Below are 50,427 nucleotides of genomic sequence, written 5' to 3' on the forward strand. Positions count from 1 at the left end.
GCAAAAGGGAGGATTCGAATTCGAATCCTCCCTTTCTTATTCGGCTAGTATCAAAAGTTATTTTGATACAGCCCCTTCTTTTTTTATTATTAATATGAAGGTATGAAAAGAATAAAATCATAATAAGTGGAAAATTTCATTGTTTATAGGAAATTTATGATTTAAAAGATGAAAAATAAAACATTTTTTACTTTAAGTCATTAAAATAATATATAATTTAATTAGTAAAGTATTTTAATTATTATATAAAAAATAATATTAAATAGTAGATATTTGATATTATTTTAAAATTCTATATGGCAAACTTAAAGAAATTTAAGGACGCAAAGCTATAGGGACTAAGGAAAATTTCTATGTCAGCCAGTTGCCAAAGGGTACATTATGCTTTTTGTTTTAAGTAAATAAAGTTAATTATTATATGTAAATATAAAACTTTTACTATATATTTTAAACTATATTATTACTTATGTATTTTTTAGCTACTCTTTAGGGAGTAGCTTTTTTTAATGTACTTCTCTTGGGAAATAATATTTCGGGGGGAAAATAAATGTTAAAAAGAAAATTATCTACACTAATTTTAGCTGCAACAATAACAAATTTAGTAGCTACACCTGCTAATGTATTTGCAGAGACAGTAATACAAAATGATATTATAAAAGCTAATGAAACTGTTGAGGAAGCTGAAAGTAAAAAAGCTACTGTAACTAAATTTAGCTTATATGGTAGTGATTTATTAGAAAGTTATAATGAAGTATTTAAAATGGATAACTCTAATATCGAATCCATAAGTAATAATGGTGGGAAGTATGCAAGTAGTACTATAGACAAAGCTGTAGATGGAAATTTCAAAACTCATTGGGAAACAGGAAATCCTAATAATTCAAGTTTTACTAATGAGGTTATAATTAATTTAAAAGAGACAACTACATTAAATAGGATAGTTTATGCAGCAAGACCAGATGCAGGGGGAAAAGGCTTTGCTGAAGAATTTGAAATATATGCATCTAATGATGATAGTGATGAATTCCAATTAGTAACTACTGGAGGATATAAGAGTTCAACAAGAGATGTTATAGAAATAAGATTTGATGCAACTGAATTTAAGAGAATAAAGTTTGTATTTAAAAAAGCAAACCAAGATTGGGCAAGTGCATCTGAATTTATGTTTTACAAGGAAGATAACATAATAGATAAAATGAATAATATATTCACTAATGAGTCAAAGAATGAATTAAGTGAGAATTTTAATACATTAGAAAAATTAGAAGCTTTTGATTTAGAAGCAAGTACACATCCTTTATATAGTGAAATAGCAGAAGATATTAACAATGCTAGAATAATATTAGAAGGAAAGAAATTGGAATTTACAGAGGCTAAGGTATCTAACTTTAAGTCATTTAGTGATGAAAGATTAGCTAGTTATGATGAATTATTCAAGGTACCATTAGAAAAAGTTACAAGTATAACAACTAATGGAGGACAGTATTCTTCTAATGCTATAGCAAGGGCAATGGATGGAGATGTAAATACTAATTGGCATTCAGGAAAACAGAATACATCTAGTCATACAAATGAAGTAATAATAACTTTAAATGAGCTAACTACAATAGATAGAATGATGTATACAAGCTTAGTTTCAAGAGGTTTTGCACAAGAATTTGAGATATATGGGTCTAGAACTTCAGAAGGAGATACTTTTGAAAAAATATCATCTGGGTCTACTAGCATAACAACAAAAAACACTTTGCAAATAAAATTCAAAGAGACGGAAGTAAGAAGAATAAAATTTGTATATAAAAAGGGATATGAAAATTGGGCTTTAGCCTATGAATTTGGTTTATATATGCCAGATGAATTAGATCAAAAGATGGATATATTATTTACAAATGAAAAAATGAATGAGGTTAATCCAGAGTTCGGAACTGTAAAAGCTATTGAAAATTTAATAGAAGAAGTTAAGGGTCATCCTTTTGAAGATGAGTATATTGAAAAGTTAAATATAGCAAAAGAACTAGTGGAATTTGGGGCAATACAAAGTGGAACTGCCAATGTATCTAAATTTGAACCATTTTATACAGATTACATAAATGAGTATGATGATGTATATAGAGTTAAAAATTTAAGTATAAGCAATAATGGAGGGCAATATGCTAGTTCTTCAATAAAGTATGCAATAGATGAAGATGCGAATACTCACTGGGAAACAGGAAATCGAAACAGTGATACATTTAAGAATGAAGTTATATTAACTTTAGAAGAATCAGAAATAATAAGTAGATTAACTTATAAATCTAGAGTTAGTACAAAGGGATTTGCGGAACAATTTAGTATATATGTATCACCAGTTGCTACAGGAGAAAATTTCCAAAAGGTAACTGAGGGAAACTATACAGTAACTAGTGATATGTTAGAAATACAGTTTGAGCCTACTAAAGCGAAAAGAGTAAAATTTGTATTCGATAAAGCAAAGGAAGATTGGGCATCAATTTCAGATATAAGAGTATATAAAGAGGATTCAGTATCTAAGAAAATAAAGGGGTTATTTACCAATGGATTAATGGATACTGTTTCAGAAGAATTTAATACTATAGAAAAACTAACAGCATTTGAAGGTGAGATAAGCAATCATCCATTAGCTCCTATTTATTTAAAGGATATACAAATGGCTAAGGATGTTGTAAATGGTACACTACAAACTGTTAAAACTGTTGTAGCAGAGCAGTATGGAGATAGAAATGCACATGCAAATAGCAATTTAAAGTTTGGGTTTGGTAATAATAATCAACCTACAGGAGTAGTTGCTAGACCAGGTGAAATAATAACGGTATATGTTGATGCAGAACCAGGACAACCATTACCACAGTTAATGTTTTCACAACAAGAAGGAAGCTTTGCAAGTTGGGGAAGAACAGTAAGTTTACATGTTGGTAAAAATGTAATAACTGTACCTGCAGTAAGTCAAAATGATGGATGGTATAGACATGATGTAACTCCAGGAGGACCTGTATATATAGTAAATCCTTATACAGAAGAACAACAAAGTAAAGCTCCAGTTATAAGATTTGCATCTGGGTGTGAGCAGTTCCCGATGATGGATAAAAATACTGATGAGCAAGAATTCCTAGAACTTTTAAAGGATTATAAAGCAAGAGTTGATGAAGATAAAGTGAATAATCCAGATGTAATGGATAGAAAAATGATAGATGTTGTAGAGGTTGTTTCAGAACATTTAGTATTTACTGGGACTGCAACAGGAGCATATGAGGCATATATAAATCAAGAATTTGGTCCAATGAATACTATAAATATGTATAATGACCATATGGATATGGTATTTAATTATTATGGTTTAGATGGTAGTAATGAAAAGAATGACATTAAGTATACTAGAGAAAATATAAGACTTGCTCAACCATTTGGATATATGTATGCAGCTGGTGGACATATAGGTGTTCAAGGTGATGTAATGGTAGGTATGTTAACAACTGTAGGTGGTTGGGGTGTTGACCATGAAATGGGACATAAACTTGATGTAGGAGTAAGATGTATAGGTGAAGTTACAAATAATATGATACCTCAAAATTCATCTTATTATTATAATAAACCGGATAAGCGAATACCATTTGAAAGTCATGTTTTCAAGAATGTTATAGCAACTAATAGTAATAGTTATTATAATGGTGGGTATTTTGAAAACTTAGCTGTTTATTGGCAATTAGAGATGATATATCCAGGTTATTGGGGAAAATTAAATAAGCAATACAGAGAAAATAATGTAGTTTTAGATCCTGAAAATTCAGGAAATGATAAGTTAAATCAATTAGCTAAATATTCTAGTATAGCTTTAGGATTAGATTTAAGTGAACATTTTGAAAGACATGGCTTCTGGGTTTCTGATGAAACAAAAGAGTTATTAAGTCAATATTCAAAGCCAGATAAAAAAACTTGGTATGCTAATTATGACTATATAGAGTATAAAGGTGAAGGATTTAATGGTAATCCAGAATTAAGCATTAATGTTCTTAAGGAAAATGAAAATGTGAAATTAACATTTAGTGTTAATAATGAGTATAAAAATGATGTATTAGGTTATGAAATATTTAAAGATGGTGAATTAATAGGATTTACTTCAACTAATAGTTTTATTGATACAAACTCTAATATTGGAGAGTCTGTAAACTATACTGTTGTGCCTTATGATAAGAAGCTAAATGCAGCAGAAGAAGTTGTAGTAAACTCTTTAACTCCAAATTTAAGCTTACAACAAGAGTCAATAAGTATAAAACTTAGAGAAGAATTTAATCCGATGGATTTAGTTAAAGCATTAAGCTATAATGGTGAAGACATAACATCAAATGTAATTGTAAGTGGAGAAGTAAATATAAATGAAAAAGGAACTTATCCAGTAGAATATGCTATTACTGATAATGGAGTAGTTGTTACAAAAACTGTAAATGTACAAGTAGTAAGTGATTATGAATATTTATCAGATACAGCTTGGACAAAAGTAGAAACTCAAGAAGGAACTCCAAGAAGAAACTCTAATATAAAGGGTAGAGTAAATGGAGAAGTAAAAGAGTTTGAAAAAGGATTTTCAATACATGCAAATGGTACAATAACTTATGATTTATCAGATGGAGAATATGATAGCTTTGAGGCTTTAGTTGGAGTTGATAACAAAATAGCACCACAAGATCATTCAAGTGTAAATTTTGAAATATTAGGTGATGGTGAAGTTTTAGCCCATAGTGAAGTTCTAAAATATGCAGATAATATGGTATATATAAGTGCACCAATTAAAGGAGTAAAAGAGTTAGTAATAAAAGTTGCTGATGGTGGAAACGGAAGAACTTGGGATCATGGATTGATAGCTAATCCTAAATTAATTAAAAATAATATGAAACCAGTTATTGAAGCTGAAGATAAAACTTATAAATTAGGAGAAGCAGTAGATTTTAATGAAGGTGTAACTGCAATGGATATTGAAGATGGAGATTTAACATCAAGAGTTGAAATAATCTCAAATAATTATGAGGAAGGAAAACTAGGCAGATTCGAAGTTACTTATAGAGTTACTGATAGTGATAATAATGTAGTTGAAAAAACTTCATATATAACAGTATATGAAAACTTCTTAGTTAACAAATCAAAGTATGGTAAATTTAATAATTTAGAAGCATATAATGATGAATTTAAAATACCAGTAGCTTCAATAACTAATAATGCAGGTAATTATGGAAACAGCGCAAATAGTGCAATAACTAATGCCATAGATGGTAATATAAACACATATTGGGAAACAAATAGAGAGAATAGTATTTCATTTAAGAATGAAGTTATAGTTGATTTAGGTGAAAATCAAGATATTAGCAAAATGGCTTATGCAGCAAGAAGAGATGCTTATTATAAGGGGTTTGCTAATAAGTTTGAAGTATATGTTTCAAGTGAAGCTGAAGGAGATAACTTCATATTAGCTGGAAAGGGTGAATATACTTCAGGCAATGGAGATGTTGTAGAGGTTAGTATAGAAAGAACTAATGTAAGAAGAGTTAAATTTAAATTTATTAATGTTAATGGAAATTGGGCTAGTTTAAGTGAAATATCATTCTATAAAGCAGATGAGTTGTCAGATAAGATCACAAAGGAATTATTTACTGACAGCAATAAAACTGAAGTTAGTGAAAACTACAATACTTTAGAAGAGTTAAATGCATTAAGAGAAGAAGTTAGCTCTCATCCAGCAAGTGAACTTTTCCAAGCTGATTTAAATAGAGCAGAAGAAATTATAAGAGCTAAGTTCCCAACATTAACTGTAGGTGAAACAGAATATGTTAAGTTAAGAAGTGAATATAACTTAATGTCATCTGTAAATGCAAATGACCAAGAAGATGGTGATATAACTAATAAAGTAGTAGTTAACTCAAATGGCTTTACAACTAATAAAGCTGGTGAATATAAGGTATCATATACAGTAACTGATAAAGATGAAAATACTGTTACTGTAGAAAAAACTATTGTAGTCTATAGTGATTCTGAGCATTTATCAGATATTGAATGGAGTTCTGCGAGAACTGATTATGGAAATGTAAGAAAAGACCTAGCTTCAGGTGGGGCTAAGATTAAATTAAGTGTAAATGGTGAGGAAAGAGTATTTGATAAAGGTATTGGAACTCATGCAAATTCAGAAATAGTTTATAACTTAGAAGGTAAAAACTATGAGTATTTCGAAACTTATGTTGGAATAGATAGAAACATTCAGAAGCAAAATAATTCAAGTGTAATATTTAAGGTTTATGCTGATGGTAATGAAGTTTATAATAGTGGAGTAATGAGATGGGCAGATGATGCTAAATTAGTAAGAATTCCATTAGAAGGAGTATCTGAGTTAAAGCTTGTTGCAAATAATGCAGGAAATGGTAATACATCAGACCATGCTAACTTTGGTGATGCTAAATTCTTAGTATTAAATGCAGTACCAAAACTTAATATACCAAAATCAGTATCTACAAAAGTAGGAAATCCTATAGAGTTAAATGAAGAATATTCTGCAAGTGATGCTGAAGATGGGGATTTAACAGATAATATTGAAGTAGTAGGAGAAGTTAATTTTAATAAAGCAGGAAAGTATGAATTAACTTATAATGTAACAGATTCTGATGGGAATACAACTACAAAAACAAGAACTATTGCAGTAGTTGATATGAATGATTACACTTACCTAACAGAATATGATTGGAATTCAACTAATAACAGTTATACAGCTCCAAAGAAAGATATATCAATAAGTGGAAAGACTTTAAGATTAACAGGTGAAAATGGAGAAGAAATATCTTATGAAAGAGGTATAGGAGCACATTCAACATCTACTATAACTTATAATTTAAGTGATAAGGATTATGCATATTTCACTTCATATGTTGGTGTAGATAGACAAATGCATGGAACTGTTGGATCTGTAAGTTTTGAGGTTTGGGTTGATGGTGAAAAGAAATTTGATAGTGGATTAATGACATCAAAAGATGCTCAAAAATATGTTGAAGTAGATATTAATGGAGCTAAAGAGCTTAAGCTTGTAGTAACTGATGGTGGAAATGGTAATGGTTCAGACCATGCTACATGGGGAGATAGCAAATTACATTTTGCAAATAATGAAGGTATTGAAATAAATAGAGCAGAATTAGATACATTAATTGAAAGTGTTAATAACTTAAATAAAGATATTTATACTGAAGAAAGTTTTAATAATTTACAAAGGGTTTTAGAAGAGGTTAATGTAGACTTAGCTAATGGATATACTCAAGAAGAGGTTAACAACTTATTTATTAAATTAAATGAAGTATATGAAGCTTTAGAAAAAACTGTTGATTTATCAGAAGTAATAAATATTCCAGATGAATATTTAAAGGAAGCTATTAAGTCACAATTAAATATATTAGGGAATAATATTACTATAGGAGATATGTACAGCCTTACTAAGTTAGATGCAAATTATAATAGAATTAGTAGTTTAGAAGGGTTACAATATGCTAAGAATTTAGAATCATTAAATGTGGAATATAATGAAATAAAAGACTTATCACCACTTAAAAAACTTGAAAAATTAACCAACTTACAAGCTATGTATCAAATTATATCTGTAGGTAGCCTTTATAAACAAGATAATAAAATAACTGTAAGCTATGATGTTATAAATAAAGCTGCTGATGTATTAAATCCAACTCAAATAATAGTTAGAAATAATAAAACCCTAGAAGATACAACTCTTAATATAGAAGAATGTATAGATGAAAATGGAGTAATATCTTTTGATACAACTGAATTTGATTCATGTGTTCATACTTTGTATTTAGTGTATGAAGATAATAATTATATGGTACAAGCTATATATATGTTTGATAACAGATAAATAAAAAATTCAAATAGATACCTATATTATTTAGTAATAATAGGTATCTATTTGTTTTAAAATAATATTTTAATTTTCATTATAATTACTAAATATAAAATTATATGATAAAAAGCAGTATATTTCTAATAAAAAAATATAGACTAACAAAAGATAAATGATATAATATTTTCATAAGTATAAAAATTTGATAAATGAGATTATATGCAAAGTATAATTATAGGAATATATTTTTTTATTAAGTAGGGGAACATTCCCACATATAATTTAAGGAGAGGATAAATATGAAAAAAGTAATTTCAATCGGAGAAGCTTTAATTGACTTTATTCCACATGAAAAGGGAGTAGCTTTAAAGGAAGTAAGTAGCTTTTTAAGAGTGGCAGGAGGAGCACCACTTAATGTTGCGGCTGCTGTTTCAAAGTTAGGTGGTAAATCACAAATGATTACTAAATTAGGTGTAGATGGATTTGGAGATCATATTTTAGGAGAAGTTAAGCCTTTAGGAGTAGATGTTTCAAAGGTTTTAAGAACTAAAGAAGCTAATACGGCCTTAGCTTTTGTTTCATTAAAAGAAGATGGAGAAAGAGATTTTTCATTCTATAGAAATCCAAGTGCAGATATGTTATTGAATGCTTCAGAAATAGAAGAGGAAGTTTTTGAAGAAGATGGAATACTACATTTCTGTTCAGTTAGTTTAATAGATGCACCAATTAAAGAAGCTCATAGAAAAGCTATAGAGTTTGCTAAAAAGCATAACTGTATAATCAGCTTTGATCCCAATGTTAGATTACCATTATGGGAAACTCCAGAAGCTTGTAGAAAAGCAATATTAGAATTCTTACCATTTGCAAATATAGTAAAAATAAGTGATGAAGAATTGAAATTTATAACTGGAATATCAGATGAAAGTGAAGCTTTAAATTTCTTATTACAAGGAGATGTTAAAGTTATAATATATACAAAAGGAACTAATGGGGCAGAATTTATAACTAAGGAAAGAAAAATATTCTCACCATCATTTAAGGTAGTAGCTCAAGATACAACTGGAGCAGGAGATTCATTTATAGGATCATTTTTATATCAAGTTGCTGAAGAAGATAATACTTTAGAGAGCTTAATTAATTTACCAGAAGAAAAGGTAAAGGAAATATTAACTTTCTCAAATGCAACAGCTGCTTTAACAGTATGTAAAAGAGGAGCTATAGGAGCTTTACCAACTAAAGAAGAAGTTTTAACTTTAGCGCAAGGGAGATAGTTATGTTAAGAACTAATTTTGATAAGAAAATAAATGAGTGTATGAGTAATCATTTAGATTCAGTTAATAATGATAAATGGAGAAATAAATATCATATAATGGCACCAATAGGATGGATAAATGATCCTAATGGATTATGTGAATTTAATGGAGAATATCACTGCTTTTATCAATATTCACCATTAACACCAATGGGAGGATTAAAGTTCTGGGGACACGCTGTTTCTAAAGATTTAGCTAATTGGGAAGATAAAGGTGTAGCTTTATATCCAGATATAAATGAAGATAAAGATGGAGTATATTCAGGGTCAGCTTTTGTTAAGGATGATACAATTTACTTCTTCTATACTGGGAATGTAAAGCATCAAGGAGAACATGATTATATATTAACTGGAAGAGAGCAAAATGTTATCTTAGTTACTAGTAAAGATGGTATAAACTTCTCAGAAAAGAAGGTTCTACTTAGAAATGAAGATTTCCCAGCAGATATGTCTCTGCATGTTAGAGATCCTAAGGTTTGGGAAGAAGATGGAGCTTATTATATGGTTCTAGGTGCTAGAACTAAAGATGATAAAGGGTGCATTTTATTATATAAATCAAATGACCTTTATAATTGGGAACTGAATTCAGTACCAGCAGGAAGGTTAGATAATATGGGTTATATGTGGGAATGTCCAGATACATTTAAATTAGATGGTAAAGATGTATTAATGTTCTCACCACAAGGTATGGAAGCAGAAGGATATAATTATAATAATGTATATCAATGTGGATATGCTTTAGGAAGCTTTGATGATAATAAACAAGAACTTAAGATTGGAGAGTTTGTTGAAATAGATAGAGGTTTTGATTTCTATGCTCCACAAACTTTTGAAGATTCTAAAGGTAGAAGAATAGTTATAGGATGGATGGGAGTGCCTGATGCAGTTGAACATAAAAATCCAACTATAGATAATTTTTGGCAACATCAATTAACCATTCCTAGAGAATTAGTTTTAAAGAATAATAGGGTATATCAAATCCCTGTTGTAGAATTAGAAGCATTAAGAAAAGGCGAGTCAGTTAAAAATAATGTTTCATTAAATGAAGAAACTACTTTAGATATCTTTGAGAGCAATACATTTGAATTAAATATTAAATTTGAAAATTCTAATGAATTTGAAGTTGAACTAAGAGAAGATTGTAAGCTTTCATTTAGTAATAAATTATTTAAGTTACAACTTGGAAAATCAGGTTATGGAAGAGATATGAGAGCAGTTGAAATTGAATCTGTTAACGCTATAAGAATATTCTCAGATAATTCTTCTTTAGAAATATTCTTAAACAATGGAGAAGAAGTGTTTAGTACTAGAATCTATAATGATTCAGTAGATACTGCTTTGAAATTAAGAGGAAATGGTTCTGCTATAGTAGAAAAGTGGAACTTTTAAAATAATTCTTGATACTATTAAATTAACATGTATAATTGAAATAAGGGAATTCTGAAATAGTTTAGGCTTTTACCACCATAGAAGTTTATTTGGGAATTCTAGAACATTTTCAACAATAATTCATAATATATACTAAGGTATATATTAAAGATGGTAAGGTTTATGATAGCATAGGTCTTATCATTTTTTTTTGCACTTAATTATATTGTGTAGCCAAGCTCATAATTTCTCCACAATTGTTTTATATAATTAACAGGTAGATTAAAAAAGGAGCGTGATTTATATGGATGATATACCCCTAGAAAATAAGAGATTAAAAATATTTAATGGGCTAAGTAGTTCATATATATAGCAAATATGAGTTTATTCTCATTGATTCTTATCAAATAATTTTGTTTACATATGAACTCTATAGGAGGTAATTATGGCAAAAGAATTATTAAGAATAATTAGAGATAAGAATATTAGTGAGTTAAGTAAAGTATTACAACGCATGAATCCTGTTGATATTGCAAAGAGCATGGAGGAGTTAAATGATAAATCTTTATTAGTAGTATTTAGATTATTAACTAAAGATACATCTGCTGAGGTTTTTTCATATTTAGATAAAGAATCTCAACAAAAGATAATTGAATTAATCACAGATGATGAAGTAAAAGAAATAATTGAAAAGCTATTTTTAGATGATACTGTTGATATCATTGAGGAGTTACCAGCGAATATAGTAGGTAAAATAATTTCAAATACATCATTAGAGAAAAGGCAGTTAATAAATCAGTTTTTAAAATACAAAGAAGATTCTGCTGGTGCTATTATGACCATAGAATTTATAGATTTTAAAGAAAGAATGACTATAAAAGAGGCTATAGATTATACAAGAAAAACTGGTATAAATAAAGAATCATTAGATAACTGCTTTATAATTGATGGACAAAGAAGATTAAAGGGAATTATTTCATTAAAAGATTTAATTTTAAGTGATGAAAATATGTTGCTTTCAGAAGTTATGGAAACTAATATAGTTTTAGTTAAAACTTTTGAAGATCAAGAGAAGGTAGCAGAATTGTTTAAAACTTATGATTTACTTTCTATGCCAGTAGTAGATATTGAAAATAGATTAGTAGGAATAATAACAGTAGATGATATTGTAGATATTATTGAGCAAGAAAATACAGAAGATTTTCAAAAAATGGCGGGGATGGAACCAAATGAACAGCCATATTTAAAAACTCCGGTTTTAACATTAGCAAAAAATAGAATTGTATGGCTTTTAGTATTAATGGTATCAGCAACAGTTACTGGATCAATAATACAAGGATTTGAAGAGGTTCTTCAATCTGTAGTAATACTAGCGTCCTTTATTCCTATGTTAATGGATACTGGTGGTAACTCAGGGTCTCAATCATCTACATTGGTTATAAGGGGACTAGCTCTTGGAGAAATTACTACAAAGGATTTTTTTAAGGTAATATTTAAAGAGTTTAGAGTAAGTATTATAGTTGCTACTGTTTTATCTATTGTAAACTTTTTAAGACTATACTTCTTTACTAGTGCAGATCTAATGATTTCATTTACTGTATGTGCTAGTTTATTCTTTACAGTAATATTAGCAAAAGTTGTAGGTGGGATTTTACCTATAATATCAAAAAAACTAAAATTAGATCCTGCAATAATGGCAAGTCCACTTATTACAACAATAGTAGATGCTTTTGCATTGGTAGTTTATTTTGGATTTGCAAAATTACTTTTAGGAATATAATATTAATAAAGAGTTGCCCTTAAGATATACTTATAGGCAGCTCTTTAAATATTATAGTAAAAAGGATAATCATAATACTAAGAGAAAATGTTTTTAAGGAGATTAGTATGGTTAATATATTAATAGTTGATGATGAAAAGAAAATATGTGAATTTATAAAAGCTTTTTTAGATAATGAAGGTTATTATACAGAGGTTGCTTATGATGGAGATAGTGCTATAGATAAGTTAAATTCAAAAAAGTATGATTTATTAATATTAGATAGAATGCTTCCAGGCATAAGTGGAGAAGAGATATGTAAATATATAAGAGATAAATCTGATGTTCCTATAATAATGTTAACAGCTAAAATAGAAGATGAAGATAAGATTGATGGATTTAAGCTAGGTTGTGATGATTATATTTGTAAGCCTTTTAACATAAATGAATTAATATTAAGAGTTAAAGCTATTTTAAAAAGGGTCAGTAATTTTGGTGATAAAGAAATAATAAGTTATGGTGATGAATTAGAAATAAACACTTCAACTCATGAGATTAAAGTTAGAGGAGAAGAAGTAATTTTAACTAACACAGAATATAAAATATTACTTATATTAACAAATAATCCTAAGAAAATATATTCAAGGGATAAATTATTAGAAAGTACAATTGAAGGATATTATGAAAAAGGTGATAGAGCTATAGATAGTCATATAAAGAATTTGCGTCAAAAAATAGAAATTGACTCTAGAAATCCTAAAATAATTCAAACTGTATATGGGGTGGGATATAGATTTGGACTATAAAAATAAATTAAAATCAATAAATAGTAAGCTTATACTATCTTTTACTTTTATTATGATTGTAACAATTATTGCTATAAGATTTTTTGTGAATACAAGCTTTAAAGGATCATTTCAAAAGTATGTTGATGATAGTAATAAAACGGAAATAAATCATTTAATTGAATTTGACTTGAAAAGTATATATGCAAATAATACATGGGATATTGATCTTATAGAGAGTTTAGGAGTAGATGCAATAAGAAAGGGAATTGCTATTGAAATATATGATGAAAATAATAATAAAGTATGGAGCGTATTTGAAGATGAAAAGGTATTATCAGACATTACTTTAAGTGAAGTAAGTGAGAATATTCAAAGTATAGAAAAGAAGTGGAATAATTATTTTGAAGAATATAAAGTTGATGTTAGTGATATTAATGGGAGTTTAGTTGGATATGCCTATATAGGACATTATGCTTCTACTTATTATATGGAGAATGATGTTCAATTTTTTAATGCTGCCAATAGAATTATAATAATAATAGGTGTTATTTCTATAGGAAGTATTATTATAATTTCAATAATAATATCTAAATCTATAGCTAATCCTATTTCTAAGGTTTTAAAGATGACAAAAGTTATAGGTGAAGGAAATTATAATAGAGAGCTAACCTATAAGAGCAATATAAGTGAAATTGATGAGCTTATATATTCTATAAATAAGTTATCTAATGAATTAAATGAACAGGAAAATTTAAGAAAACAATTAACGGGCGACATAGCACATGAACTTAGAACACCACTTACAAGTATAAAGGGACATTTAGATGCAATTGTTGCAGGTATTTGGGAACCAACTAATGATAGACTTAATAGTATAAATGAAGAAGTAACAAGAATTACAAAGCTTGTTGATGAATTAAGAAAGTTAGCTATGTTTGATAGTGGAAAAAATAATTTAAAGAAAGAAGTAGTAAATTTAAAAAAATATATAGAAGGTATTGCTTATAATTATGAAGGGAAAGCTCTTGAAAAGAATATAGTAATCAAGTATCAATTAGAAGATTTAGAGGTGTTAATTGACAAAGAAAAATTTGCTCAAGTAATTATAAATATATTATCTAACGCTATTAAATATAATAATGGAAATGGTGAAATATATATTAAATGTTTTATGAAAGATGATAATTTTAATATAAGTGTTAAAGATAATGGTATTGGTATACCTAAAGGTGAAATTAAAAATATATTTGAGCGTTTTTATAGAGTAGATAAATCAAGAGCTTCTAATGAAAAAGGAATGGGTGTTGGTCTTACAATATCTAAGTCAATTATAAATGCTCATGGTGGAGAAATAAAAGTTTTTAGTGAAGTTAATAAGGGATCAGAGTTTATAGTTATATTACCTAAAGAAAAATAAGTTATGCACTTATAAACAGGCATTTGGGAAAAATATGAATTAAGATGTGGATTATTTTTTTTGTGATGTGGATAACTTTTTAAATTTTATCTTAAAAATAAAGTAGAGCCTAGCATCCGGCGAAGGACAAACTAGGCTCTACAAATAATTAGCACTTTACGTACCAACTGCTCATTTAGAATAACATCTTTCGACAATAAATGCAACACTTTTTATTTAAAAATAAGCTATTATAAATTATGAAATTTACTCATAAAAAATATGCCATATTTAGAATAATTACTTTAGAAAACAATAAAATTTCTTTTAAAAGAATAATATTAATAGTTTGGTAGAGGTTTAATACCATAGTTAAGTTGACAGTTGAAACTGTATGTTTTATAATAAAGTCACGATGTTAATCATCGATTGAAAATTTAATAGGGAAAAGCGTTTATGACCTATTATCCTAACATGGGGGCGTTTTGGCTTCGACGGGGGTAAGATGGGTTTGATAAGCGGGCCGAGTAAAGCATGGACGACTCGAAAATCAGCTATGCACTAAATATAAACGCAGAAGACAATTTTGCATTAGCAGCTTAATATAAGCTACTCATCAGTCCAGGATGCCTACGTCTTGGGTAGCTGGTGTCATTGAAGTAGGAAACGAAGTCTAGCAAAGCTTTGAGCTAGAGGGGTACTTATGAAGCTAGGGAATTAGGAGTTTGTTTGTGAGCGAACTAAGGACCGAAATTTTAGTCACAAACTACGCTCGTAGAAAGTCAGGCTGGTCTGCTTTCGGACACGGGTTCGACACCCGTCGCCTCCACCAAACAAAAACCGTACAGAAAATCTGTACGGTTTTACTACTTTATGGATATAAATTGATTATAAAAATCCATCTTAGATTTAAGCATTTCTTCAGAGTATATACCATTCCTAGGAGTTACAGATTTATATTTTTTTAATATTAATTCTGCTCTTTTTCTTTTGGTTTTAATAATTAGATATGGATAAATATCTTTAATTAGATTAATAGCATCATTGTATTTTAATTCATGGCTATAGCAGTCTCGATGTATTTCAGGATTATAATTTTTTTTACGAGCTATAATACCTTTTCCAAATGTTGTTTTAATCCATTTTAATAATTTAAGTGTAGTTGATGCTATTGATACACAAGGAGATGGATGTTCCTTTGTATGGAATTTTGAAGTATAACACTTCCTTCGCTATCTATTATTCCAGCTATATAAGTCTTTTCAGTTTTTGTCATATTAAAAGTACCATTACCTTTTTTATATTGTTATAAATGACAAGATAATTACTTTACAATTATTTACTTTATTGTATAATTGCAGTTAAGTAAACGATTAGATATAGGGCAATTGGAGGAGGTATTATGAAAATTAAGAAACCTTGGCTTGGTGTGTGTTTGTTGATACTGATTATAGCTACAGTGCTGTTGATAATAAGAGGGGTATCAGGGGAAGATGGGAGACAGAAAGTTACTACTGTTATACAGGAAGAAGAATTCCAGTTTTATAGTGATATTGTACAAAAAGAATATAAGGGTAAAGATGAAAATGAATTATATGAAAAGGTAGAAAAGTATGCAAGGGAAGTTTATGCACAGTTTGCATTAGGAAGGGAATATGGGTTATGTAAGCCTTATTCATATGAGTCATTGAAAATGGAAGTTGAAGCTGAAAATCAGCAGAGAAAAGCAAAAGATGATGCAGGAGAAGTTGTTTATGGAGTGCTTGAATATAGTACAGATGGATATCTTATATATACATTGAATAATTTAAAATTAAAGATTGTAGATTATCTTGTGAAAAATCATGATAATGATTTGGAAAAGGCAGCAAGAAAATATTTAGATAATAATCCTTATAAATTTCAAACTGTTGAAAATATTAAATATAGTTTGGGAGATGAAACGAAAACTGTTTCAAGATTGGATCTACCGACTCTAGAAAAGACAAATAGCGAGTTGTTTGAGTACTTGTACAATGGAAAAGAAGGAGATACATTTTCAATTGTTTTAGATGAAAAAGTACTGGATGGAGAAATTCTAAGTAAGGAAATAGATTTTGTTGATTTTGAGAAAGATAAACAAATTGTATTAAGGACATATATTTCAGATTTTTATTACTGGCAGCTAGTTGATGATATGGCAGAGACAAATCTGTTGGAATTTGAATTAAATAAGGAATAATATAAAAATGTTCCTGATTTAAGAATATATAAAAAATAGGGGGAAATCAAATTATGAAAGGAAAAACTATAAAACGTTTTTGGGCAGCTATTTTATCAATACTAATGGTAATAGTAATGTTTCCATCAGTTGATGGAGGCGGAGTCATTGTTGCAAATGCAGCATCTATCGTAACAAATGAGAATCTCTTAAAATACCCATCATTTGAGGAAGATGTTCCATTAGAGGAACATAATGACATTAATAAGGATAATAAGGTTGGAAATTGGTTCTATTTTCAAGATACGGTTAAGAAGGAAAGAGGGAATGCTCATACTGGAGATTGGTCGGTATCTCTTGAGAAGACAAATGATGCATTGGAACAAGATGTAGCAAATCTTCAGAAGGGTGCAACTTATAAAGTATCTGTTTGGGCAAAGAATACCAATCCAAGTGGAATTACTGCATACTTATGTCTAAAATACTATGGAGGAAATGAGAAGAAAGTATTAATTGATTCAGCAGAGTATAGAAAGTATGAAGTGGAGTTTGTATATACTGGAGATACATCAGGAAAAAATACTAGATCAGCAATTTGGATAGAAAGAGCAACAAGTGGTAATATTTATATAGATGATTGGTCATTTGAGATAGCAAGTAACTTAAAAAGCTTTAGTGTGGATAATGGTTCTTTAAAAGCAGAATATAAAGAGGGTTATACTGGTGAAATGAAGAGTTCAGATTTTGATATTTCTTATACATCTTCATTAGAATCAAACGTTACAAAGAAGTTAAATATTACAAACGAAAGTGTATCTGGAAATACCTTGACAATGAATTTTGATCCAATTGAAGCACAGCCTGTAGAACAAAATATAAAATTGATTGCAACGTATAAACCAAATAATCAGCCATTTATCGTAGACTTTAACATTGATGCATCTGGGGAGGAATATATAGATGCTAAACTAACAGAAATTTCAGCAGAAAATGGAACTGTAATAGCTAATTTTGATAAAGTTCCGATAGTTTCTCCAGTAAAGGATGATTTTACATTAGAGTGTAAAGTAAATGATGGAGAATTTGCTCCAGTTGAAATTAAGGAATTTGCTTACGATAAATTAAATAAAACAGTTAATTTAAAATTTCAAAAAATTTCAGCTGCAATTGAAAGTAAGAATGTTACAGTAAGAGCTACTTACAAGGATTCACAAAAAGATGCCAGTTTTGTAGTGGAACTTGGAAGTGGGATAAAATACTATGTAGATTCTCATGCAGGAGATGATTCTAATGATGGTATAAGTGAGGCTACTGCTTGGAAGACAATTGATAAAGTAAATACAGTTCTATTTCAACCAGGTGATCAAATTTTATTTAAATCAGGCGGAGAATGGACTGGGGCATTGAAACCACAGGGTTCAGGTGTAGATGGTGCTCCAATAGTAATTTCAAGTTATGGTGAAGGTAAAAAACCATTATTAAAACCAGGTGAAAATTGGACAATTTCACATATGAATATTGCAAATAAAATTGTACGTTCTCCAATAGTGAATAATGTAATTACATTTTATAATCAAGAGTATTGGGAAGTGAATAATCTTGAGCTATGGGATCCAACCTATGAACAAAACTCAAACACGAATGTATATCGTAGAGGAATTAATATTAGTGCTCAGGATGCAGGTGATCTTAACTATTTTAAATTCGATAATTTAACAATACATGGATTTAGAGGACCTATATCAAATGAAGGAAAGTCTTCTGGAGGAATTATTATGACTGTTATGACAGACTTGTATGATGCTTCGAAGAGAGTTCCAACAGCAGTACATGATATTAGCATAACAAATTGCGAAATGTATAACTTAGGAAGATCAGGAGTTAACTTTGTATCTCCTTGGACTACAAGAGAAGGAGATAAGTGGAACAAATATAGACCATTTGGATATAGAGGTGTTGGAGCTTGGAAACCATATGAAAACTTCCGTCTTAGCAATAATACAATTTATAATATTGATGGTGATGGAGCAATTATAGATGGATGTAAGGATGCAATTGTAGATCATAATACAGTATATCGTACAGTATATAATTGTTGGTATGGTGTAGGGTTATTTAATTGGAATTCAGATAATGTAATATTTGAATACAATGAAGTATATGAAGCATCACCAGCTGATTCTCTTCTTGGCGCAGGTGATGGACAAGGAATTGAAATTGATGCTTTAAATCAAAATACAATTGTACAATATAATTATTTGCATAATAATGCAGGTGGGGTATTTATGTGGTGCTGTACAGAGGATTTAAGAGGTTTTGATGGAGTTTTCCGTTACAACATCAGTCAAAATGATGGTGCAAAACATGGTATTATTGATTGGCGTCCTGGACACGAAGGAAGTATGGCTTACAATAACACAATATATCTAGATGATAGTATTGAAAGAAAATGGATGAACAACGGGTATACAGGTGGAAAAAGTGATGCGAAATTCTATAACAACATAGTTGTTAATAAAGGGAAAATGACAGCTGATTCTTTCAATGAACAAGAAATAGATTACGAAAGCAATATATTTATTGGTTTTGATAAGCTTCCTTCTAATGATAGTACTATAATTGAAGAAGATCCAATGCTTGTTGCACCTGGAACTGGTGGAAAGGGTATTGATAGTTTGGAAGGATATAAACTTCAAAGTAATTCTCCAGCAATTGATGCAGGTATTAATATTGAGAATAATGGTGGAAAAGATTATTTTGGAATACAACTTACTGATGGAAAAACAGATATTGGAGCATCAGAATATGTAGAATCAGAAGAGCCAGTAGAAGCAGATAAAACATTCTTAGGAATAGTTATAGATTATGCACAAGATAAAAAATCAGAAGGAGCATTGGAAGGTCTTATTCCAGTAGTGGTTAAAGAGTTTGAAGAAGCATTAAAAGAAGCACAAGAAGTTTTTGATAATAAAAATGCTACAGAAGTTCAAGTAGAATTAGCTTCAAAAAGATTAATTGATGCAATTCATATGCTAGAATTCAAAAAAGGTGATAAAACAGAACTTAAAAAATTAGTTGAAATAGTAAATGCTTTAGAAGAAGATAAGTATACAGCTTTAACTTGGGCTAAGCTTCAAGCAGAACTTATTGAAGCTAACAAAGTAATAGAAGATGAAAATGCAATGGAAGAAGAAGTTGCTAAAGCTTATGAAAACTTAAGCAATGCATTTTCTAGCTTAGAATTATCAGCTGATAAGTCTAAACTTCAGAAATTAGTAGATGAATTAGAAAATAAAGATTTATCTGAATATAGTCAAGAAACTGTTTCTAAATTTAATGTAGAATTAGCTAATGCAAAATCTATATTATCAAATAAAGATTCTACTCAAGTAGAAATAGATGAAGCTTATAATAAATTAATCAAAGCTTATCTTAATTTAAGATTAGTACCAGATAAATCTAAGCTTGAAGACTTAATAAACAAAGCAGAATTAATGGATACATCTAAATATACTAAAAAAAGTATTGAGAAACTTAATGTAGAATTAGCAAAGGCTAGGGCAATATTTAATAATGATGAAGCTACTGAAAAGCAAGTAGAAGAAGTAGAAAAGAGTTTAGAATCAGCTTTAGCTAACTTAGAATTGGCACAAGATGATAATGAAAACAATGGCAATACTGACAAAGATATTAATGAGGGGAATTCTGGAAATAATTCTACTAATACATCTAACAATGGAAATGGTAGTCACAATAGTAAATTACCAAAAACAGGAGGAACATCTTCTGTAGCAGTTGGAGCAATAGCACTATTAATTACTGGTGCAGGTGCAGTTTTAACAAGAAAGAAATTGTAGTTTTAGGAACAAATGATGAAATTCTTATGTTATAAAATTATATAATAATAGATTAAATGGGTCTGTCCCATTAGCAGATCAAATCTCTGATATGCTTCCCCTATAGTAGAGTAGTTAAAACAAAAAAACTATCTATTATAAGGGAAGTATTTTTTATTAATTATTATGAAATCTTTGAAGCATAATACAGTTTAGTTTAAGTGTATAAACTACGTTAAAAGATATTAAAGTCTTAAATATTAAAATTCACAAAATTTCATATAATTGCTATTAGAGTCGAGGTTTCGTGAAAAAAATGCATTTTGTAATCGTTAAACAAATTAATATTAATAAAAAATAGGCGTATTATCACATAAAAGTAAAAAATAATAATAATTATCAAATATTGACAATAATTATATAATAAGGTAATGTATTACTTGAAATCAGTTTTTAAATAATATATTGTACAGTTTTATGAAATGTAGAGAGCACAATTCAGAGAATTATAATGGAATGAATTCATTCATAGCGACTCTTTTAAATAATAATTATATATCATTGTAATTAAATAAATTCGAATTTATTCTGTAATAAAATTTGTGCAGGTATTTTTCTATGACTGATTAATTACAGGTTATATAGAGATACTACAGCATTTCATAAAACAGATTACATAAGTTATTAAAATGTTAATGAAAAAATTAAGTTTAGCTTATATCAAATTAGTAGTATAAATTGTAAGAATATATGTACTTAGAGTACAAGGAGGAATGAAGATGTTAGAAAATGAACAATGGGAAGGTTTTGAGGGAAGAATATGGAAAGAAGAAATCAATGTTAGAGATTTCATTCAAAAAAACTATAAGCCATATGATGGTGATGAAAGTTTCCTAGCAGATCCAACAGATGCTACAAATAAATTATGGGGCAGATTACAAGAGTTACAAAAAGAAGAAAGGGCTAAAGGCGGAGTGCTTGATATGGAAACAGAAGTTGTTTCTGGACTTACAGCTTATGGCCCTGGATACATTGATGAATCTTTAAAAGAATTTGAAAGAGTAGTAGGTCTTCAAACAGACAAGCCTCTTAAGAGAGCTTTCATGCCATACGGTGGTATTAAAATGGCTGAACAATCTTGTGAAAATTATGGATACACACCAAATCCAGAATTACACAAGATATTTACTGAATACCATAAGACACATAATCAAGGGGTGTTTGATGCTTATACACCAGAAATGAGAAAAGCTCGTAGCAGCCATATCATAACAGGACTTCCTGATACTTATGGACGTGGACGTATCGTAGGTGACTACAGAAGAGTTGCTCTTTATGGTATTGATTATCTTATGGAAGAAAAGGCTAAGGACCTTAACAACTGTGGCGATGGAACTATGACAGATGAGGTTATTCGTCTAAGAGAAGAAATTACAGAACAACATAGAGCTCTTGGAGAAATGAAGAAAATGGCTGCAAGCTATGGATATGATATTTCAAAACCAGCAAAGAATGCTAAAGAAGCAGTTCAATGGTTATACTTTGGATATCTTTCAGCAATCAAGACACAAAATGGTGCAGCTATGTCAATAGGACGTGTATCTACTTTCCTTGATATCTATATCCAAAGAGATCTTGATAATGGAGTTCTTACTGAAGAAGAAGCTCAAGAATTAATTGACCATTTAACAATGAAATGCAGAATGGTTAAATTTGCAAGAATAACTTCTTACAATGAATTATTCTCAGGGGATCCTTCATGGGTTACTATAGCATTAGGTGGTATAGGTGTTGATGGACGTCACATGGTAACAAAGAACGACTATCGTTTCCTTCATACTTTAGAAAATATGGGTCCTTCACCAGAACCAAATCTTACTGTACTTTACTCTTCTGCACTTCCTGAAAACTTCAAGAAGTATGCAGCAAAGATTTCAGTAGATACAAGCTCTATCCAATATGAAAATGATGATGCTATGAAACCAGAATGGGGCGATGATTATTCAATATGTTGCTGTGTATCTGCTACTCAAACAGGTAAAGAAATGCAGTTCTTCGGAGCTAGAGCAAATCTTGCTAAATGTTTACTTTATGCTATAAACGGTGGTATTGATGAAAAATCAGGTAAACAAGTTGGACCTGAATATAAAGGAATTACATCAGAATATCTTGATTATGATGAAGTAATTGAAAAATATGAAAGAATGAGTGATTGGTTAGCTGGTCTTTATGTAAATACATTAAATCTTATTCAATATATGCATGATAAGTACTATTATGAAGCAGCAGAAATGGCTCTTATAGATACTGATGTAAGACGTACATTTGCAACAGGTATTGCAGGTTTCTCACACGTAATTGATTCACTTTCTGCAATTAAATATGCAAAAGTTAAAACAATCCGTAATGAAGCTGGAATTGTTACAGATTACGAAATTGAAGGGGATTTCCCAAGATACGGTAATGATGATGATAGAGCTGATGAAATAGGTATTTATGTTCTTAAGTCATTCCTTGATAAGATCAAGAAGAGACACACATACAGAAATTCTGAACCTACAACATCACTTCTTACTATTACTTCAAATGTAGTATATGGTAAGTATACAGGTAATATGCCAGATGGACGTGAAGCTTGGACTCCACTTTCACCAGGAGCTAGCCCATCTTATGGAGCAGAACAAAATGGATTACTTGCTTCATTAAACTCTGTAGCTAAGCTTCCTTATGAATGGGCTTTAGATGGTATTTCAAATACGCAAACAATTAACCCAACTGCATTAGGAAATGATAAAGAAGAACAAGTTGACAAACTTGTACAAGTATTAGATGGTTACTTTGATCAAGGACCACATCATTTAAATGTTAATATATTTGGTGTTGAAAAATTAAAAGACGCTATGGAACATCCTGAAAAAGAAGAATATGCTAACTTTACTATCCGTGTATCAGGTTACGCAGTTAAATTTATAGATTTAACTAGAGAACAACAACTTGATGTTATCTCTAGAACATGTCATGCTGAAATCTAATTTAGATAAAAATATAGCAAGAATTCATTCAATAGAGAGCTTTGGATCTGTTGATGGACCAGGAATCCGTTTTGTTGCTTTTTTAAAAGGCTGTCATATGAGATGTAAGTTCTGCCACAATCCAGATACCTGGGAGATGAATGGCGGTGAGACAAAAACTGCAGATGAGCTTTTGTCTCAAGCTCTTAAATATAAAACTTATTGGAAAAAGGTGGGGGGAATCACTATTAGTGGTGGTGAACCTCTTCTTCAAATAGATTTCCTGATTGAATTCTTTAAAAAAGCTAAGGCAAAAGGCGTTCATGTAACGCTTGATACCTCTGGAAATCCATTTACAAGAGAAGAACCTTTCTTTAGTAAATTTAATGAACTTATGAAAGTAACAGATCTTGTAATGCTAGATATTAAACAGATAGATGAAGCTGAGCATAAAATACTTACAGGGTGGAGTAATTCAAATATTCTAGATATGGCAAGATATTTATCAGAAATCAATAAGCCTGTATGGATTCGTCATGTACTCGTACCAGGTGGAAGTGATAATGATGAACAGCTTAGAAAACTTGATGAATTTATCAAGACTTTGAAAAATGTAGATCGTGTTGAAGTGCTTCCATATCATATTCTTGGAACTTTCAAATGGGAACAGCTTGGTATTGAATATCCTTTAAAGGGTGTTGAACCTCCTAGTAAGGAGAGAGTAGAAAATGCTAAAAAACTTCTTCATACAAGTGAATATAATGGATATTTATCACGATAATTTCTAGAATAGAAATTAACAATGAATTATTGAATGTGATAAAAGACAATATATAAGTCTTAGTCATTAGACAAATAGAAACCGTACAGATTAATCTGTACGGTTTTACTACTTTATAGAAATAAATCAATTTAGTTGAAGGAAAAGCTGATGAGTTAATAGAAAAAAATATACCAGAAAAGTATAGAGGAGAAAATGAAGAAGTGAATGCAGCTCAAAATATAGGATTAATTTTCCCAGAAGATACACATATTAATTTAAGTTTTGCAGCAATGGCAACAAGCTCTAAAAATAAGGAAAATGGAATTAAGTTAATTGAGTTCTTAACATCAGCAATTGTAGTGATATTTACAGTTATGTTTATTATTATTATTATAGGAACAACTTTAGCTTGGCTAATATCAGCTTATGATTTTCCTTTTAGAAAATTTTTAAGATGGGCCTTAATTTTACCATTAGATATACCACCATATATAGCAGCATATACGATTTTAATATGGAATTAGATAAAGGCGAAGTTCTTGCAATCTTAGGTGAAAGTGGTATTGGTAAAAGTACTATGCTTAGGATAATTGCAGGTCTTGAAGAAGCTCATAAGGGAAGTATGACTATTGGAGATAAAATTATATTTTCAGAAAAATTATTTGTTGAACCTAAAAATAGAGGAATTGGAATGGTATTTCAGGATTATGCTCTTTTCCCTCATATGACTGTTAAAAAGAATATACAATATGGCTTAAAGAAAATGAGCAAAGCTGAAAAAGAAAATATAGCAATGGAAATGCTTAAGCTTGCAAATTTAGTGGAGCATAAAGACAAATATCCTTATGAATTAAGCGGTGGACAACAACAAAGAGTTGCAATAGCTAGAGCTATAGCACCAAAGCCAGAAATATTATTATTAGATGAGCCATTTTCAAACTTAGATGCTAATCTTCAAGAAAAGATTAGAGATGAAATTAAAGAAATATTAAAAAAGGCAGTAATAACTTCAATATTTGTAACTCATGATAGAGAAGATGCTAAGGTTCTTGCTGATAAGGTTATAGTATTAAGAGATGGTATTACTGTTCAAAAAGGATTATCAAAAGATATTTTAGTTTAGTTCAATAATAAGTTTAAAAATAGACAATATATAAAATAAAACTATATCTAAAGAGATAAATTATATCCAAGCTTTAGATATTAAGAAAATAAAATCTGTACATATTAAATATGTATGGGTTTTATTATTTTATTTTTTTAAATATAGAATATCTTAATTTGATTTTTTGTTAGTGAAATTGAATTTAATAAATATAAACACTTAAATTGTTATAATAATAACAATTTAAGTGTTTATTAATAGTAAAAAACTTATTACTATAATTTTCCCAACAATAATAGTATTATAAATTTAAGATAATAAACTTAAATAAAAGTATACGATTTCAATGAGGGATAAGAGTAGAAAGTGAAATTAATGATATAAATAATAAAAAAAAGTTGAAAAAAACGAAAAAAAGTTTGACAAAAAATAAACAATCAATTACAATAAGGTTGTAGGAAGTGTTAAAAAAATAACAAAGTAAAATATAAATTAACACAGCTGATGATAAAGATAATAACTAGAAATTGATATATAGATTTAATACTAGGAGGATGTAATAAATGAAGGTTACAAACGCTCAAGAATTAACAGCAAGAATTAAACAATTAAGAGAAGCACAAAGAAAGTTCGCTACTTACACTCAAGAACAAGTAGACGAAATATTCAGACAAGCAGCTTTAGCAGCTAACCATAACAGAATTAAGTTAGCTAAAATGGCTGTAGAAGAAACAGGAATGGGAATCGTAGAAGACAAGGTTATAAAAAATAACTTTGCTGCTGAATATATATACAACCAATACAAGAATATGAAAACTTGTGGGGTTTTAGAAGAAGATAAAACTCACGGAATTACAAAAGTAGCAGAACCAATCGGAGTTATCTCTGCTATCGTTCCAACAACAAACCCAACATCAACAGCAATATTTAAGTGTTTAATAGCTTTAAAGACTAGAAATGCTATAATAATCTCTCCACATCCAAGAGCTAAGAATTCTACAATTGAAGCTGCTAAAATAGTTTTAGAAGCTGCAGTTAAAGCAGGAGCTCCAGAAGGAATAATTGGATGGATAGATCAACCATCAGTTGAATTATCACAAAACGTTATGAGAGAGTCAGATATAATCCTAGCTACAGGTGGTCCAGCAATGGTTAAGGCTGCTTACTCATCAGGAAGACCAGCTTTAGGGGTTGGAGCAGGAAATACTCCAGCAATCATTGATGAAACAGCTCATATTAAAATGGCTGTAAACTCAATATTACTTTCTAAGACATTCGATAACGGAGTTATCTGTGCATCAGAACAATCAATCGTTGTTTTAGAACAAGTATACGATGAAGTTAAGAAAGAATTAGCTGAAAGAGGAGCATACATCCTTAAAGGCGAAGAAATAGATAAAGTAAGAAAAGTTATCTTAAACGAAAAAGGTGGATTAAATGCTGACATGGTTGGTCAATCTGCTTATAAGATAGCTCAAATGGCAGGAGTTAACGTTCCAGAAAGTGCTAAAGTTTTAGTTGGTGAAGTTACTTCAGTTGAATTAGAAGANCCATTCTCACACGAAAAATTATCTCCAGTATTAGCTATGTACAAAGCTACATCATTTGAAGATGCATTAAACAAAGCTGATAGATTAATCGAATTAGGTGGTATGGGACATACTTCTATACTTTACACTGATCAAGTTAAGAACAGAGATAGAGTATTAGAATTCGGAGAAAGAATGAAAACTGCTAGAACATTAATAAACATGCCAGCAGCTCAAGGTGCTATCGGAGACTTATTTAACTTCAAATTAGCTCCATCATTAACATTAGGATGCGGATCATGGGGAGGAAACTCAGTTTCAGAAAACGTTGGTCCTAAGCACTTAATTAACGTTAAGAGCATTGCTGAAAGGAGAGAAAATATGCTTTGGTTTAGAGTTCCAGAAAAAACTTACTTCAAATACGGTTGTTTACCAGTAGCTTTAGCTGAATTAGGTGAAATGGGTAAAAAGAAAGCATTCATCGTAACAGATAAAGTATTATTCGAAATGGGATACACTAACAAAGTTACAGAAGTTTTAGAAGCTCAAGGAATTCAATACAAAATATTCTCAGATGTTGAACCAGACCCAACATTAAGATGTGCTAGAGCTGGTGCAGCTGAAATGACTAGCTTTGGGCCAGACGTTATAATCTCTCTTGGTGGTGGATCAGCTATGGATGCTGCTAAAATCATGTGGGTTATGTACGAACATCCAGAAGTTAACTTCCACGATTTAGCTATGACATTCATGGATATCAGAAAGAGAATATACAGATTCCCAACAATGGGTGAAAAAGCTATGATGGTTTCAATAGCAACTTCAGCTGGTACAGGATCAGAAGTTACTCCATTCGCAGTTATCACTGATGAACAATCAGGAGTTAAATATCCATTAGCTGACTACGAACTAACTCCAGATATGGCTATCGTTGACGCTGAGTTAATGATGACTTCTCCTAAGGGATTAACAGCTTGTGCTGGTATCGACGTATTAGTTCACTCAATTGAAGCTTACGTTTCAATAATGGCATCTGAATACACTAANGGATTAGCTTTAGAAGCAATCAGATTAGTATTCAAATACTTACCAGATGCTTACAATGAAGGAACAACTAACATTAAAGCAAGAGAAAAAATGGCTCATGCATCTTGTATGGCAGGTATGGCATTCAGTAATGCATTCTTAGGAATCAATCACTCAATGGCTCATAAATTAGGAGCATTCCACCACTTACCACACGGTATGGCTAATGCATTAGTTATGAACGAAGTTATAAGATTCAATGCTGAAGAAGCTCCAACTAAGCAAGCAGCATTTGCACAATACAAATATCCAAATGCATCTTACAGATATGCTAAGATTGCTGATTACCTAGGATTAGGTGGAAACACTAACGCTGAAAAGGTTGAATTATTAATCAAAGCTGTAGAAGAATTACAAGCTAAAGTTAATATGCCAAAAACAATCCAAGAAGCTGGTGTAAGCGAAGTTAAATTCTTCGAAACAATCGATGAAATGGTTGAGCAAGCATTCGATGACCAATGTACAGGAGCTAACCCAAGATATCCATTAATGAAAGAATTAAAAGAAATGTATATCACTAGCTACTACGGAAGAAATGCTAAAAACGAAGCAAAAGCTGAAGCAGCTCCAACTAAAAAAGAAAAAAAAGCTAAATAATCAATAATTGATATAAATAAAGGGCCCTAGCGAAAGTTAGGGCTTTTTTTATTTAAAAAGAAAGAATATAATAAATCAAAAATGAAAATATGTTATAATATACAGAAATATAACAAAAGAGGTAAAGTAAATGACGTTTAAACAATTAGGAATTAGTGATAATATAACGAGTATATTAAAAACTAGCGGAATAATAAATCCAACTGAAGTTCAAGAAAAAAGTATTAAAGATATATTAAATGGTAAGGATATAATTGCAGAAGCACAAACAGGAACTGGAAAGACTTTAGCATTTTTATTACCTATATTCGAAAATATAAAACCAAACTCTAAAGATATTGAGTGCTTAATAATTACTCCAACAAGAGAGCTTGCACTACAGATTACTGAAGAAGCTGAAAAGCTAAAGCAAGGTAAAGAGATTGGAGTTTTAGCTATGTATGGAGGAAAAGATATTGGATCACAGCTTAATAAGCTTAAAGGTAATATACAAATTATTATTGCAACTCCAGGAAGATTACTTGATCATATAAAAAGAAAAACAGTTGATTTAAAAAAGCTAAAAACTATAGTTATTGATGAAGCAGATCAAATGTTACTTATGGGCTTTAGAAATGAAATAGATTCAATAATGAAGGAAAGACCTAAAAAAGTTCAAACTTTATGTTTTTCAGCAACGATGGATTCAGCAGTTAAAAAATTAGCTTATAGATATATGAAAGAGCCAGTAGTTATTTCTGTTAAAAAGGAAGAAGTAACTTTAGATAATATTAAACAAGAGGTTGTAGAAACTACAGACAGATTAAAAAGAGAAGCTTTATGTACAGTATTAGATGAGGATAATCCTTTTATGGCTATTATATTCTGTAGAACAAAAAGAAGAGCGGATGAACTAGAAGTAGTAATGCATAGAAAAGGATACAATTGCAAGGTAATCCATAGTGATATACCTCAAAATAAGCGTGAAAGAATTATGAAGTCTTTTAGAAATGCAGATATTCAATACTTAATTGCCACTGATGTGGCTTCAAGAGGATTAGATATAAGTGGAGTAGATAACATATATAATTATGATATTCCTGAAAAGGTAGAAACTTATATTCATCGTATAGGAAGAACAGGAAGAGCCGGAGAAAAAGGATATACATGTTTATTTGTAGACCCTAAAGATTCAAGAATTTTAAATGATATAGAAAAGCAAATAAAATTTACTATTCCAAGAAGAATTTTATAACAAAAAGGAGAAATACAAATGATAAATAATATTGGAAAAATAACTTTATATGTAAATAATCAAGAGGAAGCAAAAGAGTTTTGGACTAAAAAAATGAAATTTGTAGTTAAACTAGAGCAGCCTATGGGACCAAATATGACATGGCTAGAAGTGGGACCTTCAGAGGAAGCATTTACTACATTTATAATTTATGAAAAGAACTTAATGTTAGCACAAAATCCGCAAGCTAATGTATTGCATCCTAATGTAATATTAAGTACTAATGATATAGAAGAAACTTATAATGAAATAAAAAGTAATGATATAGAAACAACTGAAATAATGAAAATGCCATATGGAAGTATGTTTAAATTTAAAGATCAAGATGGAAATGATTATTTAGTTAGAGAAGATAGATAAATAATTATAAGGTCCTGCAGAAAAACTGCAGGGCCTTATTTATTAATTAAACAATAAGAATATGTGAATAATATCTAAAGATTATTGACAAAAACTATTTAGGGTGATAATCTAAAACAAATAGTTTTTAAAACTACATATTTTAGAATGTTAATCAAGATGATTTTTAATAATAACTTAAACAAAGGGGAGAAAATTTATGATCAGAATAGTAGCAGATTCATCATCACTTTACTCAAAAAATGAAGGAAAAGAAAAAGGAATTAGTATTGCTCCACTTACAGTAAATATAAATGGACAAACTTATAAAGAGTTTGAAGATATAAATACATATGAATTTATAGAGATAATAAATAAAGGACATATTCCATCTTCATCACAGCCTTCAATAGGAGAAGTATTAGAAATATATGAGCAATATAAAGAAGATGAGATAATTAATATTTCAATGGCTGATGGATTATCAGGTACATATAACTCTGCTTGTATGGCAAAGGGAATGGCAGAAAATCCAGAGAGAATAGACGTTATAAATTCAAAAACACTATGTGGGCCACATAGATATTTAGTTAATTTAGCAGCTGAACTTGTAAAGCAAGGTAAAACAAAACAAGAAATAGTAAATGAAATAAATAATACTTTAGAGGATACAAAATCATATTTAATTCCTCACGATTTTGATTTTTTAGTTAGAGGGGGAAGAGTTTCTGCACTTGTAGGTAAAATAGGAAGTGCTATAAAGTTAGTACCTGTTATGACAATGGCGGAGGACAAGCTATCTTTAGTTAAATTTACAACTAAGCGTACATTTAAAAGTGCTATAAAAAAAATAGTTGAAGAAATGTTAGAAAACAATGTTGATTCAAATTGTAAAATTTATATTTCGCATGCATGCAAGGAAGATTTGGCAGAAGATGCAAAAAAATTTATAATGAATAGTATAGAAAATGCTGATATAGAAATAAACTTATTAAGTCCTGCATTTACAACTCAAGGTGGACCAGGATGTGTAGCAATACAATACATAAGAAAGCATGAGTCTTTAAAATAGAATATTAGGAGGCAATAATGGAAAGTTTGGAATTTCATATACCAAGATTTAATGAACTACCAAGGGTTCCTCTTTATAAAGATCAGGTAATTACTTATTTAGAAAATTTGGTTAAAGAAATTAATATAGATAATGAAGAAAAAATATTAACACCAACAATGCTTAATAATTATGTTAAGCAAAGGGTTGTTTCACCGCCAAAGGATAAAAAGTATAATGAGAAACATTTGGCATATTTAATAGTTGTTTGTTTATTAAAGCAAGTGTTTTCTTTACAGGAAATATGCGAGCTTATTAATATTCAAATTGAAAGTTGTCCAATAGAAGTAGCTTATGATTATTTTTGTTCAGAAGTAGAAGAAGCTATAAAGGCTGTATTCTCTACAAGAGATTTTTCATATCCTAGATCTACAGGAACCGCTACAGTTGAAAGTGAAATATTAAGGTCAACAGTAATGGCAGTTGCAAATAAGATATTTGTTAAGAGTAAATTAAAAGAGAAAAAAGAAAATAATTTAATTGTGTAAAATTAAGAATTAATAATAATAAAATTGAATATAGATTTAAAATATTGGTTAATATGAAATTATAATTTTATATTAACCAATATTTTATTTTTTATTGTAATTTTTCTGTTACGATTAAAGATTATAAAAACTTATTATAGTTTTTAAGTTACAAATAATGTAAAATATATTTGGTAATGGAATTACTATACTATTATTAAAAGGGGAGAGCAGTATGGATATTAAGGGGTTTTATTCGGGGAATATTTTTGATGCTTACAAATATTTAGGTGCCCATGTAAAGGAAAATGAAGTTACTTTTAGAACATTTGCTCCAAATGCTAAAAAAATAGAGTTAATTGGTGAATTTAATGATTGGAATGGAACTGAAATGATAAGGAGTAACGATGGTAACTTCTTTGAATGCAGTATAGAAAATGCAAAAGCAGGAATGTTATATAAGTATAAAATTTATAGCAAAGATGGTAGCTATATAGATCATTGTGATCCATATGGATTTGGAATGGAGTTAAGACCTAATACAGCATCTATTATAAGAGATTTAAAAGAATATACATTTAATGATTCAGAGTGGATGAAAGAGAGAAGTGATTGTAAGGATAAACCTTTAAACATTTATGAGGTTCATCTAGGATCATGGAAAAAAAAACATGATAATACTTGGTATACATACAAGGAGTTGGAGGAGCTATTAATTCCATATGTTAAAGAGTATGGATATAATTATATTGAAATAATGCCATTAAGTGAGCATCCGTGCGATGAATCATGGGGATATCAAAATACAGGTTTTTTTAGTCCAACTTCAAGATATGGAACTGCTACAGAGCTGATGTATTTTATAGATAAATGTCATGAGAATAATATTGGTGTAATAATGGATTTTGTACCAGTTCATTTTGCTGTTGATGAATTTGCATTAGCTAATTATGATGGAACATCATTATATGAATATCATTATGAAGATATTGCAATGAGTCAGTGGGGAAGTAAAAACTTTATTCATTCAAGAGGTGAAGTAAGAAGCTTTTTACAATCAGCAGCAAATTATTGGCTTGAGGAATATCATTTTGATGGATTAAGAGTAGATGCGTTAAGCAATATTATTTATTGGCAAGGAAACTCTGATAGAGGAGAAAATAAAGCTGCTATAGAGTTTATTAAGAAAATGAATAAAGGATTAAAGAATTTACATCCTACAGTAATTCTGGCAGCAGAAGATTCTACTGCATACCCAAGGGTCACAGAACCAGTAGAAAATGGTGGACTAGGTTTTGATTATAAGTGGGATATGGGATGGATGAATGATACTTTAGAGTATTTTAAAACTCATCCATATGATAGGAAAAGAGATTATCATAAGTTGACATTCTCTATGATGTATTTCTATAGTGAGCATTTTTTAATGCCTTTATCACATGATGAAGTAGTACATGGAAAAGCTACAATAATTCAAAAAATGAATGGTGAGTATGAAGAAAAATTTAAACAAGCTAGGGCATTATATATGTATATGTATGCTCATCCAGGAAAAAAGCTTAATTTTATGGGGAATGAAATAGCTCAATTTAGAGAGTGGGATGAGAAAAGAGAACAAGATTGGGAAGTTTTAGAGTATGAGATGCATAATAAGTTCCATAAATTTATGAGAGATTTAAATCATATTTATCTTCAAGATTCTTGTTTATACAAATATGATTATAATATGAATGGATTTAAGTGGATGGATTGTAATCAAGAAGAAAGATGTATATATTCTTTTGAAAGAATTAGTGATAATAAAAAAATATTAGCAGTATTTAATTTTTCAAATGAAGAACAAAGAGATTATAGATTTAAGATAAATTCCAATGAGGATATTGGATTAATGTTAGATAGCAATATGAACCAATATGGTGGAGATGGAATAAGTGATTTTAGAATTATAATACGGGAAAATAGGGAAAAAAATCAATCTATATCTAGTTTTATTAATGAAAAAATTGTATCAATAGATATGAAGCCGTTTTCGGCATCTTACTATATGATTAAATAAATAAAAAGTAGTAAGTAGGAAACAAGAGTTGATAGGAGATATATATTATCTACTAGTAACTCTTGTTTTTTGTATTTAAAAATAGAATATAAAATATATGTTAAGTAGCTATTTAGGGGAGATTAACGAATTAATAGGAACAAAAATAATTGATGATTAATACTATATATTATGATGAAAAAAGAAAGAAATTGTTTGAATTAGGGATTTAAAGCAATTTTAAAGTAAATATAAAAGAAATATTAGGAGGAATAAAGTATGTATGAATTAATAAAATGTAAGTTTCAAGGAGCAAATATAACTGTTGCTGTTACTGGATTACCAATATTAATTTCTGGTGAGGTAATTGGTGGAGATGACGGTATAATAACTCTAAGAATGTGCGATGGAAAAAGTATTTATTTTATATAATTTATATTTTAATATAAATTATTAAAAAGATAGCTGATACAAATAAAATTATTAATGAAAATGGTATAGAAAAAGAAATATATTTTTTTAGATTATAAACTTGAGATATTTTTTTGATTGTAACTTTCATGGATTATATGATCATTTTGATATCTACCTACTTCACTAAGCATTATTGGACCACCAGTAGCAGACCAAGGTAACATACTGCTTCCAGCTAAAATTCCTAATGCTAAAGAAGCATATACCAAATTATTTCCTATTAATGGATTTAGTTGTAAGCATATTGGAAGAATTGTAGCAGCAGCAGGACCAGCAGATAAAAATGTTGCAATAATGAAAGATGAAAGAAGTATAGCTAAGATAATTAAAATTTGATTGTTCCCAGTAAATGAGATAATATAGTTAACTATATTATCTAATATGCCTAATTTTTGTAATACACTAGATATAATAAAGAGTGTAGATATAAAAACAAGTGAATCAAGAATAGGAACAGTATTTAGTATATTTTATGGTTTATCTATAGTTGTTAATAAAAGTAATCCTATATAGAGAATAGAAATAAAAGAAATAGAAATGGAAATGAATGGAGAAATACATATAGCTAATATAAATGAAATAAATAAAATTATTGGACAATATATTTTTTTGAATTTATTTGCATTTATATGCCTGTCATGAAGTAGTGGGGAGGTGGTGGTGTATGGTGATGATGGTGAGGGGGCGGAGAGTCAGTAAATTTATTTTTAAGATAACTATCATCTATTAAATTTGAATTCTTATTATCATCTTTATAATCATGTTTTTTTAGCCACCACAAAGTGTATAAAATTAAAAGTATTATAAATATTGCACAAGGAATAAATAATTTGTTTAAGAAATCCATAAGACTAAATCCAGAGTAAAGAGTTAGAATTACTGCTGGGGTATCTGCCCATGGAAGAGGACAACCACCTATATTTGATGCAATTAATCCAGAAACTAAAATAGGTAAAGGAGACAAATTTAGTTTTATAGATAATTCTAGGCAAATAAAGGTGAATAAAAGTATTACACTTAAGTTGTTCATAAATAATGAAGTAACATACATAATTAAAGGAATGAGAATATATATAAGTGTTTTTTTACCTTTTGATATACTTAGAAATTTATCGCCAATATATTTAAAAAATGAATTATTTTCAAATGTTTTAGAAAACAACCCTAGAGCAAGAATTAAGGTTACTATCTCTAAAGGAAAACTTGATAAAGCATCCGAAAAGCTAAAGGTATTAGTTAAGCTTCCATATATTAATATTATTCCTAAACCTATGCTTGTTATAGCAGTACGATATTTAACTGAAAAAATCATAGCAATATACACTATGAATGCTATTATAATTTGAAATGTCATGTTATACCTCCTAGGTCTTGTCGTAAGTTCCTTTTATTTAAGGTGTGTAAATATATTACATAATATGTTTGTAAAATTAAATTGTTAATAAAATAAGTGTTAACAATAAAAGTATATATGGAACAAAATAATTAAGTATTAATAAAATGTATTATAGGAGTAGGAAATTACATAGTTTTATCAATATATTGAGTTTATAAGAGAGGAGATAGATATGGAATATATATTATTAATACTTGTTGTTATCTTATTTACAAATAAGCAATACAATGATTCCAGGAAGAAAGAGACTTATCGAAAAAGTAATATATATATATAAAAGAAGATACAATATAAAAAAAGATAAAGGCATAGAAGATATAAATAATATAGTTAATAAAAGTATTAAAAATATAAAGAATATGGAACTTAAAAAAATTAAACCTAAACATTTAGAGAATCTTAAGGAGGAGATAGTTAAAGCTAATAATGGGGAATTTTATTTAGATAGTAATGGCTTAAGTAGTAATTTGCTTGGAGATTTAGAAGTTAACATTAAATTAGATGATGCTAATAATGAAACGGATATTAAAGAAGATATAATATATAAAGGTAAATTTAATGAATACAATTATGACGAAAAATATAGCTTAGTAGATATATGCGAGGATAATAAAGAGAATGATATAAAAAATGAATGTTATAAGAAAAATGTAATAGAAAATATAAGCGAAAACTTAGAATATAAGGCAAAAGAAGAGAAAAAGATAGTTATGAGAGTATCATACATAAAGAGAGTGAAGAAAATAAAGATAATATAATTGTATTTATTAATGAAGATAAGGTTGTAAGCATATTTTAAAAGGCAGGCCGTAAGGTTTGTCTTTTAACTATTTATATATAATTTTTAATTTAATATATAAACAAAATATAATAATATTAAATAAGAAATTATTAGATTATAATATTAAAAGTATTGATAATAGTAACTAAAAATAAGAGGTATATATGAAGATAAAAAAGAGAAAAAGTGAAAGAATAAAAATTAGTAATATAGATGACTTGAAAAAACTACTAAAATTAGAAGGATATAATTTAGAACTATTAAATTATGATGATTTTAAGGAAGATTTTATAAATAGTTTTAATATAAGTGAAGAGATATTTAATAAATTATATAAAAGTCTTAATGAAGGAACAGTTACTTATAAAGTAGATGATATTTACGATTTAATAAATTATATAAATAATATTATAGTTTTTGAAAATGAACATAAAAGCTTGTGTGAAAAGATAAATAATATAAAATTGTTACATATAGATAGAGTTGAATATGAAAGAGTTCCTAGCACTCAAGATGATGTTGAACATATTTTAAAAGTAGTAGAAGAGACTAAAAACTCTATATCCACAAAGATTAATGAAGAAGGAAAATTAAAGTTAAAGGTATTAGAAGAAGAGATAGATAGAGATTATGTATATGCAAAGGATATAGAATTATTAAAAAAGATGATTCTTTGTAATAATGAAAAGGTTAGAGAAGAATATGATGAAAATAATCAAACTAAAACTTTATTTATTGAGGTTCCATCAAATATTACATTTGATTACGTAAAAGCAGAAAAGGGATCAATTGAGTATCATCAACATATAAAGAGTTATATTCCTAGAATGAAAAGGCTTATTAAAAACTTAGATAAGTATATTATAGAAGAAGAGGATGGAGTATTTAAAATTAATCAAAGTATTGCAATTCAGGATTCAGTAAATATGGCTATTGCAGTATTTAATGATAAAGAATATAGAGCTGTTAGTGGTAAAAATGATATTGAAGAGAGTTGTACACTAATACCATTAGGCAAAGAGTATTTTAAAAGTTGTAAAGTTAATAAGCTTGGAAAACTAGGAATTGGCTATAATAGAGTTAATGATAGTGAAAAAAAGATTTTTGAAAAAATACATAAGCTTATAAAAGAAAAAAAGTTAAGTGATGAAGGAAATCTTATTTTATATAGTAAATGGGAACCGTGTCCAAGTTGTTATTATGTGATTAGTCAATTTGCTGAAATATATACAGGAATAAATTTGAAGATTATGTATTATAAGAGCTACGGAGAAAAATAAATTTAATTCTAGTCATTAGATAAAAGATATCAGAAGTTAGTATATTTTATACTAACTTCTTTTAAAAATAAAAAAATGATTTTTTCAGCAAATATACATAAACTAATAAAAATTAAAGTAAAAGGAGTTAAAAAATGAAAGGTATATATCACATTGATAATAATAGTAAGTGGAAAATGGTTTTATCTTAGTATATTAAATAATAAATTATTAGATTAGAATATTAATAATAATAACTATATTTACAAATAAATGCAAAAGTGGTAGTATAAATTTAATGAATTTTTCATATAACAGTAATTGAGTATAATATTAATAAATGTTGATAGGGAAGAGTATTATAGAGTACAGTTTAAAGAGAGAAAGTATCGGAGGCTGAAAGTACTTTTAAATATGACTATAAGAAAACTACCCCTGGAGTTATGGTTTAGTATCACATAGTGAGAAATACCATCGGTGAAGACTGATAATACTTTTTGAGATGAATTGAATTACTTTAATTCAATTTGGGTGGAACCACGGATATTACATTCGTCCCAATATTAGGGATGGATGTTTTTTTTATATCAAAAATATGATTGACCAAATTTAAATTTGGAATCTCATTTAAGGAGGTAGAATGAAATATGATTAACGTAAAATTAAAAGATGGATCTATAAGAGAAGTTGATGAAAATTCAACTATTTTAGATTTAGCTAAATCAATTAGCAAAAAGTTAGCAAAATCCGCAGTAGTAGGTGAAGTAAATGGAACCTTAGTTGATCTAGCTTATAAGCTAAAAGATAATGATGAGGTAAATATAATAACTTATGATGATGAAGCTGGAATTGAGGTTATGAGACATACTACCTCACATGTAATGGCTCAAGCAGTAAAAAGACTTTATAATAATGCAAAACTGGCTATAGGACCAACAGTAGAAAATGGATTTTATTATGATTTTGATATAGAAAATCCGTTTAATAACGAAGATTTAGTTAAAATAGAAGAAGAAATGAATAAGATTATTAAAGAAGATATTTTTTTAGAAAGAATGGAAGTAAGTAGAGAAGAAGCTTTAAAGTTAATGGAATTAAGAGGGGAAACTTATAAAATAGAACTTATAAGGGAACTACCTGAAGGTGAAACAATTTCTCTATATAAACAAGGTGATTTTATAGATCTTTGTAGGGGACCACATCTTTTATCTACTAAGGGAATAAAAGATTTTAAATTAACTAGTGTTGCAGGTGCTTATTGGAAAGGTAACGAAAAAAATAAAATGCTTCAAAGAATTTATGGAGTAGCATTTGCTAATAAAGAGATTTTAAAGACTTATTTAGATAATATAGAAGAGGCTAAAAAAAGAGATCATAGAAAGTTAGGGAAAGAATTAAAGTTATTTACTTTTGTTGAAGAAGGGCCAGGATTCCCATTTTTCTTACCTAAAGGAGTAGTTCTTAAAAATAATTTAATTAATTATTGGAGGGAATTACATCAAAAGGCTGGATATGTAGAAGTTGAAACACCAATAATGCTAAATAAAAAATTATGGGAAACTTCAGGGCACTGGGATCATTATAAGGAAAATATGTATATTTCAATGATTGATGAGGAAGAATTTGCGTTAAAGCCTATGAATTGTCCAGGTGGAATGTTAATTTATAAAAATGAAACACATTCATATAGGGATTTCCCTATGAGAGTTGGAGAGTTAGGTAGAGTTCATAGACATGAACTTTCAGGAGCATTACATGGTCTTATGAGAGTAAGAGCTTTTACTCAAGATGATGCCCATATATTTATGCTTCCAGATCAAATTAAGTCAGAAATTAAAGGTGTTGTAGCGCTAATTGATGAAGTTTATTCAAAGTTCGGTTTTAAATACAGTGTTGAACTTTCTACAAGACCAGAAGATTCAATGGGTAGTGATGAAGAGTGGAATATGGCAGAAGCTTCATTAAAAGCTGCTTTAGATGAAATGAAGTTACCTTATAAGATTAATGAAGGGGATGGGGCTTTCTATGGTCCAAAGATTGATTTTCATCTAGAGGATAGCTTAGGTAGAACATGGCAATGTGGAACTATTCAATTAGATTTCCAATTACCACAAAGATTTGAATTAGACTATATTGGAAGTGATGGTGAAAAGCATAGACCTATAGTAATTCATAGAGTTATATTTGGAAGTATTGAAAGATTTATTGGTATATTAATCGAGCACTTTGCTGGAAAGTTTCCAACATGGCTGTCACCAATTCAAGTTAAGGTCCTTCCTATTTCGGATAAATTTCTTAATTATTCTAATGAAGTTAAAGAAAAACTTGAAGCTGTTGGGGTAAGAGTGGAAATAGATTTACGTACTGAAAAGATAGGATATAAAATAAGAGAAGCTAGAAATGAAAGAGTTCCTTATATGATTGTTATAGGTGAAAAAGAAGAAAATGATAAAACTGTTTCTTTAAGAAGTAGAGATAATGGTGATGAGGGTGCTATTGATTTAAATACTTTTATTTCTAGAATAATTCTTGAGATAAAGAATAAAAAATAAAATTAATTATTAGAAAGATATAAATTAATATAAAGTAGGTAAAAGGAAACTAGTTTAAGGTTAGTTTCCTTTTACTTATTATTTAAATATAGTGATAATTCAATTTAGATAAACATACTTTAATATATATTAAAAATAGTATTAAAGGGATGATAGAGTTGGCAAAGTTAAAAGTATCAAATGTTTTAAGTAGTTTACCATTAATGTTTGAAAGAAATATGGGACAACATGACGAAAGAGTACAATTCATTTTAAATCATAAGCAATGTACAACATTTTTTACAGATACAGAATTAGTTTTAGCATTTAGAAGTAATGAAGAAATTAACGGATTAAAAGAGGTAGATTGTAATTCAATAGTAAACACAACATTAAATAGTTTATATGAATATAAGATAAATGTATTAAGAATCAACTTTGAAGATTCGAATAAAATCCCACAAATAATAGGTGAAAATGAGTTTAACTGTAAGTTAAACTATTTTAAAGGGAATATTAAATCTGAATGGAAGAGCTATATACCGATATATGAAAAGTTATTATATAAGGAGATTTATTCGGGTATAGATCTGCTTTATTATGGTAATAAAGGTAACATAAAATTAGATTTTATTGTACAACCTAATAAAAATATAGATAATATAAAGCTAAATTTTGAAGGAGCAGATAAAATAACAATAGATGAAGAGGGAAATTTATTAGTTAAGTTAGATAATAAATTGTTGAAAATATTAAAGCTAGAAGCAGTTCAGGAATTTAGTAAAGAGAAAATAGAATGTAATTTTGAGATAGAAGAAAACTTTAAAGTTAAATTTAATATTTCAAATTATGATAATGATGAAATATTAATAATAAAAGTACCATTTTTATTTGAAACATTTAAAGCAGCAACAATGGTTGATAGAGGTAATTCAATTACTGTAGATAATAATAAGTGTATTTATATAACTGGAGTTACAAGTGTGCAAAGTTTTCCAGAAAAAAGTTTATATAAAACTATTTATTCAGGAAAGGATTATAGTGCTTATATTATAAAAATAGATACAAGAAAAATTGGTCAAGCAGCTTTAGTATATGGAGCATACCTTGGTGGAAATGGTGTTGATGAAGGTGTTTCTGTAGCGGTTGATTATAGTGGAGTAGCATATGTTGTGGGAACTACAAATTCCACAGCGGGATTTCCAACTACAGAAAAATCATATCTACCTAGTTATCCAGGCGGAGAAACTACAGGTTTTTTAGTAAAAGTTAATACAAGAGAGGTTGGAATAACTAGTTTATGTTACGGAACTTATTTAGGTGGAAAGGGAAATGATTATATATATTCAATTGCACTAGATAAAAATAAAAATGTTTATATTGTAGGAGATACAACATCAAATAGTAGATTTCCAATAACAGAAAATGCATATCAAACAAGTAATTGTGAAAATAGCAAAGATGGCTTCTTAATAAAATTAAATACAAATATTAAGGGAAAAGAAGCTTTGTTATATGGAACATATTTGGGTGGTAGTAATAATGATAGTTTTTATTCTGTAGCTATAGATTCTAATGATTACGCTTATATAACGGGAGTTACTGAATCTAAAGATTTTCCAATAACCGATAATGGATATGAAAAAAATAGATATGGACAAGAAATAAGTTCTTTTTTAATGAAATTTGATGTTAAGCAAAATGGAGTAGAAGGACTTTTATATTCTAGTTATTTAGGTGGGGAAGGAAAAAGTATTGGATACTCAGTAACTGTAGATTCTAATGAGTGTGCATATATAACAGGAATTACAAATTCAAGTGAAATGTTCCCAATAACAATTAATGCATTTCAAAATGAATTATGTACTAACAAAGAAACAGGATTTTTAATTAAGTTAGATACAAAAAAGTATGGGGAAGAAGGACTTCTATATGGAAGCTATTTAGGTGGAAGTGGAATTAATGTATGTTCTGATATAAAAATTGATTGTAATAATTATGTTTATATAACTGGATTTACAAACTCTAAGGATTTACCTTTAGAAAATTATAAAAATATAATTTCAGATTTAGGATTTTATTCATTCTTATTTAAGTTAGATGTAAGTAAGGAAGGAAGATTAGCATTATTAAATGGCATTTGTTTTGGTGAAAATGGATATGATGTTGCATTATCAATTGCAATAGATAATGATTTAAATGCATATATTACTGGATATTCTGATTCTATAATAAAGAATGATATAAAAATCAGTAAAGGTGTTTATAAAGGGGGATCTGCTTTTTTGACTAAGATAAGTACAAGAGTATGTGACTTAGTAGCAGAAAGGAATAATAATAAATCTTTTGTAGACATTGGAGAAAAAGCTAAATATACAATAAAGCTTAGAAATAATGGACCTGATATTGCAAAAAATGTTGTAGTTACAGACACTCTACAAAGAGGCTTGATAGTTAAAGGGGTAAAAGCTTCTAAGGGAGCAGTACATCAAATAGGAAGTGAATTAGTTTGGAGAATAGATAAAGTTAGTCCCGATGAAGAGCTTTCAGCTGATATAACAGTAAGAGTTTCTGTAAAGGATAAGGTGTTATCAAGTGACTTAAGGATTGATATAGATGAAAATACTGATAATTATAGAAGTGGAGTCTATGAAAGAAATATGTATAGATATTTAATTTAGAAATAATCCTAGAGTAGTAAAAATACTCTAGGATTTATTTTAAAGAAATTGATAATTTTTGACAAGCAATATATTTTAAGATAAAATGATAAGTGACTTTAAATTAATGTAAATGTTATAAAAAACGTAGTAGTAGTTGAAGTAAAAAACAAAGTAGTAGAGGGTGGAAAAATTTGGGCAAGGCAATTAACTTAGTTAAACGATTAGTATTATTTTTCTTAGGAATGAGTATAATCCAATTAGGAGTAGCATTATTTCTAAAGACAAGCATTGGATCAGATCCATTTACTGTTTTTACGCAAGGATTGGCAACGGTTCTAAACAAAACAGGATTAAAAGATTTATCAATAGTTTATATGATTTCAGGAAGTGCAGAAGTAACTCCTGGTATTGCTAATATGATAATATTGATAGTATTATTTATTGCTATATTGATAGCTGATATGAAAAAAATAAAAATAGGTACACTAATTTGTGTTGTTGGAGTAGGTCCAATAATTGACTTAGGTGTAAAGGTGGTTTCATATTTCCCAGTAGAGTCAGCTAATATATTTATAAAAATGTTATTAGTGTTAGCTGGATGCTTTATAATTGCAATTGGTTTTTCAATAATGTCAGCAAGTAATATTGGAGTAGCACCAAATGATATTGTTCCTTTTATAATTCAAGATAAACTTAAATGTCAATATAGATGGATTAGAATAGCTATGGATGCAACATTTTTAGTTGTTGGATTTATCCTTGGAGGGAAGGTTGGAGTAGGTACTATTATTTCAATGTTAGCTATAGGACCATTCATCCAATTCTGTTTACCTTATGGGAAAAAAGTTGTTGATTTTATTCTTAAAGATAAAGAAGAAATAAATAGTGAATCAACTGTAATTGTATAAATAAATTGACTTTTTTGAACTAAATTATAATAAATAGATAGTATAAGTAATTAATTATTTATACTATCTATTATTTTTTATGATCATATCATAAATGTTGAAAATTTTTATATAAGAATATTAATTTGTATATTAAGCTTTTTTATTACCGCGTTTGGAGTTATATTTACTATTACGGCTAATATTATGCCAGTAGCTCCAGATAGATTAGCTCAAGCTATAAGTAAGAAGGCTAATATAGACTTTGGAAAAGCAAAAATATATTTTGATTGTGTTGTAGTAGCATTATCAATAGCAATATTAATTCTTAATAATAAGGGGTTAGATGGATTAGGTATTGGAACTATTTTATCGGCTCTATTAGTAGGAAGAATAGTAGCATATATAAATAAAAAAATGAAACAAAAAATTGAAAGTATATGTTTTGTAGGAGCTGTATAAATTGAATTACTACTTAGGAAATTACCAGTTGTTATATGTCACACAAATGAGTTAGAGACAGATGTTTCAGTGGGTAGCTATCGAATAAAAAATAAAATAAAAATATGTTGACAATGTTTACATTAGTTGATAAAATGTAGACAAGTTAATAGTGGAATCCGTTTTGGGATTGTTACTGAGTAAGCAGGCAAAACCTAAATTGATACCAAATGTATGTATATTGATTATTTTTTTGTAGGAATAATTATATGCATTATTTGATATTGATTTAGGTTTTTTTGTATAATTTTAATTGAGATTTACATCTTAAATAAAAAAATATAAAAATGAAGGGATTATACTGATATGATCATAAATAAAGTATTAAATAACAATGTTGTGACAATTATAAATCAAAATAGTGAAGAAGCCGTTGTTATGGGAAGGGGTATAGCTTTCCAAAAGAAAAAAGGCGATGAGATTGATGAAAGTAGAGTAGAAAAAATATTCGTCCTGAAAAATAAAGGTATAAACGAAAAATTGCTTACTTTAGTAAATGATATTCCGGCAAAATACTTAGAAGTTTCTGAGGAGATAATACGATATGCAGAGGATAAATTAAATACAAAGTTAAACGAAAATATTTATTTAACTCTTACAGATCATATTAGTTTTGCAATAAGTAGAGCAGAAAAAAATTTAGAAATAAAGAACGCGATGCTTTGGGATATAAAAAGACTTCATAAAGAAGAATTTGCAATTGGAATCCATGCATTAGAAGTTATTAAAGAAAATTTACAAGTTGAGTTACCAGAAGATGAAGCAGCATCTATAGCTATGCATATATTAAATGGAGAACTTGATCAAGAAATGCCTGAAATAGTAGATATGATTAAGTTAATTGAAGAAATACTAAAAATGGTAAAATATCATTTTAATATTGATTTTGATGAAGAGTCAATTAATTATTACAGATTTATAACTCATTTAAAATTCTTTACTCAAAGGTTAGCGAGTGGAAGATACTACGAAGATAATGACAATGATTTATTTGAAATGATAAAAGTTAAATATCCAAAATCTTATGAGTGTACTAAAAGAATTGAGGGATTTGTAAAACAAAAATATAACACTCAATTAACTAAAGAAGAAATGTTATATTTAATAATACATACAGCTAGAGTAGTACATGAAAATTGTTAAAACTAAATACTACTTTAATAATTTCCGTTAGGATTGTAACTGATTCGATCAGGCAAAACCTAAATTAATAATTAAAGTTAAGCTAAAAACTTTATTTATGTTTATTTTAATTAATGAACATAAAAGTTTAGTATTTTAAATGTGAACTGAATTTTAAGAAAAATAAGTTTATATTAAAATAAATTAGCTTAAATTTTAAGAATTAATTTAGGTTTTTTATATATAACTGATAATTAATTTAAGGAGGTGATTAGCAGGAAAATTAATATAACCTTAGAAGTTTCATAGGATTGTTACTAGGTTAGGCTAGGCAAAACCTTAATTCTTCAAAATTTTAAATTTGAAAAAATTAAAATATTGAAAGCGAGGAATTAAGCTATGAATTATGAAAATTTAGCAAAAGAAATATTAAAAAATGTCGGTGGAGAAGAAAATGTATCAAATTTAACACATTGTGCAACAAGATTAAGATTTAATCTTAAGAACTTATCAAAGGCAAATACAGAAGTGATAAAGAAAATAAAAGGTGTTATGGGCGTTGTAGATAAAGGGGCTCAATATCAAATAATTATAGGTAGTGATGTTGCTAGTGTATATAAGGAAATATTAAAGCTTGGAGATTTCCAAAGTTCTGCTTCTAAAAATGATAGTGGAAATGAAAAGAAAGGATTAGCAAATGTATTTGATATAATTGCTGGAATATTTACACCAATATTACCTCCGCTTACAGCAGCAGGTATGCTTAAAGCACTATTAGTTCTTGCGACAACATTTGGGTTAATGTCAAAAGAAGGGCAAACTTATTATATTTTAAGTTTTATGGCTGATGCAATATTCTTCTTATTCCCGGTAGCTCTTGGATATACAGCAGCAGTTAAATTTAAATGTAATCCATTTATGGGATTACTTATGGGAGGAATAATGATTCATCCAAATTGGACAGCTTTAGTTAATGCAAAAGAAGCTGTAACTTTATTTGGTTTACCTGTTAAGCTTGTTACTTATACATCATCAGTTATTCCAATTATTTTAGTTGTTTGGGTAATGTCATATGTTGAAAATTTTGCAGATAAAATATCACCAAAAGCAATCAAGTTTTTCTCAAAACCATTAATTACAATTTTAATAATGGGGCCTCTTGCATTAATTGCTTTAGGACCAATAGGATCAATTTTAGGAGATGGTTTAGCTAATGTTGTAACAGCAGTAAATAATATTGCACCATGGTCAATACCAATGATAATTGGTGGAGTATCTCCATTACTAGTTTTAGTTGGAATGCATTATGCATTATTCCCACTTTCATTTAATGATTTAGCATTAAAGGGATCAGAAAATATTCTTGGACCAGGTATGCTTGTGTCAAACATAGCTCAAGGAGCTGCAGTATTAAGTGTTTCATTAAAGACTAAAAATAAAGATTTAAAACAATTAGCAGGATCATCAGGGCTAACTGCATTACTTGGAATTACAGAGCCAGCGATGTATGGAGTTACAATGAGACTTAAAAAGCCTCTAATAGCTGTTTGTACTGGAGGAGCATTAGCAGGTTTATACATTGGATTAATGGGAGTTGTTCGTTATTCATCAGGAGCACCAGGACTTGCATCTATAGCGATATTTATAGGTGAGAATCCAATGAATATCATTCATGCATTAATTGGTTGTGGAATTGCTTTTGTGTCATCATTTGTATTAACTTGGATAATTGGATTTGAAGATCCATCAAATGAAGGTGAAGAAATGGAAGATGAAACTTTAGAAGAAGTTGCAGTGGATAAAGCACCATTAATGAATAAGATAATTATTGCAAGCCCATTAAATGGAGAAATAGTTCCTTTAACAGATGTTAAAGATGAAACATTTGCATCAGAAATGATGGGAAAAGGTATTGCTATAAATCCTACAGAAGGAAAAGTAGTTTCACCAATAAATGGTACAGTTCAAATGATATTTAAAACTAAACATGCAATTGGATTAAAATCAGAAGATGGAGCAGAAATTTTAATTCATATTGGTATGGATACAGTTCAATTAGATGGTAAACACTTTACTGCACATGTTAAAGATGGAGATAAGGTTAAAGTTGGAGATACTTTAGTTGAATTTGATATGGATGCTATTAAAAAAGAAGGTTATGAATTAGTTACACCTGTTATTATCACAAATACTATGGAATATTTAGAAATAGTACCAAAAGAAATAAAATCAGTTAATGCAGGAGAGGATATAATCACTATTTTATAGTAGATAAAAATATAAAAAGATAAGAGCCAAGAGATGCTTAAGTGTGAGAAATTAATATAAACTCTTAGCTCTTAACTTCTAATAGTTAATTAAGTGTGGAGGTATAGTTATGAATAATAATTTAAATAAGTTTCCAGAAAATTTCTTATGGGGAGGGGCTTTAGCTGCAAACCAATGTGAAGGTGGATATAAAGAAGGGGGAAAAGGATTAACTACTGTTGACCTTTGTCCATTTGGTGAAAATAGAAGAAAAGTTATGGAAGGTAAAATTGATATATTAAGACCCGTTGATGGAGAATATTATCCATCACATGAATCGATAGACTTTTATCATAGATTTAGAGATGATATAGCTTTATTTGCTGAAATGGGATTTAAATGTTTAAGAATTTCAATTGCATGGTCAAGAATATTTCCAAATGGAGATGAAGAAACTCCAAATGAAGAAGGATTAAAATTCTATGATGAGATGTTTGATGAAATGATTAAATATGGAATAGAACCAGTAGTAACAATATGTCATTTTGATACACCAATTGGAATTATTGAAAAGTTTGGGGGTTGGAAAAATCGTAAATTTGTAGATTTCTATTTAAACTATTGTAAGGCTATCTTCACAAGATATAAGGATAAAGTTAAGTATTGGATGACATTTAATGAAATTAATATGATATTACACCTACCATTTATGGGTGCTGGTGTTAGATTTGAAGAAGGGGATAATGAACTTCAAATTAAGTATCAATCAGCTCATCATGAACTTATAGCAAGTGCATTAGCAACTAAAATGGCACATGAAATAATTCCAGGATCTATGGTAGGATGTATGCTTGCTGCTGGAGCAACTTATGCATATAGTTGCAATCCAGAAGATGTCCAAAAGGCCATGGATAAGGAAAGAGAAAATTTATTCTTTATAGATGTTCAATCAAGAGGAGAATATCCTGGTTATGCAAAGAGATTCTTAAGAGAAAATGGAATTGAGCTTGTATTTGGTGAAAATGATGATGAGATATTAAAGAATAATACTGTAGATTTTATTGGATTTAGTTATTATTCAAGCAGATGTGCAAGTGTTGATCCAGAAATAGTTAATGGAAAAACTTCAGGAAATGCATTTAAAACTGTTAGAAATCCATATTTAAAGGCATCAGAATGGGGATGGCAAATAGATCCCCTTGGATTAAGAATAACAGCAAATCAACTATATGATAGATATCAAAAGCCATTATTCATAGTTGAAAATGGATTAGGTGCTGTAGATATTCCAGAAGAAGATGGAACTATAAATGATGATTATAGAATTGAGTATTTAAGTGAACATGTTAAAGCAATGAAAGAAGCAATTGCAGATGGAGTTGATTTAATAGGATATACTCCATGGGGATGTATAGATTTAGTATCAGCATCAACTGGAGAAATGAAAAAGAGATATGGATTTATTTATGTCGATAAAGATAATGAAGGAAATGGTACTTTAAATAGAAGTAAAAAGAAGAGTTTCTATTGGTATAAAAAAGTTATAGCAACTAATGGTGAAGAACTTTAATAATTAGGGAAATGGACTACATTTTATTTATAATATGTAGTCCGTTTTTTATACCACTTATAAATTTAACTTTATTATTTATATTTTATATAATAAAGTTTGGTATAATAAATAGTATAAAATAACATTAAAGATAAGGAGTAGGAGAATAAGATATGATAAAATTAATTGCAAGTGATATGGATGGGACTTTACTAAATGATGATCATATGATATCTGAAGAAAACTTAAAGGCTATAAGAAAAGCTCAAGAAATGGGAAGACACTTTACAATTGTAACAGGAAGAGATTATGGTGCTGTTAAGTCATATTTAGAAGAATGTAATTTAAAATGCGAATGTATTTTAAGTAATGGAGCAGAGTACAGAGACGTAAATGGAAATGTTATTGAAAGTGTTTATATGAATAAAGATAGCGTAAAAATAGTATTTGATATATTAAATGATGCTGGATTATGTATTCAATTAATGACTAATAAGGGATCTTATGTAACTAATAAAGAAAGTGATAAAAAAGCTATTATTGATAGATTTAAATTGTTTAACCCTAAGATGAATGAAGAAGAAGTAATAGAATTCGTTGAAAAGTTCCATACTGAAAGAGGAATGAAATATATAGATGATGTTTATGAAATTTTAGAAAGTAATGTAGAGGTATTAAAAATAGTTACTTTTGATAATGATGAGAAATTAATAGCAAATTTAAAAGAGAAATTAAAAGAAAATACATCGGATTTAGCAGTAGCATCAACTTTTTCAAACGATATTGAAATAAGCGACATTGAAGCTCAAAAGGGATTAATATTAGCAAAAACAATTAAAAAGATGGGCATAGATAAAAGTGAAGTAATAGTACTTGGAGATAGTTTTAATGACTATTCTATGTTTACTGAATTTGAAAATTCATATGCCATGGAAAATGCAATTCCAGAAATTAAAGAGATTGCAAAGTATATTACTGACACTAATAATAATGATGGAGTAGCAAAGGCTATTTATAAATCTTTAGAAATATAATATATTATTTAATAACAAGTTTTATAGAAACTTGTTATTCAGACTGTTGACAAAGTGTCAACAGTCTTTAATTTTATACAAATATGTAATATAATATAAAATATATTAATTTAT

At 28.7% G+C, this 50,427-nt stretch carries 30 protein-coding genes, 1 other RNA gene, 1 pseudogene, 1 riboswitch and 1 other annotated feature; of the genes and pseudogenes, 30 read left to right on the forward strand and 2 right to left on the reverse strand.

Translation table 11 applies throughout. The features are described from left to right. Positions 1–288: 288 nt before the first annotated feature. Positions 289–372, forward strand: a riboswitch (cyclic di-GMP riboswitch). A 175-nt stretch (positions 373–547) separates the two neighbouring features. From HCG76_RS16530 to HCG76_RS16625, 20 genes and pseudogenes are all read left to right on the forward strand, one after another. Beyond that, positions 548–7,906: an NPCBM/NEW2 domain-containing protein gene (locus HCG76_RS16530; RefSeq protein ID WP_221701354.1), complete on the forward strand. Its 7,359-nt coding sequence runs from the start codon at positions 548–550 to the stop codon at positions 7,904–7,906. A 284-nt stretch (positions 7,907–8,190) separates the two neighbouring features. After that, positions 8,191–9,162, forward strand: a complete 972-nt coding sequence (locus tag HCG76_RS16535; protein WP_221701355.1) for a PfkB family carbohydrate kinase — start codon at positions 8,191–8,193, stop codon at positions 9,160–9,162. Between the two features lie 2 nt (positions 9,163–9,164). Further along, on the forward strand, positions 9,165–10,592 hold the full coding sequence (locus HCG76_RS16540) for a glycoside hydrolase family 32 protein (protein WP_221701356.1): 1,428 nt from the start codon (positions 9,165–9,167) through the stop codon (positions 10,590–10,592). A 424-nt stretch (positions 10,593–11,016) separates the two neighbouring features. Further along, positions 11,017–12,351 carry a magnesium transporter gene (gene mgtE, locus HCG76_RS16545; RefSeq protein WP_221701357.1) on the forward strand — a complete coding sequence of 445 codons (1,335 nt, stop codon included), beginning with the start codon at positions 11,017–11,019 and terminating at the stop codon, positions 12,349–12,351. 107 nt (positions 12,352–12,458) lie between these two features. Beyond that, positions 12,459–13,136: a response regulator transcription factor gene (locus HCG76_RS16550; RefSeq protein WP_221701358.1), complete on the forward strand. Its 678-nt coding sequence runs from the start codon at positions 12,459–12,461 to the stop codon at positions 13,134–13,136. Beyond that, positions 13,126–14,535, forward strand: a complete 1,410-nt coding sequence (locus tag HCG76_RS16555) for a sensor histidine kinase (RefSeq protein WP_260458172.1) — start codon at positions 13,126–13,128, stop codon at positions 14,533–14,535. The genes HCG76_RS16550 and HCG76_RS16555 overlap by 11 nt, the downstream gene beginning before the upstream one ends. A 455-nt stretch (positions 14,536–14,990) precedes the next feature. After that, positions 14,991–15,346, forward strand: a transfer-messenger RNA (tmRNA) gene (gene ssrA, locus HCG76_RS16560). 606 nt (positions 15,347–15,952) lie between these two features. Continuing rightward, positions 15,953–16,735, forward strand: a complete 783-nt coding sequence (locus HCG76_RS16565) for a hypothetical protein (RefSeq protein ID WP_260458173.1) — start codon at positions 15,953–15,955, stop codon at positions 16,733–16,735. Positions 16,736–16,788: 53 nt separating this feature from the next. Further along, positions 16,789–20,571 carry an LPXTG cell wall anchor domain-containing protein gene (locus HCG76_RS16570; RefSeq protein WP_221701361.1) on the forward strand — a complete coding sequence of 1,261 codons (3,783 nt, stop codon included), beginning with the start codon at positions 16,789–16,791 and terminating at the stop codon, positions 20,569–20,571. Between the two features lie 758 nt (positions 20,572–21,329). Further along, on the forward strand, positions 21,330–23,582 hold the full coding sequence (gene pflB, locus HCG76_RS16575; protein WP_221701362.1) for a formate C-acetyltransferase: 2,253 nt from the start codon (positions 21,330–21,332) through the stop codon (positions 23,580–23,582). Beyond that, positions 23,548–24,342, forward strand: coding sequence for a pyruvate formate-lyase-activating protein (gene pflA / locus HCG76_RS16580; protein WP_221701363.1), 795 nt, complete (start codon positions 23,548–23,550; stop codon positions 24,340–24,342). Before pflB ends, pflA begins: the two co-directional genes overlap by 35 nt. Before the next feature lie 365 nt (positions 24,343–24,707). Next, positions 24,708–24,830, forward strand: a pseudogene (locus HCG76_RS19585) (sulfate ABC transporter permease subunit CysT); the annotation flags it as partial. Beyond that, the gene (locus HCG76_RS16590; protein WP_221701365.1) at positions 24,779–25,447 is read left to right on the forward strand and encodes an ABC transporter ATP-binding protein; all 669 of its coding nucleotides are present in this window, start codon (positions 24,779–24,781) and stop codon (positions 25,445–25,447) included. The pseudogene HCG76_RS19585 and the gene HCG76_RS16590, both read left to right, overlap by 52 nt. 545 nt (positions 25,448–25,992) lie before the next feature. Continuing rightward, positions 25,993–28,641, forward strand: a complete 2,649-nt coding sequence (adhE, locus tag HCG76_RS16595) for a bifunctional acetaldehyde-CoA/alcohol dehydrogenase (protein ID WP_221719012.1) — start codon at positions 25,993–25,995, stop codon at positions 28,639–28,641. 130 nt (positions 28,642–28,771) lie between these two features. After that, positions 28,772–29,875, forward strand: coding sequence for a DEAD/DEAH box helicase (locus HCG76_RS16600; protein WP_221701523.1), 1,104 nt, complete (start codon positions 28,772–28,774; stop codon positions 29,873–29,875). A gap of 18 nt (positions 29,876–29,893) precedes the next feature. Continuing rightward, positions 29,894–30,274, forward strand: coding sequence for a VOC family protein (locus HCG76_RS16605; protein WP_221701522.1), 381 nt, complete (start codon positions 29,894–29,896; stop codon positions 30,272–30,274). Positions 30,275–30,473: 199 nt separating this feature from the next. Next, complete coding sequence (locus HCG76_RS16610; protein WP_221701521.1) at positions 30,474–31,325, forward strand: DegV family protein; 852 nt, start codon at positions 30,474–30,476, stop codon at positions 31,323–31,325. Positions 31,326–31,342: 17 nt separating this feature from the next. Next, entirely contained in the window at positions 31,343–31,852 is a 510-nt protein-coding gene (locus HCG76_RS16615; protein WP_221701520.1) for a DUF1836 domain-containing protein, read from the forward strand. A 214-nt stretch (positions 31,853–32,066) separates the two neighbouring features. Beyond that, positions 32,067–33,887: a 1,4-alpha-glucan branching protein GlgB gene (glgB, locus tag HCG76_RS16620; RefSeq protein ID WP_221701519.1), complete on the forward strand. Its 1,821-nt coding sequence runs from the start codon at positions 32,067–32,069 to the stop codon at positions 33,885–33,887. 258 nt (positions 33,888–34,145) lie between these two features. Continuing rightward, complete coding sequence (locus HCG76_RS16625) at positions 34,146–34,298, forward strand: hypothetical protein (RefSeq protein WP_221701518.1); 153 nt, start codon at positions 34,146–34,148, stop codon at positions 34,296–34,298. Between the two features lie 92 nt (positions 34,299–34,390). Here the strand turns inward: HCG76_RS16625 and HCG76_RS16630 are convergent, their stop codons facing one another. Beyond that, positions 34,391–34,807, reverse strand: coding sequence for an SLC13 family permease (locus HCG76_RS16630; protein WP_221701526.1), 417 nt, complete (start codon positions 34,805–34,807; stop codon positions 34,391–34,393). A 158-nt stretch (positions 34,808–34,965) separates the two neighbouring features. After that, positions 34,966–35,694 carry an SLC13 family permease gene (locus HCG76_RS16635; protein WP_221701517.1) on the reverse strand — a complete coding sequence of 243 codons (729 nt, stop codon included), beginning with the start codon at positions 35,692–35,694 and terminating at the stop codon, positions 34,966–34,968. Between the two features lie 269 nt (positions 35,695–35,963). Between HCG76_RS16635 and HCG76_RS16640 the strand changes: the two genes are divergently transcribed. From HCG76_RS16640 to HCG76_RS16685, 10 genes are all read left to right on the forward strand, one after another. Next, positions 35,964–36,494, forward strand: a complete 531-nt coding sequence (locus HCG76_RS16640) for a hypothetical protein (RefSeq protein ID WP_221701516.1) — start codon at positions 35,964–35,966, stop codon at positions 36,492–36,494. A 187-nt stretch (positions 36,495–36,681) separates the two neighbouring features. Continuing rightward, positions 36,682–37,797, forward strand: coding sequence for a deaminase domain-containing protein (locus HCG76_RS16645; protein ID WP_221701515.1), 1,116 nt, complete (start codon positions 36,682–36,684; stop codon positions 37,795–37,797). A 313-nt stretch (positions 37,798–38,110) separates the two neighbouring features. Continuing rightward, positions 38,111–38,339: a binding site (T-box leader), on the forward strand. Positions 38,340–38,423: 84 nt separating this feature from the next. Next, on the forward strand, positions 38,424–40,328 hold the full coding sequence (thrS, locus tag HCG76_RS16650) for a threonine--tRNA ligase (RefSeq protein ID WP_221701514.1): 1,905 nt from the start codon (positions 38,424–38,426) through the stop codon (positions 40,326–40,328). Positions 40,329–40,486: 158 nt separating this feature from the next. Then, entirely contained in the window at positions 40,487–42,988 is a 2,502-nt protein-coding gene (locus HCG76_RS16655; RefSeq protein ID WP_221701513.1) for a DUF7948 domain-containing protein, read from the forward strand. A 173-nt stretch (positions 42,989–43,161) separates the two neighbouring features. Next, positions 43,162–43,878 carry a YczE/YyaS/YitT family protein gene (locus HCG76_RS16660; protein ID WP_221701512.1) on the forward strand — a complete coding sequence of 239 codons (717 nt, stop codon included), beginning with the start codon at positions 43,162–43,164 and terminating at the stop codon, positions 43,876–43,878. 117 nt (positions 43,879–43,995) lie between these two features. Further along, the gene (locus tag HCG76_RS16665) at positions 43,996–44,319 is read left to right on the forward strand and encodes a DUF6198 family protein (protein ID WP_294173402.1); all 324 of its coding nucleotides are present in this window, start codon (positions 43,996–43,998) and stop codon (positions 44,317–44,319) included. Between the two features lie 345 nt (positions 44,320–44,664). Beyond that, positions 44,665–45,501: a BglG family transcription antiterminator LicT gene (licT, locus tag HCG76_RS16670; RefSeq protein WP_221701511.1), complete on the forward strand. Its 837-nt coding sequence runs from the start codon at positions 44,665–44,667 to the stop codon at positions 45,499–45,501. Positions 45,502–45,879: 378 nt separating this feature from the next. Then, positions 45,880–47,748, forward strand: coding sequence for a beta-glucoside-specific PTS transporter subunit IIABC (locus tag HCG76_RS16675; RefSeq protein ID WP_221701510.1), 1,869 nt, complete (start codon positions 45,880–45,882; stop codon positions 47,746–47,748). 109 nt (positions 47,749–47,857) lie between these two features. After that, on the forward strand, positions 47,858–49,297 hold the full coding sequence (locus tag HCG76_RS16680) for a 6-phospho-beta-glucosidase (protein ID WP_221701509.1): 1,440 nt from the start codon (positions 47,858–47,860) through the stop codon (positions 49,295–49,297). A gap of 155 nt (positions 49,298–49,452) precedes the next feature. Next, positions 49,453–50,313, forward strand: coding sequence for a Cof-type HAD-IIB family hydrolase (locus HCG76_RS16685; RefSeq protein WP_221701508.1), 861 nt, complete (start codon positions 49,453–49,455; stop codon positions 50,311–50,313). Positions 50,314–50,427 lie beyond the last annotated feature (114 nt).

It is taken from the genome of Clostridium sp. K13 (assembly GCF_019734195.1).
GTDB lineage: Bacteria > Bacillota > Clostridia > Clostridiales > Clostridiaceae > Clostridium.

Excerpts from the sequence above, each read along its gene's own strand:
- thrS (WP_221701514.1), top strand. The coding sequence starts at position 38,424 with ATGATTAACGTAAAATTAAAAGATGGATCTATAAGAGAAGTTGATGAA.
- HCG76_RS16640 (WP_221701516.1), top strand. The coding sequence starts at position 35,964 with ATGATTCCAGGAAGAAAGAGACTTATCGAAAAAGTAATATATATATAT.
- HCG76_RS16645 (WP_221701515.1), top strand. The coding sequence starts at position 36,682 with ATGAAGATAAAAAAGAGAAAAAGTGAAAGAATAAAAATTAGTAATATA.
- HCG76_RS16680 (WP_221701509.1), top strand. The coding sequence starts at position 47,858 with ATGAATAATAATTTAAATAAGTTTCCAGAAAATTTCTTATGGGGAGGG.
- HCG76_RS16635 (WP_221701517.1), bottom strand. The coding sequence starts at position 35,694 with ATGACATTTCAAATTATAATAGCATTCATAGTGTATATTGCTATGATT.
- HCG76_RS16535 (WP_221701355.1), top strand. The coding sequence starts at position 8,191 with ATGAAAAAAGTAATTTCAATCGGAGAAGCTTTAATTGACTTTATTCCA.
- HCG76_RS16685 (WP_221701508.1), top strand. The coding sequence starts at position 49,453 with ATGATAAAATTAATTGCAAGTGATATGGATGGGACTTTACTAAATGAT.
- HCG76_RS16540 (WP_221701356.1), top strand. The coding sequence starts at position 9,165 with ATGTTAAGAACTAATTTTGATAAGAAAATAAATGAGTGTATGAGTAAT.
- licT (WP_221701511.1), top strand. The coding sequence starts at position 44,665 with ATGATCATAAATAAAGTATTAAATAACAATGTTGTGACAATTATAAAT.
- pflB (WP_221701362.1), top strand. The coding sequence starts at position 21,330 with ATGTTAGAAAATGAACAATGGGAAGGTTTTGAGGGAAGAATATGGAAA.
- HCG76_RS16610 (WP_221701521.1), top strand. The coding sequence starts at position 30,474 with ATGATCAGAATAGTAGCAGATTCATCATCACTTTACTCAAAAAATGAA.
- HCG76_RS16625 (WP_221701518.1), top strand. The coding sequence starts at position 34,146 with ATGTATGAATTAATAAAATGTAAGTTTCAAGGAGCAAATATAACTGTT.
- glgB (WP_221701519.1), top strand. The coding sequence starts at position 32,067 with ATGGATATTAAGGGGTTTTATTCGGGGAATATTTTTGATGCTTACAAA.
- HCG76_RS16675 (WP_221701510.1), top strand. The coding sequence starts at position 45,880 with ATGAATTATGAAAATTTAGCAAAAGAAATATTAAAAAATGTCGGTGGA.
- pflA (WP_221701363.1), top strand. The coding sequence starts at position 23,548 with ATGTTATCTCTAGAACATGTCATGCTGAAATCTAATTTAGATAAAAAT.
- HCG76_RS16615 (WP_221701520.1), top strand. The coding sequence starts at position 31,343 with ATGGAAAGTTTGGAATTTCATATACCAAGATTTAATGAACTACCAAGG.
- HCG76_RS16530 (WP_221701354.1), top strand. The coding sequence starts at position 548 with ATGTTAAAAAGAAAATTATCTACACTAATTTTAGCTGCAACAATAACA.
- mgtE (WP_221701357.1), top strand. The coding sequence starts at position 11,017 with ATGGCAAAAGAATTATTAAGAATAATTAGAGATAAGAATATTAGTGAG.
- HCG76_RS16570 (WP_221701361.1), top strand. The coding sequence starts at position 16,789 with ATGAAAGGAAAAACTATAAAACGTTTTTGGGCAGCTATTTTATCAATA.
- HCG76_RS16605 (WP_221701522.1), top strand. The coding sequence starts at position 29,894 with ATGATAAATAATATTGGAAAAATAACTTTATATGTAAATAATCAAGAG.
- HCG76_RS16550 (WP_221701358.1), top strand. The coding sequence starts at position 12,459 with ATGGTTAATATATTAATAGTTGATGATGAAAAGAAAATATGTGAATTT.
- HCG76_RS16600 (WP_221701523.1), top strand. The coding sequence starts at position 28,772 with ATGACGTTTAAACAATTAGGAATTAGTGATAATATAACGAGTATATTA.
- HCG76_RS16590 (WP_221701365.1), top strand. The coding sequence starts at position 24,779 with ATGGGCCTTAATTTTACCATTAGATATACCACCATATATAGCAGCATA.